This is a genomic window from Terribacillus jepli, from assembly GCF_047228925.1.
Taxonomy (GTDB): domain Bacteria; phylum Bacillota; class Bacilli; order Bacillales; family Amphibacillaceae; genus Terribacillus.
In genome coordinates this window covers 1-55002 of record NZ_JBFEGH010000024.1, presented here as the reverse complement: position 1 = coordinate 55002, position 55002 = coordinate 1, and the positions used below count along the sequence as shown (strand labels likewise).

Below are 55002 nucleotides of genomic sequence, written 5' to 3'. Positions count from 1 at the left end.
GTTTTGTTCAGTTTTCAAAGATCAATTTCGTTCCATCGCTCATTTGGCGACTAGAACATCATATCATGTTTTAACTTGCGTTGTCAACATGTTTTTTGTTTCTGTTTCTTGCGTTTGCCGCTCCGTTCGAAGCAACTCTAATAATTTACCACGGATGTAATAGCATTGCAATAGTTTTTTTAAAGAAATGTTATATTTTCTTACAAGCCGTTACAGAGCATTATCCCGCATTCGTTTGCATTCTATGCAAATGCCTATATAAAGGTGAAAGAAGAAGAACCAAATAGTCCTTCTTCTTTTAATCAGGAACGGTTACGCATTTGCGGGAAGAGTAATACATCCCGAATGGATGGAGCATTCGTCAACAGCATGATCAGACGGTCGATACCGATACCCAATCCTCCTGTAGGCGGCATACCATACTCAAGTGACTCCAAGAAGTCCTCATCCATTTCATGCGCCTCATCATTACCTTGTTCTTTTTCTTTCAATTGTGCTTCAAAACGCTCACGCTGATCAATCGGATCGTTCAGCTCAGAAAATGCATTACCATGCTCTCTTCCTACGATGAATACTTCAAAGCGGTCAGTGAACCGCTCATCCTCTGGATTCTTCTTCGCCAGCGGTGAAATCTCAACTGGGTGACCATAGATGAACGTCGGTTGGATAAGCTTGTCCTCTACACGCTGTTCAAAGAATTCATTTACAATATGCCCGAATGTCATTGTATCTTTGATTTCAATTCCGTTTTCCTTCGCAAGTGCTTTCGCTTCTTCATCGCTCATATGACTCCAGAAATCTACACCTGTATACTCTTTTACAGCATCGACCATGTGCAGACGTCTCCACTTCGGTTCAAGATTGATTTCATATTCACCATAAGGGATGACAGTTTTACCTAGTACATCTTTCGCTACATGGGCGATCAGATTTTCTGTCAGTTCCATGATCGTATCCATGTCACCATATGCTTCGTATAGCTCCAGCATTGTGAACTCAGGGTTATGGCGCGTGGATACTCCCTCATTACGGAATACACGACCGATTTCATATACTTTCTCCAATCCGCCGACGATAAGGCGCTTCAAATGGAGCTCAATCGCTATACGCATATAAAGCGGGATATCCAAAGCATTATGATGGGTAATGAACGGACGAGCTGCCGCTCCACCCGGAATGCTGTGCATTAATGGTGTTTCCACCTCCAAGTATCCGATATCGTCCAAGTAACGACGGATGCTTTGAATGATTTTACTGCGAGTGATGAATGTTTGCTTCGACTCTGGGTTTACGATCAAGTCAAGATAGCGCTGGCGATAACGCTGCTCGATATCCGTCAAGCCGTGGAATTTATCAGGAAGCGGACGAAGAGCCTTGGACAGGATGTCAAATGTTGTCGCCTTAACGGAAAGCTCTCCTACATTCGTCTTGAACATAACACCTGTAACACCGACGATATCACCTAGATCCGCATTGCTGAATAACTCGTAAGCTTCATCGCCAACCTGATCTTTACGTACATACAGTTGAATCTGGCCACTTAAGTCCTGCAAATGTGCAAAACCAGCTTTACCTTTTCCTCGTTTTGTCATCAGACGACCCGCAATTGTCACTTCTGCTTTTTTCTCTTCCAGCTCTTCTTTACTGAAAGCATCAAATGCAGCTACAAGCTCTTCGGATTGATGCGTACGCTCAAATCTGGCACCGAACGGGTTATAACCTTGGTTCATGAGCTGTTCCATTTTATCGCGACGCACCTGCATCTGATCGTTTAATTCTTCACTCATCCTGTTCACTCCCATTTCTTCTATATTCAGTCTCTAACATGCTAAAAAAACTGCCAGTATGACTGGCAGTATTGTTCGTCCTCAAAAAATGCGAGGCTTGTCGCATTGCTACCTCGTATAAGTATAGAAAAGCAGCACTGCCGTGTCAATAAAGCACGCCCGATTAAGACATTGCGATGGATGCTTCCGCTTGGTCCGCAAAATCATAAAGCGCATCGAGCATTTCTTCTTTCGTGTTCGTTAAGTTGATCAGCTTCCGCACTTTCCCCGTACCTTCCAAACCTTTCAAGTACCAGGCAGCATGCTTACGCATTTCCAAAATTGCTACTTTTTCTCCTTTGAGACGAATCAAACGATCCATATGCAATACACATACGTCAATCTTCTCACGCGGTTTCGGTTCATCCAGCATCTCACCTGTTTCGAGATAATGCACTGTCCGGTATATCATCCATGGATCTCCAAGGGCAGCACGTCCGATCATTACGGCATCAACACCTGCCTCTTCCAACCGCTGCTTCGCAAGCTGAGGCGTTGTGATATCGCCATTTCCGATAACAGGAATGGAAACAGACTCTTTCACTTGGCGAATGATGTCCCAGTTGGCGAGTCCTTCATAATGCTGCTCTCGTGTACGGCCATGCAATGCTACTGCTGCAGCGCCTGCTTCTTCAAGCGCTTGCGCATTTTCCACGGCATAGATCGTGCTATCATCCCAACCCGTTCGCATTTTGACGGTTACTGGCTTATTCACTTCTTTTACAACTGCAGAAACCATTTCATATATCTTCTCAGGCTGCAACAGCCAACGGGAACCTGCCATGTTCTTTGTAATCTTCGGTGCTGGACACCCCATATTTATATCGATGATATCAGCTGTCGTATTTTGGTCGACAAACTTAGCAGCCTCCACCAGCGTCTCTGGTTTAGCGCCAAAGATCTGCAAGCTCATTGGCTTTTCTTGTTCATCTATATACAGCATATTCATCGTTTTTGCATTCCGAGTCACAATGCCGTTGTCACTGATCATTTCCGCACATACAATCCCTGCACCGAATTCCTTGACGGTCAAACGGAAAGCAGAATTACTGATACCAGCCATCGGCGCCAATACTACTCGGTTCTTAATGGTGATATCACCAATTTTGAACAACGTCATTACCTCCCATGAAGTTTATTTCTATATATTTAAAGTACCCCAGTGCCGTACACCTTGCACGTCTTGGTCAGCCATTCCATCCAGCCATTCCTTTATCTGTTTCCCCTTTAATGGAAGGTCGGGTGCGATTTCAACTAATGGAACTAGTACAAAAGCACGCTCATGCATACGCGGATGGGGAAGGATAAGTTCCTCAACATTCATATTTTCAGTACTATACAGCAAAATGTCAAGGTCGACAGTCCGCGGTCCCCAGCGGATGACCCTTTCCCGTCCCAATTCCTGTTCGATATTTTGGCAGATATGGAGAAGTTCCATAGGTCCCAAACTTGTTTCCACTTCCACGACCAAGTTCAGGAATTGATCTTGGTCTTCATAACCGACCGGATCAGTTTCATACACTGTCGAAACTTGCTTCAGTCGAATACCAGGTTGCTCTTTTAATTTCCGGGCAGCCTGCTCCAGGTACGTCTCTCTTGGGGATATATTTGACCCCAGTGCAATCCAAGCCTGTTTCATGGACGTTCCCGCCGTATTTCCACCGCTACCGATTCATAATGGCCAGCAATCGGGGGATCGGGTTTGATGACTTTCACCGTGCATGCTTCCAATAATGAGAATGCGGCAAATAATTGCTTGGCAATCTCTTCTGCCACAGCTTCCACCAAATTCTTCGCCCGTCCTTCCACAATGTCTCTGATGACTTCATACGCCTGTCCATAATGGATCGATTGTGTCATGTCATCCGATTCGCCCGCTTGACGAAGATCCAGTTCCAGTACCGCATCCACTATAAAACGCTGACCCAATTTGTTCTCTTCCGGAAATAGACCATGATAGCCGTAGAACTGCAATTGATTCATATATATTTTATCCATCATTTACTCCTCCCTAACTAGCGCATCCATCATTTTCACCATGCGTGCTGTCTGTTTTACTTCATGGACCCGCACCATGTGCACGCCCTTTGTTATGCCAAACGCTGTCGTAGCCGCTGTACCTTCATCCCGTTCATCTGCAGGCAAATCAAGCACCGTACCAATAAACCTTTTTCTGGATGTACCGAGAAGTACAGGATAGCCCAAAGCCGTTATCTTATCCAGCTGACGCATTGCAGTCATGTTTTCCTCAAAGGACTTGACAAAACCAATGCCCGGATCCAGCCAGATATCCTCCTGCTTCACACCTGCCTTCAAAGCAATTGCGATACTTTCTTCCAGATCTTTAATCATGTCTGGAATTAAATCGTCGTAACGAGCTTCCTTTCGATTATGCATCAGGATGATCGGAACTCCTGTTCGTGCTGCAACATCAGCCATTTCAGGATCGCATTTCGCACCCCAGATATCATTGATGATGGATGCACCTGCCTCAATTGCTGCTTCTGCCGTATTTGCTTTGTACGTATCTATCGATATCGGCAGATCCACTACTTCTCTTATTGCCCGTATGGCCGGCACTACACGCGCAATCTCTTCATCTGTCGATACCGGTTCGAATCCAGGCCGCGTCGATTCCCCGCCAATGTCCAGAATGTCCGCCCCATCTGCTGCGAGCTTTTGCGCTTGTTTGACAGCTGCTTCTACAGTTGTATAACTGCCTCCGTCCGAAAAAGAGTCGGGTGTCACGTTAATGATTCCCATTACGAGTGTCCGCTTGGAAAGATCGTATTCTCTACTGCCTATTCTGCGTTTCATGTCGCGTCAACCTCCCGTTCAATCTATTATTTATACTAGTGTACACGAATTACCGCATAAAAAAACACCCCTGCCTATTCAGGCAGGGGCTTTCCGTTCTATTAGTCTTCGAATTGGTATAGCGGTGTGGAGAGGTAACGTTCGCCGTTACTAGGAACGATCGCCAACACCTTCTTGCCTGGTCCAAGTTCTTTGGCAACCTTTTTAGCTGCGAAGATGGCAGCTCCAGTTGAAACGCCACCCAGCAAGCCTTCTTTGGCAGCTGTTTCCCTGGCAGTCGCGTATGCTTCATCATTCTCCACTTGAATGATATCGGAGTAAATCTCCGTATCCAGGATTGCTGGAACGAATCCTGCACCAATACCCTGAATTTTATGCGGTCCTGGCTTACCGCCGGATAAAACCGGTGAGTTAGACGGCTCTACTGCCACAATCCGGATATCCTTATTCAATTCTTTCAGAACTTTACCTACCCCGGTAATGGTACCGCCTGTACCGATCCCAGAGATGAACGCATCCAGATCGCCGCCGAACTCAGCTGCAATCTCTTTACCAGTCGTACGTGCGTGAATGGCAGGGTTGGCTTCATTATTGAACTGCTGAGGCATGAAATAGCCGTTTTCCTTCTGCAATTCTTCTGCCTTCTGAATGGCACCCTTCATTCCTTCAGCACCGGGAGTCAATACGAGCTGCGCTCCATAAGCACGAAGCAGGTTGCGTCTTTCCATACTCATCGTATCAGGCATGACAAGAATAGCTTTATACCCTTTGATCGCCGCCACAAGGGCAAGACCAATTCCGGTATTGCCGCTCGTCGGCTCGATGATTGTGTCACCCGGGTTCAATTTGCCATGTTCTTCTGCGTCCTCAATCATTGCAAGAGCAATCCTATCCTTAACAGATCCGCCTGGATTCTGGAATTCGAGCTTTACATAAATCTCGGCACTATCTGCGTCCGCTGTTCGATTAAGCTTCACGATTGGTGTGTTTCCGATCAATTCAGAAATGGATGATGCAATTGCCATGATTATTCCCCCTAATTCCCACTATTTTAATTGGATTTATTTAACTGTAAGCAAATTTCTGCTAAAAGTCAATCCAAATGAGTGGTCATTGGAGTAACGCTTTTAAGTCCTCTTCAGTAAATGTGTACGTCTCATTACAGAAATGGCAGCTCGCCTCTGCTCCATGATCTTCGTCGATCATAGCTTGGATTTCTTCGTTTCCAAGACTCTTGATTGCATTCTGGATGCGATCCTTGGAGCATTGGCATGTGAAACTGATCGGCAAGGTGTCCAGGAAGTGAATATTCTCTTCCCCGATCAGCTTCTCAAGGATTTGCTCAGGTGTATTCCCTTCCCGAATCAAGGTGGATATCGGCGCAATGGAGCCGATTCGCTCTTCCAATTGCGTGATGATGCTGTCATCGGCTCCCGGCATTACTTGGAGGATAAAGCCACCTGCCGCAAGAATGGTATGATCTGGGTTAACCAATACTCCCGCGCCGACCGCAGAAGGTACCTGCTCGGAATTAGCGAAATAATAGGTGAAGTCATCACCGATTTCCCCCGAAACAATTGGTACTTGACCAGTGAACATCTCTTTCAGTCCAAGATCTTTGGCTACGCTCAATGTTCCGACAGTACCGACAGCCCGGGATACATCCAATTTCCCGATGGAATTCAGTTCAAAATCGACATGCGGATTCGTGATATATCCTCTCACTTCACCTTTTGCATTACTGTCTACGATAATCGGTCCTACCGGTCCATCGCCTTCGACCTTTACGGTCAGCTTGTCTTCCCCTTTTAGCATGGCACCCATTATCGCGCTGATTGTCAGTGTACGTCCCAAGGCTGCTGACGCCGTTGCCCAAGTATCATGACGGCGACGCGCCTCTTCCACTAATTCTGTCGATTGGATAGCGTAAGCCCGAATAGCTCCGTTAAATCCTGTTGCTTTAATTAAATAATCACCCATAAGAGCAATGTCACTCCTTTTATATATCAACCGTATACGGTCTTTTGTCCACAAGGTATTGTTTATCTTATCATAATCCAGCAGGTAAATCCCTTTATATGTTTACTATACCCAAACAATGAAAAAAGGCCTCCCGATAGGAGACCTTTTCTATTATGATCTTGGACGATCATCCGAACCGCCGTCTTGGCGCGGCTCATCTTCTGGTATACCTGACTGTTCCCGCGGAGTGGAAGTATCCTCATCGATGGCATTGTCATCGGCTGGTGTTACTTCCTTTTCTTCCTGCGGCTGGATTGTGACAGTTACTTCGTCATCTTCATCCTTTGTCAGGCTGGCTTTTTTATCAGACTTGCTGCGTTCAGCGGCAACTTCTTCCTCTGTTGGCAGTCGTCCTTTATCAAACAATGTTTGGATTTGGAACGCATCCAATGTTTCGATCTCAAGCAATGTTTGAGCGATAAGCTCCAGCTTCTCTTTGTTTTCTGTAAGAATCTGTTTGGCACGCGCATAACATTGGTTGATGAAGTTTTGTACTTCCTGATCGATTTCATAAGCGATTGCATCACTGTATGTTTGTTCATTCTGGATATCACGGCCAAGGAATACATTCCCGCCATTGCTTGTGAACTGCAACGGACCGATCTTATCACTCATACCGTACTCGGTAACCATTTTGCGGGCGATATTCGTCGCTCGCTGGAAGTCATTATGTGCTCCGGTACTTACTTCCCCGAAGATGACCTCCTCAGCAACACGTCCTCCAAGCAATCCGGTGATCTTATCAAGCAATTCCGGCTTGGTCATGAAGTAACGATCTTCCCTCGGCAGCATGACAGCATAACCGCCAGCTTGGCCTCGAGGGACGATAGTGACTTTATGCACCATGTCCGCATCGTCGAGGACCATGCCGATGACAGTATGTCCGCTCTCATGATAAGCAACGATATTACGTTCTTTCTTGGAGATGACACGGCTTTTCTTCGCAGGACCGGCAATGACACGATCAATCGCTTCATCGACATCGGCCATGACGATTTTCTTACGATCATTTCGTGCAGCTACCAGTGCAGCTTCATTCAACAGGTTCTCCAAATCCGCTCCGGAGAATCCTGGCGTACGCATTGCGATTGTACGCAGATTAACGGACTCATCAAGCGGTTTGTTGCGGGCATGTACCTTCAAGACAGCTTCACGTCCGCCTAGATCTGGGCGATCGACTGTGATCTGACGGTCGAAACGGCCAGGACGGAGAAGGGCTGGGTCAAGAATATCAGCACGGTTTGTCGCAGCGATGATGATGATACCTTCATTGGCACCGAAACCATCCATCTCGACAAGCAATTGGTTCAATGTCTGCTCACGCTCATCGTGACCGCCGCCCAGACCAGCTCCACGCTGACGACCTACGGCATCAATCTCATCGATGAAGATGATACATGGTGCGTTCTTCTTCGCATTTTCAAATAAATCACGTACACGGGATGCACCGACCCCTACAAACATCTCTACGAAGTCCGAACCACTTATAGAGAAGAATGGAACGCCTGCTTCTCCTGCCACCGCACGGGCAAGCAATGTTTTACCTGTACCCGGAGGTCCCACAAGCAGGACACCTTTCGGAATGCGGGCTCCTACAGCAGAGAATTTGCGAGGATCTTTAAGGAAGTCGACAACTTCGACAAGCTCCTGCTTCTCTTCGTCAGCTCCGGCTACATCGCGGAACTTCACTTTCTTCTTCTCTTCATTGTACATTTTCGCCTTGCTCTTACCAAAGTTCATCACTCGGCTGCCGCCGCCTTGCGCCTGGCTCATGAAGAACAAGAAAATCAGCACAAGCAGCAAGATCGGGAAGATGGATGTCAGCAGCGTCTGCCAGAAGCTTGGCTGCGGCTCTTCATCTGCATTCAACTTAACACCTTGTTCATTTGCAGTATTGATGATATCACTCATCAGCTGCTCATTCTGAGGTATCTCAGTCTGGAACTGCTTGTTATCTTCCGTCTCTCCTCTTAACGTATAGATATTGTTAGTAGGCTGGACGGTCATGCTTTGTATGTCACCACTCTCAAGTGTGGTCCTGAATTTGTTAATGTCATACTGTTCGACTTCATTCGTCTGATTCCTGAATAAGTTGATCACACCGATAATGACTACAAATATAATTATAACCATTAGGGTATTACGGAACACTTTGCTCATTGCCTACCTCCTCCCAAACGAGAAAACTATAGTAAATACTACCATACGCAAAACCTGCTATACAACTAAATACCCTTTACCTTATGTAAAAGGATGCCATTCCATGCCGATACCGTTTATTCGGTCCGGGCGCCGCCATACACTTCCGGTTTCAGAACACCGATATATGGCAAATTACGGTACTTCTCCTGATAATCCAAACCATAGCCGACGACGAATTCATTCGGCACGCGGAAACCGACCAAGTCCGCCTGGATCTTCGCCGTACGTCCCGAAGGCTTATCAAGCAGTGTGACAATCTTAATCGACTTCGCTTTCCGGTATTTGAACAAATCAACCAGATAGCTCAAGGTGAGACCACTGTCGATGATATCCTCAATGATCAGAAGATCTCTGCCTTCCACTTTTGTATCCAGATCCTTGACGATCTTCACTTCACCAGTGGATGTCATGCCCCCGGCATAACTGGACACATCCATGAAATCCATCTCAAGATGTGTATCCATATGACGGAGCACATCGGACATGAACGGAAGGGCACCTTTCAACACACCGATAGCAAGCGGGAAGGAATCTTTATATTCCTCTGTAAGCTGTCTACCGATCTCAGCACATTTCGCCTCGATCTCTTCCTTCGTAATCAATATCTTCTCAATCTCATCATGCATTGCTCGGTCCTCCTGTTTGTTCCCCATTTTTCGCTTGGTAGCACAGACACAAATAGCTGCCTGTTTCTCCTGTTGTTCTGCCTGTTTCCCCTTTTCTCAAACCGATAAGCCATAAAATAGTGCCAGTCGCATCCTCCACAATCGGCCAAACCTGCCTTTGATCAGCAGGAATTTTTTCATCAATGAAAATATCTTTTACTTTTTTGGTCCCTCTCATTCCGCGCAGCTTCATTTTGTCGCCATTTTTCCTTGTGCGTACCCGTAAAGGCAAAGTGACATCGTCAACGGGCAATACGAAGATATGGGAATTGTTTTCATTTGGGTGAGGGGTAAAAGTAGCCTTTAATAGAGATCCATCAGGTAACGTGACGCATCCGGGAGCGTGTAATGTATAGTGGAATAAGTCTTTTTCCCCATTACGGAAAGAAACCGTCATATGGCCATAAGACTTTGTCAGTTGTAATCCTGCCGGAAAATCTAGTGAGCTGTTTGCTTTAGAGCTAGCTATCAGTTCAAAAAATTGCGCTTCGTGCCGATGATGCAAATCCACCGGAAGCGCTTGATACAGATACATCAATATTAGATGATACACTCTTCTTTGTAAAGCAATCGGGTATGTAGTGAATCGTTCTATTTCAAAGGCTGCCGTCTGTTTTGCAGCATCGTATTCCACCGCTTCTTTGAACATTTTTGCCGCCTGTCCCTCCAAGTAAGCTTCATCCGCTTTAAGTGCTTCACTGAAGCGCTGCGCATGTTGATGGAAGGCAGGGAATTCGTTTTTTATCGGAGCCAGTACCCGATGCCGGAAAAGATTACGCGTATAATCTTCCGTGGCGTTGGACGGATCGATGCGATACGGCAGAGCATGCTGTTCACAATATTGTTGGATTTCCGATTTGCTGCAAGACAGCATCGGCCGGATGATTTCCCCGCCAGCAAAGGGCCTCCGGATATCCATACCACTGACGGCTGCGGGATTGGAACCGCGCGCCAGACGCATCAGAATCGTTTCTGCCTGATCATCACCATGGTGGGCAAGAAACAAAGCGTCCGCTTTATGATGATTCATGCGCTCCTCAAAATAGCGATAGCGCATCTCCCTGGCTGCCACCTGGGTACTCTGCTGATGTGTTTCCTTCCAGGCCGGAACATCCACTGTTACAGCTTCTGACCTAATCCCCCATTTTTCGCAAATCGATTCCACGAATTCAGCATCCATCCTGGATTCTTCTCCGCGCAATCCATGATCGACACTCAATGCAATGATCTGCCAGCCTTTCTGCCCCCTATGTTCCTTCAGGAAATGGAGAAGTGCCATCGAATCCGGCCCACCGGATACACCTACCAGGATAGTGGTGTTTTCCTTCCATAAATCGTGTCTGTCCATAAATGCTGCCACAGTCTTTTTCATTTACCTTCATCCTTATGTAATTGCTGCTTTCATCGTACCATTGATGCGATTAGACAAAAAGTTTATTGCAGCAGATATATCACATAGCAAATGATAGCATAGACACTTAGTACTATGCTTTCTCCGAGTCCCGTCTTGCGCCGGCTGCTTTTTGCCATTCTGGAAGGCGGAGAGACTGGCGCCGGCGACTTCTTTTTCATCAAGAGCTTCACTAAATCTTGCTTCATTCCGATACTGTCGGTATATTTGCCCGTCAATGCTTTCTCTAAAATGGGACGCAGCTTCCCGGCAGCGTGCAATGCCCTCTTAATCGAAATTTTCGGTGTCTCGCCTTTTGCAAACCTTCCGCCATTCAAAATTTCCAACGCAGTCATAGCAAGCGCGAACAAGTCATATGTCGGTTCTGCTTTCCTGCTTCCCATCCCCCAGTGTCCGCGGTCATAAAACTCGGTATATTCCTTGATTGCACGACCCAGCTGTGTCGTCCCTCCTACATCCACCCATCGGAGCCGAGCAGGTTTTTCGCTGACGACTAGATTATCAAGCTTCAAATCACCGAAAACCCACCCCGACCGGTGAAGATGGTCTAAGTCATCCAGCAGTCCCAGCAGCAATACCGGCAGCCACTCCGGTCCTTTTGCTTTGATGTACGTATCAAGTCGACTCCCTTGGATATATTCCATGACGTAAAAGGTATATAGCCGACCGCTCGGACTGACATAGTCATCGGTATCAAACAAACAAGGCCCGAGGAAATATCCCTGGACCTTTTTCAGTGATTGCAGCACTTTCACCTCCATTGTCATCGAGGTGCGTTTATCACTGATTTTCAAGGCTGCATGGATGCCATTTCTTTCTGTTAGATACACAGATCCGATTGCCCCGCTTCCGAGTTTTCGAATCAATGGGTAATCTCCATGGTGCCACTTGCCTGACAAACGGATGCCAGTACGTATTTCAGCTGCCGAATTCTTCATATTCGGTCATCCCGTCATCTACCGACCGCTTTTTTAACGACTGGCGGCTGAATTCATGCAACGCTTCCCTCAGCGCAGGTCCGGTCGGTGTCACGCCGCCTGTAGCAAGCTTCGGAAAGACAGAAGACACATTTTCCAGCCGCTCGGTCCACTCCATCACCTTAACAGCTGGCTCCCTTTTCCCCGGAAAACCAAATATGGCGAACTTGTTATTGCCAAGTCGTGCATTCATGCTGATTGACAAATCGATCAGCGCTTCTTTCACCACAAGGAGCTTATGATGCATGCTGGCGCTCGTATCGACTAGGATAAGCACCTCCAGATTAGCCGTTTCACTAATATCCTCGACAACCTCGAGCACATCCCCTCTTTTATCCGGCGGCAGGTCGTCCAATGTATTGCCAGGACCTAGAATCTGCTTCAGTTCTTGATTGACGACACCCTCGATTGTCTGGGTCATTGCCTGCTTTGTCACCATTTGGACGGTCTCTGTCAAAGCTTGCTTATAGATCAGCTGACTGACACCGCCTCCTGCTTTTGCGATATTCTCCACTTCCTCGAGGCTGACTGAATGTTCAGCATGTCCCTCCTCCAGAATACCGATTACATTGACCGTAATATGTTGAGCGTAAGCTAATGCAGCAACTGCTGCCGGGTCTTCCCCGCGGTTGGAGCATCCATCTGTAATGAGCAGGATTTGTTTCAGCGTACTCGGTTTCATCGTTATCCCTCTTCTCCATTCGTTATCTCCATCTTCGACGGGAAAAGAAGATAATATACGTTCCTTACGCCTCCTTCACTTTGTTTTTATAAGTAGGAATGGAAGCCCATTCCGGCATATTCCTGTCAATGGCGGCCACCATGACGGTCATGTCATCCTCTATCTCTCCCTCGCGATGGCGAACAACCTCCTCCAGGAGCAGATCGGCCATCTCCTGCGGCACGGTCGTTTTCATTTCCTTGATCTTTCGCTTCAGCCAAATATCTGTATTCTCCACATGGCGCGGAGCTTCAAAGATACCGTCACTCATCATGACAAGCAAATCACCCGGCTGCAGCTGCTCCTTGACAACATCCACCTCCAGATCCTGCACGATACCGATAGGCAAATTGCCAGACTCTATTTTAATGACCTGATCACCTCGCTTGATGAAGCTTGGCGTCGATCCGATTTTTAGGAATTGGACAGCTGCGTCATGCAAATCGATGACTGCCAGATCCAATGTAGCGAATATCTCCTCATTGGAGCGGAGCGAGAGGATTGAATTGATTGATTTGATTGCCACTTCTTCCCTGATTCCCGACTGCAGAATCTGCTGCAACAGTCGTAGCGTCTCGGTGCTTTCCTCATGTGCCCGATCTCCATTTCCCATTCCATCACTGATTGCGATTGCATACTTGCCCGCCCCTAGTTCGATCGTGGAAAAGCTATCCCCCGAGACGAACCCCCCACCTTTTGCCGCATGTGCCACTCCTGTATCCACAATGAATTTTTTGATGGAAGAAAACGCCAGGAAACAGGATTTATCCGGAAACGGCGCTATCTCTTCCTTCGTCACGACGACACTCTCCCCCAGAATGTCGGATAGAATGGGACCGATCAGCTTTTGCCCCTCGCCATGGTACCCTTGTATGGATACATGCATTTCGATATCAATGCCGCCTTTGGTCAGGGAAAACACATCCAGCTTGTCCACGACTAAGCCAGCCGCCCGTAAAGCAGCCATCATTTCCACTTCCTGTTGTTCGTGATTCTCCTTTTCCTTGACGATTTCTTTTGCGAAGTCGCCCATTACCTCCGATACACCATTCAGCTGGTCTGCGACAAACCGGCGACTTTCCTGTACTTGCCGCCGGAGCATTTGATTTGCTTGGTAGAAACTCAGCTCATGCTTCATCGTTTCAACCACTTTTTTCGATTTGACACAGTGGGATTCCAAGTTCCGCTCCAGCAGCTTATTCGGCGGCCCGCCGTCCTCCATATCTTCCTTGAGACTCTCCATTAACTGATACGTACGATCAAACTGCTGCGCACCCCAGCAGCGATCCTTTTTGAAGCACAACTGACACGTCTGCTCGGTCACATTGCCAAGCAGGAAATCAGTTTCCCGATTCCGCACATCCTCTGCAGCCCGGTCAGGCGCAGCGAAGCTTTTTGCCAATGCATCGAATACATTGGAGAACTGCTGAACACGATTAGCCGTGACATCCCGGACTTTTTGTAAATATTGCTCCTGTTCTTGGGCTTGCTCTGCAGTGCCGGGAACGAACCGGGACATACGGCGGATCCAGCTATCCGGCGTCAAAACAAGCAGTAAAATACTCATTGCTGAAGCAAGCAAGGATGGATACACTTCCTGTATGCCCTGCTCTTGCCCGTACACACCGATGAGCAATGTACCAATGATGAGCCCTATGCTCACACCGATTTTCTTTCCATCCTTCAATAGACCGCCAAGCAATCCAGCGAATGCCAGCAGACTCATCTCATAGAGGCTGGCAACATTGGCGAGACTGAGAATCAACCCCGCAACCACCCCGACAGTCGAACCCATAGCCGCTCCACCGATCAAGGCCAGCAGCAGGACAAAGTAACGGGAGAAAATTTGCTCGACCCCAGCGCCTTGAAGCTGCCATCCGATCGTGCCCGTCAGGACCGAGGCGAGTAAAATGATCAAACAGACAATTTCTTCATTTTTTAATGCCGGATAATATCTTTTAATGGATAATAGCGGAATGCTTTGCATAAAGATGATAAAGAGTACAGAACCAAGAATGCCTTCGACGCCGATCATCATCCAATCAAAGCTGGACAATGTATTTTCATAAGAGAATGCCAGCATCCTCGGCAGTGCACTTGCCAGGAAGACGAGCACCGCCATCACCCGAATTTGGTGCGGAATCCTCTTACAAAGCATAGCCAAGAAATAAAGGACAAATGCAGCACCTGCTATATACAAGCCGTGTGTCCACTGGTAGGTACAGGCACCTGCGACTGTAACCAGCGTGATCGGCAGCATTCTTTTTCTTCTAGTAAGCCAGATGGATGCCAGAAATGCCACCGCGAATGGTGAAACTGTGGTCAATACCACTGCCCGTCCAAGTAAGAAGCCTACAAGTGCCAAAAGCCATGCTTTCTCGATCAATAAAAGTTTCGCAAGCTCAAACCCCTTCTTCTTCCAATTCTCGAATCGCTTTTGCTCCACACCATAGATGCCCCATTTCTTTCTTGATACAGTCTCCATTCATTGAACACTCCTATCCCCATATTTACCGAGGCTCTGTGTACATACCATGGCATACCCCGGGACAAACTCTTATTTGAATAAGGTCATTTAACCACATCAGCTCTTCACAATTTGTCAAAAGAACCGAGCGAGACCTAAAAACATTTCGACTTAATCCAATACCTTCTCACCGGCTTCAACACAGCTTGGACACCAAAAGCTCTTTTGCGGCAATTTTCCTTGTCGTAATAAGCTCTTGTTCCGTGTGTCTTGTCAGAAAACTTTTATTTTTTATGGGAAGCGTTTTCCGCGAGATTTCTATATTGCATTTTTACAAAAGAGGAGTAGAATGGTTCCTACTGAAACAGTTCGCATGCGAACTATTTTTTTGTTGAGGGGATGACAACTTTGACTGATGAGGAAAAAATCAGCCGAGTCGTCCAATCATTTCGCTGTTTGAACCAAGCTTTCCACAAGCAATTCTGGCACAATGCTGATCAATTGGGTGTGACTGTCGTACAGCTGCACATCCTGAAAGTATTAGCGGACGAGCCTGGAACTGGCTTGAACGATCTTGCTCAAAAAGTAAATGCGAGCAAGAGCACAGTTAGCGAAACGGTTGAAAGGCTTGTACAAGCTGAATTGGTAAAACGGGAGCGCTCGACACACGACCGGCGAGCCATCGTACTGTCACTGACTCCAAAGGGACTGGAGCAGAAAAAGACAGCCTACCGAACCTATTTGCAAAGATTGGAGAGCATTTCAGACTTCAGCACGGAGGAAATAGAGACATTATTGTCTCTTCACCACCGTTTGCTAAAAAAGATCATTACTCAAGGAGATGAGACAACATGAAAGATCGTTCTGCTTATGTAGATCCGCAGACATTAAAAAGAGGACCAATCGTCGCGATCTTGGTTCTAGGCGCATTCGTAGCCATTCTGAACCAGACGCTCATGAATATCGCGCTGCCAAAAATGATGGTGGATTTGGATATACAAGAAAACTCAGCCCAATGGCTGACAACAGCATTCATGCTGGTTAACGGTATCCTGATCCCAATTACTGCTTTCTTTATGGAAAGATTCACAACTCGTAAGCTATTTATCACCGCCATGAGCTTGTTCGCAATCGGGACGCTCATTTGCGGGGTCGGACCTGAATTCACAACAATCCTGATCGGTCGTATTGTACAAGCAGCAGGCGCTGGTATCATGATGCCATTATTATTCAATACTGTATTGAGCTTGTACCCAATCGAGAAGCGAGGCAGTGCAATGGGTGTCATCGGCCTTGCGATGATGTTCGCTCCGGCTATCGGACCAACGCTATCCGGATTCATCGTGGAGCATGCATCTTGGAGATGGTTATTCTTCATCATCTTGCCGATTGCTATTATCGATGTTATCTTGGCAATCTACGTATTGCGTAACGTAACAAAAACACAGAAATCATCAGTCGATGTTCTATCTGTTATCTTGTCCACAGTAGGATTTGGTGGCTTGCTTTACGGCTTCAGTGTCGCAGGAGATAAAGGTTGGGATTCCGCACCAGTCATCTCTACACTGACAGTGGGTGGAATAGCCTTGCTGATTTTCATCATCCGTCAGCTGACAATCAAAAAACCTATGCTGGAATTCCGTGTATTCAAATATTGGATGTTCTCGTTATCAACAACAATCAACGTCGTCATTACGATGGCAATGTTTGCAGCGATGCTATTGATTCCGATTTTCACCCAAAACATGCTCGGTTACTCACCGCTTAAATCAGGTCTATTGCTATTGCCTGGTGCACTAGTATCAGCGATCATGTCACCAATCACTGGTAAACTGTTCGATAAGATCGGTGCTCGTCCGCTTGCATTGATCGGACTTTTGATCACGACGATCACAACTTACTTCCTAAGTACGTTGTCTATCGATACAACTTACACGTATATGATGACTGTTTATACCTTCCGTATGGTCGGTGTATCCATGGTTATGATGCCGATCATGACAGCTGGCTTGAATCAGCTGCCGAAACGTTATTATGCACACGGTACAGCGATGGCCAATACACTTCGCCAAATGGCCGGTGCAATCGGTACTGCTTTGCTTGTTACCGTGTTCTCAACTCAAACAAAAGAGCACGTTACAGACATGATGACGTCTGGTACACCACAACAGCAAGCTACTTTGCTGGGTTCCATTGAAGGTATCAACGATGCTTTCTGGATTGCAACGATCATCGCAGCAGTCGGATTCCTGCTTTCCTTCTTCTTGAGAAAGGTACGCCCTGCAGATGAAATCGAACAGGAACAATCGACAGCTACAACGACGCCTGTCGGAAAACCTTCTGAAACACATTAAAATAAAAACCTGCATCCGAGCTGGATGCAGGTTTTTTATATATTCGCTAAATGATCAGAAAGATTGTAATTATGTACTTTCCATTTTTCTTCGACGAATTGGATATTGCTTAAGCAAGCATTCACAAGACGCGTATTCTCCAGATCATACTCCCCATCCGAGATGGTTGATAAAATCGCGGAAATTACTGCCCCATGTGCGACGAGCAATATTTTCTTGTCTCCATATTTCGCATTCACTTCTTGCAATGCTTGCATTACCCGTTCCACTAGATCCTCCCATGTTTCCATACCAGGAAAATCAAAGCTAGGATATTTCGCTTCTCGTTCTTCTTTAGTAAGACCTTCTGCTTCGCCAAATCCCCTTTCGACGAAACCTTCCATTTCCACGATCGGCAGCTGCAATGCTTCATTAATGATATCAGCAGTCTTCCTTGCCCGCTTCATCGGACTTGCAATGATCAATTCAAAATCACTACCTGCCAGATAATCACGAGTAGCCTGCGCCTGTCTGACTCCTGTTTCATTCAATGGGATATCGGTACTTCCTTGCACTTTACCTAGCTTATTCCAATCCGTTTCTCCATGTCTGACAAGACAAATCATCCTGATCCCCTCCCCTATCTATATACTTACTATACCGTAATCTTCCTGCCAAACGATATCAAAAAAATATTGTTGACATATGACGTATGCTGTTATATTATATTACTTGTGCTTTGAAACATTTAATTTCATATGGCGGTGTAGCTCAGCTGGCTAGAGCGTACGGTTCATACCCGTGAGGTCGGGGGTTCGATCCCCTCCGCCGCTATCTTTAAACAAGGAATGCAGATTGCATTCCTTGTTTTTTTGTATACAAAAAAAATCGAATGCTTCACGCATCCGATTCCATGTTTTGTATCTTAAGATTTGCATTTTTATCAAATCCCAATATAGACAGCAAGTTTAACCTTTTTTAGCGCCTCTGCCACCGCGTTTTGATTCTGTGTGTTTCTTAAGGGACGCAAGACGGTCCTCTGAATCCTTCAGGAAGCGATTCATTTTAGCTTCAAACGATTCCGTGCGATCGCGGTGACCACCGCCATGTCCGGATCCTCTGTTGTTGTTACGGCGTGCTGGCGGCGGATTATCTTTTGCTTTCTTGATGGAAAGCCCAATCTTTCCGTCCTTTTCATTAATGACTTTGACTGTGATCATATCACCGACAGACAAATGTTCATTAATGTCTTTCACGTAATTATCGGCAACTTCACTAATATGCACTAGTCCAGTAGATCCGCCTGGCAGTTCTACGAAAGCACCGAAATTAGTGATTCCTGTTACCTTACCCTGATACTTGCTGCCTACTTCAATTGACATAAAAAAAATGCTCCTCCTTAAAGTTTGAAAGAAATATACTACTTATATATTATATAAAAGCTTGGAAAAGGGTGTCAATAAGAGGGTTCTTCTTCAGTGATCTTAAAAATGGTCTCACCGTCTTTAGAATAGAAGTAATTAGTCCTGGCGATTTCCAGTACATAACTTTTATCATTCAAAAGTTCAATTTCCTCTTTGAGATCCTCTTCTTTATCTTGCAAGCTAGCTAACTCTTCCTGCTTCTCTTTGTATTCTGTCTGCTTAGCAGCATAAACACCGCGCTGATGAATATGATACCCTGTCATCAAACCAAGCAGAACAACTGCAAAAGCGGCGAACAAGATCAAACGCCGAAAGAGTCTTTTTTGCTTTTTCCGCTGCCGTTCCGTATATGCATCGTATTGTCTCGTGTAGCTGGACTCCATCTTCGTTACGTTTCGTTTCTTTCTTGCCACGCCTGTTTTACCTCCTTGTTCTGCGCAGTGATTCGTATACCTTCCTTGCTATATTCTTCATTCTACTATAGATACCTGCTAATTTGGAGTAATTTTTTCGGTACCTTTCAGGTGTCAGCTTCCACACGAGCCGACCAATGAGACGTATCGGGTAAAAGAGGACGACCAACACCAATCGGATCAATTTCCATAAGAGCGCAATGACTCCCCCTGCCAGCATCAGCAGTCCTTGGATCACCAGTCGGATTGGTGTCAGGATAAGCACCTGTAAAACCCTCTTCGTAATGAATATCGTTCGTCGGATGATACGGATGAGCCATTCGAGCACACGCTGATAGCTTGTCTGAAATAAGGCTCTATACCCTGCAAAACCACATAACAATGCTAAAAGGATATAAAAACGCATTTCTCCCTGATTCACTTGGAACAGCAGGAAAAACAGCAGCAAAGTCTGCATCAGCCAGAAACTGCACTCCATGATGTAACGCATGACAGCCTGCTTTTTCCAGTGCCGTTCAAAGCGGCGGAACGTATCCATGGCTGCACCAAGATAGACTCCGCCGGCAATCATCGACACTATGGTGAGGAACTGGACGGTCAGCGTCATTTGAAGAGCTTGCTAAAGAGTCCTTTAGCCTTCTCCCCATGATGCTCATCCAAATAGGACAGCTCCTGGATTTTGCCTTTGATCGACACCTTACCCTCCTGCAAATCGAGATTCTTCATATGCAGGTTGTTCCCGCGAATGATCATATAACCCATTTCTGTCTGGAGCAGGAATTCTTCGCTATCGAAGCTGTCCACTTCCTTGACACCGCTTATCTCGAGCGATTTCCGACTGAACATCTTTATATCATGATCCGCTTGTACTTTCCGGGTTTGATCCATCGTTACCGCCTCCCTTTTATCCCTAACAATCTATGAGGCCAGGGACAAGGTTAGAACGGATTTTTATTGTACAGGTTCTTCCTTTTTCACTTTGTACAGTGTCGCAGCATCTTCCTTCTTAACAGCTTCCCTCAGCTGCTGCACCTCGATCGTAAGCAGTTTCTGACCGAAGCGGATCGCCATTTCATCTCCCACGGCTACATTCGTGGATGCTTTCGCTTGGATACCATTGATTGTGATACGGCCCTGATCGGCCACTTCTTTAGCCAATGTCCGCCGTTTGATCAAACGTGACACTTTTAGAAACTTGTCTAAACGCATGTCATTCACTTCCCTTATCCGTACTTTTATTACCCTCTATTGCCTGATGTAAAGCAATTTCGGGATTTATTTTATAATAGCCTGCATAAGAGGCAATAGCAAACAGAAGCTCTCCGACGACTTTTTCATCCAGTGCCGCTTCTGATGCCCTTCTGCTTAATTCGGACAGCAGCTGTGCCATATTAGCAGGAGATGCCATCTGCTTGCCAAGCTCTGCTGCTTTCATCAGCTCCGGCTGCAGTGATTTTTCTTCTTGCTCCTGGTTGTGCTCTGCTTTTTCTTCCTGCTTAATAGCTTCCCAGCTCGTTTGTAATTCTTCCTCTGTTTCCAAGACCGCTTCGCCAAAAACATGTGGATGACGGCGAATCATCTTTTCCGTCACACTTCTGATAACGTCATCGATGGTGAAATATCCATCATCTTCACCGATTTGACTGTGCAGCATGACTTGAAGCAATACATCCCCCAGTTCTTCGATGAGATTCTCATCATCTTCCTTATTAATGGCATCAATGAGTTCATAAGCTTCTTCAATTACATATCGCCGCAGTGATTCATGGGTTTGCTTCTGGTCCCATGGGCAGCCTCCCGGCCCGCGAAGCGTCCGAATCACCTCACGCAACCTGTAAAACTTATGGTTCAGCTCCAGTGACACTGCCGGCGGCACATAAACACTCATCAGATTACTGAATTCCACACTTCTATCCAAGTCTTCGAGCATGACGGTCTTGATGCTCTCATTCGCGCTTCCTACAGCATCTACGATGGTAACTGGATATTCTGGCGGCAAATCCTCCAGCAATTCAAGTTTCACTTCGGAGGCAACCATTTGATCGTACACCTGACAGAAGATGAGATGCTGTCTATACTCCAGCTCGTCGCGCCGGAATGACGTAGCATCAACAAACTGGAAGCCATCAATCGGATCGATCCGCAGGGCGGAGAATAAATCATCCAAAAAACTTTGTCCTCCGATGATTTTCACGTCGACTTCTTGTTGTGCCAGCAGAAGCTGAACTGTCATCTCCGCCAGCATCGGATGACCAGGAACTGCATATATCAAAGAGCCTTCCTCGGCTTGCCGGAACAAGCTGTTAGCTATTTCTTCATAAACCGATTGGAAATCAGGATAATTTTCGTAGATTTCGTCATAGGAATGGAATTCCACTCCTTCTTCTTGCAGCGTCTGTACGACAGGATGGTCCTTTGTCCTGACGAATATCGGTTTTCCGTGACCTTTTAATTTCTTGTAGATTCCTAGTGATAATTGATTGATATCTCCGCCACCAAGTCCGACCACTTCAATGGTATGCTTCATTTCTTATTTCTCCCTTCCAAACCCAATAATCGTTTGCTGAATGGCAACGACACTAGCTCTGTCCGGCTGAATGCCCCTGTCCGGATCAAAGTTATTCCATACACTGCAGCACCGACGAGTACAGCAAACAATACATATATCAATAACAAAATTCGTGTTTTCACGTGAAACAATTCGACAGCAGCTATGTAGAATAACCCAACAGCGACAAGCATGGACAACAGTCCGACAATCAGACTCTTCCACGGAAGCTGGAACAACTTAATCTCCGGCAGATAGCGTTTCAGCAAGTACAAATTACCTGCCAGTATGCAAGCTACCGTAATGACGGTCGCCAATGAAGCACCCATGATGCCGTAGATTGGCACGAGCCATTCATTCAGGAACCATTTAAGCAGGAAGCCGACTGCGATGATAACTGCTGTTTGCTTCCATTTCCCTAACGTCTCCAGCATCGATGCTGTCGTCAATGTCAGCGAACAAACAAAGATTGTCAGCATGAATACTTGTAACGAATATGTACCGACATCGGCTTTGAATAATAGTTCATTGATAAGCGGAAACAGAATGATCAATCCAGCTGCTGCTGCAATGGATAGAAGAAAACTAAGCTTCCATCCGCTCTGCATCAGTTTAATGACAGCTTTCTTTTCACTTTTGAGCTGTTTTTTCGTAATGGACGGCACAAACGCTAATGCCAAGGAAGAGCCGACGACAATGCCTAATTGGACAAGCGGCTGACCGCGATCATATATCCCTTTCCATTCGCGTGCCGCATCCAAACCCAAACCATGATCAAGCAGGCCGGATACAAGAGTGAAAGCATCCGCAAACTGTAAGAGAAGTAATAGCATATAGTTTAGACAAATAAAGAAGCCATATACGAGAATTGTCTTTATGATATATATCCACGAAAGCCGCTGCTCGACCGTAGAGATGATCGGCTGTTTTCTCATATACATGCCAAGTACCACGATACCGAAGCAAGCACCCACTAATGACGCCAGTGCAGCCTTAGCTCCAATATCATACAAATCACTCCCCGTACGTACAAGCAGGAAAGTGACAACGAGAATCAAGCCAACCCGGACAATCTGCTCCACCACTTGTGAAACAGCTGTCGGTGTCATGTTTTGCTTCCCTTGATAAACACCTCGCAAAATCGAGGTGAATGGGACAGCCAAGAAAATGTATGCCGCTGCCCGCAGCGGCTTCTCTAATGCAGCATCCCCCATCAGATCAGCTATTTGCGGAGCAGTTATATATAACAGAGCAAATGTGATCACGGCCAAACCGAACAAAAATGTTCCAATTGGTAAATAAAATGAACGCAATGAAGGGGATACATTGCGGTAACGTTCGGCAACAAGCCGGGACACCGCTGCCGGAATACCGTATAACGCCAAACTCGCTGCTATCCCCAGGAATGGATACACTTGCTGATAGATGTAAAAGCCCTTATCCCCTACTATATTTTGAAATGGGACCCGATAGCCCGCACTTAATATCTTACTGATCAATCCAGCGACCGCCAGCACAAAGGCACCATGAAACAGCCGCTTCATTCCTAATCCCATCCGATGATTCCTCCAACCTTTTCCTATTGGGATTATACCATGAGACATATACCATATCTTGCTTTAACTTCGTGCAAGATATGATACGACCAACGTCTTTTTAGGAGATATGCTAAAAAGACGAGGTGAACAGCATGTATAAAGAAGTGTTGAACAATAAGAAAGCAGTTTATTACTTTTCAGGAGGAGCCATTTCTCGCATCGGCGATGTCTTATCAGGATTAGCCTTCCTTTTTCTTGCATACCGTATGACTGACTCCAGCATCCAGACAACTTTTGTTGCCATTGCTGAAACAGCACCGTACCTGCTTTTGGGATTGATTGGAGGAGCCATCGCGGACCAGGTCAATAGGAGAAATTTGATGGTTATCGTTGACTTGGTGAGGCTTATCATCCTAACCGCAATCATCATTCTCTATATACAGGATTGGCTGGCATACCCTCATCTTCTGGTTGGAAGTTTCCTGCTGCAATGCTGTGGCTGCTTTTTCAATCCAACCCATCGTGCTGTCCTCCCAGCGATAGTTCCCGAAAAGAGATTATCTGCTGCAAATAGTGTCTGGGACACCATTCAGCGTTCTGCTTCCCTGATAGGTCCGATTCTGGCAGCGTGGTTGCTTATGCATACAGATATTGTCTATTTCTTTGTCATAGATGCGGTTTCTTATGCACTTAGTGCGCTCTGCCTATCCCGTTTGCCGACTATGCCTGCATTAGAGATAAATAGGCTATCCATCATGTCCCTCTATGGTTCCATTTCGGATTTCCTGGCGTGGATTCGGAATGAGTCTAACCTTATACATCTTTTTATGACTACCTTTTTTGTTGTGTTTTTCAATACATGGGTATGGCAGGTTGGTATATTGCTCGCGTTCGATGAAATTACACATAACGGAGAAGCTTGGTATAACGCTTTGCAGATTTTATACGGTACCGGAGCGACAATGATCAGCATTCTGCTTCCGCTACTGCTAAAACAATTGGATATGAAAAAATATATACTCGGATGCCTCATATGGGGTTTCGGAATAACTATGATCGGTTTCATTTATATGCCATTTTCTTTCTTCATCGGCGCTATGCTTATCGGAATCGGTCTGCCGATAAGCAGTTTAACCAGAGTTTATCTTATACAGGCCTATGTCCCCAATACCATGCTGGGAAAGGCCTTCAGCTCGAATGCTGTATTACTTTATGCAGCAAATACACTGTCACTGGCCCTGTATGCAGTTTTGTTGCCGTTCTTCACCATTCGCAGTCTTATTTTGATAAGCGGACTGGGAATCCTGCTTATTGCATGTTTCTATCTGTTACGGATCCTTTTTCGAAACAATCCTGGCGTCTGACCGTAAATACGCCGAAATATAGCATGGTATGAGGATACATTCTTAAAGCCAACTTGCATGGCAATCGATAAAATCGAATTGTCGGTTCTGCAAAGCAGCTCCTGACTTTTGATGACGCGATATACTTGAAGCCAACTATAAGGCGACAGACCTGTCTCCTGTTTAAAAAGATGACTGAATTGAAATTTTCCCAATTGCGTCAGCTGAACCATCTCGTCCAATGTCCAATCATGATCAAAACTTTGTTTAAGAGCATCCTGGACAATATGTACAGATGGTTCATATCCGGAGATGTCCCAATTATCGCTATAAGATCCTGGCACAAGGCGGAAGATAATCAATGCAAGCTGAATCAAGCTGTTCTCAAGCCACACTGCTTGTTCTGATTCTGTTGCCATACTCCAATATAAACTAGTTGTCGAAAACCATTGGTGTATGATCGAATGTTTACATGTAACCAATGCGAACATTGGATCCACCTTATATTTTCCTATTTCTTGTGCCAGTTCCGTTACAAAGCCAGGTCGCAATTCAACAATCCATTTTTCAGCAGAATGGTGGAGTTGTTTATGTAGATCATGCGGATTCAGAAGGATGGCTTCCCCTTCAGATAATTCCAACTGTTGTTGCGGAAATTGATAGATGGCATGGCCTTTGGGACTGAATACTAATTTGTAGGTATCATCATCGCGCCAGTTCCTCTCACCAAGCATCGTTGTCCGGTTCAATAAAAGGCCGTTAGCATGCTCCTCGATCATAAGCTTCCCTCCCCTTAGCTTTTAGCTTAGCATAAAAGAAATCCCGCAACATGATCGTTGCGGGATTCCTGTTCATTATTCCATCTGTCTCGCAAGGAAATTGGCAGCTGTTTCTGCTGCTTTTTCCTCGACCTTGCTAAGCTCTCCATCGTTGCGGCTGACAATGACGACACACCCGATCGGATCGCCGCTGGCGATGATCGGACTGACCACATATGCCTGCACTTCGTCATCCTTGTCTTCCACAAGCTCTACATTACCCGCTTGATTGATCGTAGCGGTTGTTCTGTCCTGCATTGCTTTTTCCACCACAGAACCAATACCTTTATTCATGTATTCTTTCTTCGACTCACCTGCAACTGCAATGTATTCATCGCGGTCACAAATCAGGACACCATGATCGATCGACGTAAATAAAGCTTCCGCGTATTCTTTCGCGAAGTCGCCTAGCTCACTGATCGGAGAGTACTTCTTCAAAATGACCTCACCATCACGGTCAACAAAGATCTCCAGCGGATCCCCCTCTCGAATGCGCAATGTCCGGCGTATTTCCTTCGGGATGACAACACGTCCCAAATCATCGATCCTACGTACGATTCCTGTAGCCTTCATCTTCGATTGCCTCTCTTTCTGTATCATAAACTGCTCTGGGGTATTTTCTACTTATTATGAAGAAAAGAAGAATTCACCAGTTGTGGTGTTAGTATGATACGAATCGGCATTACTATACATTTCCTGCTAATTTTTTAGAGTAAATCGGAAGAATCAGCCGGCTCGTTTCAGTTCGCGCATTGCTTGAATGAACTCTTCCGCTATTTCATAACGGCGCTCATACGATTTTCTGTCCCAATTGAAGACGATTTTCAATTTCTTATCCTCGGTACCAAGCTGTACCATGCGCCCGTATTGATTAGCGAATTCAAACAATTTACTGCCGTCAACATGCTGACTCATATCGGGATCGATCAAAATTTCCATGCGCTGTTTTTTCTTCTTCTCGCTGATGGATTCGATTTTCTCCCGTTTTGCATACATCTTCAACGATGTCACATGGAAGAGGTTGCCTACTTCCTCCGGATAATCACCGAATCGGTCGATCAGCTCCTCCCGTAAATCATGGATTTCCTCTTGTGATGTACAGCTCTGGAATCGTTTATACATATCGATTTTCTGTTTTTCGTCCTTGATATACGACTCTGGAATATAGGCATTGATATCCAAATCAAGTTCCACTTCGAATGGTTTGATTTCCTCTGCAGGTTTACCTGCCTTACGTGCTTCCACTGCTTCGGTGAGCATTTGGGAATACATATCAAAACCGACCGAATCGATGAAGCCATGCTGCTGGGACCCAAGCAAATTACCGGCACCCCGGATCGATAAATCACGCATGGCGATTTTGAATCCAGATCCCAGTTCCGTGAACTCTTTAATGGCCTGCAGACGTTTTTCTGCCACCTCTGTCAGAACCTTGTCCTGCTGATAAGTGAAATACGCATAAGCTACTCGATTGGAACGCCCTACACGACCACGCAGCTGATAGAGCTGGCTGAGCCCCATTCTATCTGCATTGTCGACAATCAATGTGTTCACATTCGGAATGTCGACGCCTGTCTCGATGATTGTCGTACTGACAAGGACATCATACTCTCCTTCCAAAAAGGCCAGCATGACACTTTCCAGCTCTGATTCATTCATTTGGCCATGTGCGAAGGCCACCCTTGCATCATCGACCAGCGCTGCGATTTCCTGTGCTTTCCGTTCGATGTTCTCTACCTTGTTATACAGGAAGAATACCTGTCCATCCCGGGCCATTTCCCTTTCGATTGCCTCCCGGATGAAGACTGGATTGTACTCCATGACATACGTTTGAATCGGGAATCTGTTTTCAGGCGGCGTCTCGATGACGGAAAGATCGCGAACACCGAGCATGGACATATGCAATGTACGAGGGATAGGTGTCGCAGTCAACGTCAGCACATCCACGTTCGTCTTCAGCTGCTTCAGTCTTTCTTTGTGTTTTACACCAAACCGCTGCTCCTCATCCACGACCAATAAACCAAGGTCCTTATAAACGATATCCTTGGACAAGAGGCGGTGCGTACCAACGACTACATCGATGACACCGCTCTTCAGACCGGAGATCACTTCATTTTGCTGCTTACGCGTCCGGAAACGGCTCATCAGTCCTACATTGACCGCATAATCCTGGAATCGCTCCAGAATCGTTTCATAATGCTGCTGCGCCAAAATAGTAGTCGGCACTAAAATTGCTACCTGCTTGCCATCCGCAATTGCCTTGAAGGCTGCTCGGATTGCCACTTCGGTTTTCCCATAACCAACATCTCCGCAAAGCAGTCTGTCCATTGGTCGTTCCCGTTCCATATCCTTCTTGATTTCATCAATCGTACGAAGCTGATCCTCCGTTTCCTGATAAGGAAAGGCCGCTTCGAATTCCCGTTGCATCTCACCGTCTTCTGAGAAGGCATATCCTTTGGAAGCTTCCCGTTCGGCATACAGCTTGATCAATTCATCCGCAATATCCTCCACAGAGGATTGAACCCGGCTTTTTACCTTCTTCCACTCTGTCCCGCCAAGCTTGTACAGCTTCGGCTCTTTTCCTTCGGAGCCTACATATTTTTGGACAAGATCAATCTGATCGATTGGTACAAATAATTTATCGTCCCCGGAATAATGGATCAGCATGAAATCCTTATGCACATCCTGAACCTGCAATGTCTCGATACCGACATAGCGCCCGATTCCATGGTTTGCGTGAACAACATAATCCCCTACAGAAAGCTCCTGATAACTCTTGATCCGCTCTGCATTCGATATTTTCTGCTTACGTTTCGGTCTTGCAGTACGTTTTTTGAACAGTTCGCTCTCCGTCAGGACTGCGAGCTTATGGAATGGCAATTCAAAACCGCTGCTGATATTACCGATCATGATAGTCGGAGTGCTTACTGGAAGGGAAATTCGCTCAGCAATGGCCGCTTCCATATCATAATCAGCCAGAACAGCCTGGATCTTCTCGGCACGCTGCTGGTTAGGGGCTATTAAAATAGTAGAATAATTGCTTTTTTCCCACCGCTCCAGCTCATTCTTCAGCAAATGCATTTGTCCATGGAATTGCTGCATCGCCCTGCATGTCACGTTTACGATATTTTGTGGTTGTGTATTCGGTATATGTCGCAAGAAAACACTTAAATAGAGTCGCGGATGCTGCATCCTATGCAGTACTTCGTGCCAGTCAAAAGACAATTTCAGCTGTCTGACAGTCTGATGCGCCTCCAACAAACTATGGTGCCATTCTGCTTCTTCTTCATCGAGTCGGTTGGCTGTTTCTTGGATTCGGCTCATTTCATCCAAGATGATATAATCGCCCTGTCCAAGATAATCTAATAGACTAGCTGGCTCTTCATAGAAATAACCTGCATACTTGGCCATCCCTTGAAAACGCTCCTGCTGCCGTAATCGTTCCAAGTCTTGGCTGACGGCTTCAAGTACTTGCTGTTTATGTTCATCCGCCTGCAGCTTGCTTATCGTTTCCCCTAAAGCTTTCTCCAACCGATCAGCTGCCCTGGCAATGTCTTCCCTATCGATAAGCAACTCTGTGGCGGGTCCCACTTCTACAGAATCCCTTTTCTCCAAGGACCGCTGCGTATCCGAATCAAAGTAACGGATCGAATCCACCTCAGTATCGAATAATTCGATTCTTATCGGATTTGATTCCGTCAGCGGATAGATATCCAAAATACCTCCGCGCAAGCTGTACTCACCTGGAGATGCAACCATATCAGTCCGTTCATATCCCATATCGACCAACGCAAGTAAATAGCGCTCCAATTCTATTTCTTCCCCAACACGAAAAGCCAGCTGATAGCTTTCCCATTTAGCTGGTTGTGGCAGTATTCGTTTTAATGCTGCAGCCGGAGCTATCAATATGCCATTCTCACTTTGCATCCAATTCCGCAATGCATCCAAGCGCTGGCTGCGAAGTTCTGGGCTGGAGATGGCAATCTCGGATGCCAGTAATTCATTCACGGGATACAGGTACACATTCGAATGCGTACTCAGTTCCAATACATCTTCATAAAGTGTTTGTGCCTGTGTCAGCTGGTGCGTTACCAGAATCACCTTCCGACGTATTGCATCTTGCAATACTGTCGCTAGGACTCCTCTTGCTGAACCAGACAATCCTGTCAAAAGCTGTTCGTTCATCCCGGACTTTATCCCATTGATGACAGACTGTATATCATCTTGGGTTGAGATGAATTGCTTGATCTCTTGCATAATGCCTCCTTCTGCTAGTACATGTCATAAGCAAAAAATGCCTTGGTTGACGCACCAAAGCTTTTTATGACAATATTATTTAGCTATACGTTATTGCATGAAATGATCCAGCTCGTGATAATGCGGGTACTGCTGCAGTGCATTTTCACATTCCTCACATGCCACCTGACAGACAATATGACCCGAATCGATCTGCACCATTTCCTGATAGTCCGCTGCGGATAACCGATCCCACCCGAGCGCTTTGATATCCACCTTATATTCATCAAGTTCTGCCAACTTTGTTTTGCAATGCCGACAACGATATACGATAGCCATGATCACGCCTCCGGGACTTGAATTTGACTCTGTCAAAGTCTGCCCGAAAGCGCTCGGATTCATACACATCCAGTTGCAATCCATGAATCAGCGATTAAAATCATTCATGACATGCAGGAATGGTTCCTTCAACCAGGTTTCACAAGCATCTGCCGCCTTTTTTACACTATCGACGATGTCCGGCAGCTCTTCCTGATGGAAGCGCTGCAGGACATAGTCCACTACAGGCTGCTGATTGACCGGACGACCGATTCCAAGACGGATACGCTTGAATTCCTTCGTCCCCAGATGTGCAATCAAGGACCTGATACCATTATGGCCGCCATGACCGCCTTTTTCCCGCAGCCGGATTCTTCCTGCCGGTAAATCCAGATCATCATAGATGACAACCAGATCTTCCAATTCCACATTATAATAATCCATCAGCGGACGGACTGCTTCTCCCGAAAGATTCATAAATGTCGTTGGCTTAACCAAAATCACCTTTTCCCCATTTATCAAACCTGTCGCATATACACTATTGAACTTTTTATTAGTTAATGGCAAATTGTGCCGATGCACCAATTCATCAATCCCGATGAATCCAATATTATGCCTTGTCTGATCAAATTTCTGACCCGGATTCCCAAGTCCGACAATCATTTTCATATTCATAAACGCCCTTTACTCATAGTCCATTCCCAAAAAATCATACCCTAATACAAGACAAAAAATCAAGAAAAGCGGAAGAAACCGGTTAGAAACGGAGGAGTAAGTGAGAAAGCCCGGAGTGGGAGCTTTACCCACGCAGGGATTTATCGCTAACGACGCAGTTTCTGGTTTCTGGAGCTAGACAACACTGAAAAGCGGAAGAAACCGGTTAGAAACGGTGGAGTAGTCTCTAACCCAACTCTTTATCCTTCTCCGGCCGGAAAGAAAAATCCTTCCTCCCCGCACAAAAAGCACATCAAGGATGCTGCCTTTCTCATCCTCGACATGCTTTGCCTTTAGATTATGATATCCTTTGCGCATCAATAATAACCCTACTTCATCAAAACTTAACACTCTTTTCAAATTGTTTTACCATACCTAAAAGTAACAGTGTAATACATGCAAAAGTAGTGCCTAATATTATTCCCCCATCCATATTCGCTCTGTCTGTTTCTAGGATTTCCGTTGCCAAGACAAGGAGATTGGATGGCAGATATGCAGCTATGTCAGGTAAAACAGAGGACATAATGCCGATACTCGCCAATATTAGAATAGATATGCCTGCGACTCCTCCACTACGGCGAAGAAATGTACCAATGAATAATGTGACTGTGATAACCAGTACGATCCACAGACAATAAATCAGAAAGCTTTTCCATACGAGAGTAAATGATACCTTAGAAAATAATGTGTTTGTATAATACCAAGCTGCCCCATAGGATAAACTGAATGCACTTAGATGAAGGAGGACCAGCATCGTCCACTTACTAAAGATGTAGGAGGCCGTTTTCAAAGGTCTGGAGAAAAGCTGCATCAGAGAGCCATTATTCCGCTCCTGTACAATTACATTCATACAAGCAAGCACAATGATTGCTGTGCCGATTGTATGCAATTGAGATAATGTACTTGCCATAACTTCCTCACCGCTCGGGATTGGTAATTCGATTACTGCCCCTGGGGGGAGTCCATTTGAGTTCTCCAAAATAGTTGGCATAAAGTATAGACTGATCGGTTGTAGAAGTGTCACTAACAGTATGACTGCAGGCAGCCAAATCAACTTCTTTTCTCTCCAAGCTTCCATCCACTCTTTATGAAACAAGGCGTTGAATTCCTTCAACTTTCCATCACCTCGATATAATGGTCTTCCAAGGTCCTTTCTTCAACCCCAAAGAATCGGACTCCTATGTTCCGTTGGATACAGTTATTCAGCAATGTATTTGGCATAACATCATGCCGTAAAGTTCCGATGATCTTTTTTGATTCATGTAAATAAATAGCATCAAAAAGCTCCGGCAACCCCTCGATTTGCAGCGGATCTGATGTTTCCAGACGGTAACACTCTTTCAACCGATTACCTTTCCAATCATCTATACTTTCATAAGAAATGCTTTGACCTGACTTCATGATTAGTGCATTGTCACATACTTGTTCTGCATCGTGCAATACATGTGTCGAAAATAGGATGGCCATCTCTTTTTTTACATCTTCCATGATGTTCATAACATCTATCCTTCCAGCTGGATCCAATGCAGATACAGGTTCATCCAGTAAAAGAATTCTTGGTTCATGCAATATTGCCTGCGCTAAGCCGAGACGTTGTTTCATTCCTCCAGAGAAGCTGCCTATTTTCTGCTTGCGGGCTTCCAATAACCCTGTCTTCCCTAATACACGTACGCTTTGTTCTTTTATATTTTGTTTTGTCATGCCAGATAGTGTCCCTGCCATCATGAGATATTCTTGAGGGTACATCCAATCGAAAAAAGTGGGATGCTGAGGCAGAAAGCCAATCTGACTTTTACTTAGTTCTTTGCTATTACTCATGACAACCCCAGCATCGGGTTTAATCAATCCTGCCAACATGTGCAAAGTTGTTGTCTTACCTGCTCCATTCGGACCCAGGAGTGCCAGGCATTCATTCCCCGCAAGCTGAATATTCAAGTCTTTCACCGCGACATGCCTTCCATACCGCTTCGTCAAACCCCGCGCTTTTAGGATTGCCACTTATATCTCCCTCCTTTTTCCGATAACAAAAAACAATATCGGCCCGATGATGCTGATACAAAAAATGATCACTACCCAGAGCCATCTTGGCCCCAGCGTATGTTCTGCCCGTACACAACCGACCAAGGCTGTACCCAACAAAATCAACTGGATGACTACGATGGGCAGTAGCAATGTCAAATAACTCTCCAACCTCAGTACCTCCTCTTGTCTCTTCGAATGATGAATAGATAGTAACAAAGCAGCGGCATCGGAAACTGAATCAATCCGACAATCCCCCAGGCCCATGCATATGTCTCCCTTTTTCTAGCATCCACGTATAACCAGATACCTTGTGCAAGCAATACAGGGATCACGAAAAGAGTGATGATCAGTTCGTTCGTTGTCATCAAGTCATCCTTCCTTTGCTTTTCTCAACTAGCACTATGGCAACCACAGCAACAATGGCTAACAGCTGCATCACATAAAACACCCAAAGCATGTGAACAGCCAAGACTATATAGACAGATAATAGTACACACGCAAGAACAATAAACCAATGCAGTTCCTTACGTAATTTTTCCCGATAACGCTTCTCACCGGAATTTATCTGCTGCATCATTTCCACGGCATCCGGAACATCCATATGGACTTTCTCATCCATTTCTCTCCACGTTTCGTTCATTTTTTTCACCAGGTCGTCTTGTTTCCGTTTCATCTTGCCACTCCTTCCTTAATTTCTTCAGCGCATAATGGATACGCGATTTTACTGTGCCTTTCCTCAACTGTGTCATATTACTGATTTCCTCTATCGAATAGCCATAATAATGACGAAGCAGTATTAACGTTCTGGTCTCCGTCGACAATGATGCAAATAAATGCAAATGCAATGACCAATCCATTTTGCCTTGTCCTAGTTCCCATTTCATCTTTCGTATTTCATTTTCAGTCAACTTCTGGTGCCTTTCTCTATCTCTTTTCCTCTTTCGCTGTTCGTCTATGTATAGACGGGTTGCGATTGATAGCAGCCATGTAGAGAATTTTGATTCATAGCGAAATTTGTGGAGATTCATATATGCCCGAATCATAGTTTCTTGCAATAAGTCTTCCGTCATTTCTTTGTTCATTGTAAGTTTAAATAGATATCGATATAAAAACGGATAATATTGCTGGAATAACTGCCCGAATGCTGATTTATCTTGTTTGGCTTTTTCTATCGATGCTGCTTCTGTTGATTCCCCCATCTCCCTCCCCCTTCCTTCCCTGACTATACGACGAACAATATATAAGAAAAGTTCAAACGAAATAAAAAAAAGCTGCGCCCTTCGGGCACAGCTTTTACGTCATTCATTCATCTTCTTTATCGTTCTTGGATCCTTCTTCGATTGCTTCCACATCATCCGCATCACCAGTAGTTGTATCATCTGTCTCTATTTCTGCAGTTGGTGCAGTAACAGTAGCGATTGTTGTTTCAGCATCGGTCAGGATCTCGTAAGCACCGTCTGTTGGTAAATCACCAACGCTGATGCTGTCACCGACTTCCAGTTTGGAGACATCGACGGAAATCTGATCCGGGATGTCATTCGGTTTTGCACTGATTTCCAAGTCGTATAATGGCTGCTGAAGAACGCCGCCTTCCTTGGATCCCGGGGCTTCACCTACAAGCTGAATCGGCACTTCGACATTACGCGCTTCTGACATATTGACTATGTAGAAGTCCGCATGCACAAGGCTTCCTTTCAAAGGATCGGTTTGGTAATCATGCAGCATGACATCTACTGCGTTACCTTTGATATCCAGTGAAATAATAGCGTTTTTCCCTTCATCACGTACAGTTTTCAGCAAATCAACACTATCTACTGCGACACTGACAGGCTCTTTGCCATTGCCATACACGACTGCCGGGACGATACCTTCCTCACGCAATTCTTTAATATAAGATTTGGTATTGTTATCTCGTTTGTCTGCTTTAAGTTTTACTGCCATCGTAATCACCCTCCATAGTTTTTACGCATCTACAGGTAATGATTCCCTTACGACTTCAGTGCTAAACATAGAATCAATCAAACAGGATACTAACGGATTGCTGTTCGTGGATACGAACGATTGCTTCACCGAACAATGGCGCTATAGAAAGCTGTGTGATGTTGTCGATTTGTTTCTCTTTAGGAAGAGGAATTGAGTTTGTAACGACAAGCTCTTTAATTTGTGAATTTTGGATTCGCTCGATTGCCGGACCGGATAATACCGGGTGGGAACATGCTGCATATACTGCCGTTGCGCCTTTTTCAATTAACGCATTGGCAGCTAGCGTCAATGTTCCAGCTGTATCAATGATATCATCGATGATGATCGCTGTTTTGCCTTTGATTTCTCCGATGATGTTCATCACTTCGGCCACGTTAGGACGCGGGCGGCGTTTATCGATGATAGCGATTGGCGCTTTCAAACGATCTGCCATACGGCGTGCACGGACTACGCCGCCGTGGTCAGGAGATACTACCACAATATCTTCCAGGTTCTTTTTCTCGAAGTAATCGGATAGGATTGGTACACCTACCAAATGGTCGATTGGAATATCGAAGAAACCTTGAATCTGCGGTGCATGCAAGTCCAATGTCAGAACGCGTGTTGCTCCGGCAGTTTGCAGGATATCAGCAATCAGTTTGCTTGTGATTGGCTCACGAGCACGGGCTTTACGATCCTGACGTGCATAACCGTAGTAAGGCATGATGATATTGATTGTCTTAGCTGAAGCGCGCTTCAATGCATCGATCATGATGAGCAGTTCCATCATATGCTGATTGACAGGCGCACAAGTGGACTGGACAACATAAACGTCACAGCCGCGAATACTTTCTTCAATATTGATCTGGATTTCGCCATCGCTAAAGTGGGAGACAGTGATTTTACCTAGTTCTACGCCAATATGGTCTGCAATTGACTTAGCTAACTCCGGATTGGAATTCAAAGAAAAAACTTTTAACGATGGATCATTATAAGGCATGTCGAGTAACCCTCCAAAATTATTTATTCTTAAAATAAGAATCTTTGTTTTCTTGTCTTGCTCTGGCAATCGATAAAGCGTCTGCTGGGACATCTTTCGTTATGGTTGAGCCTGCCGCCACCAAAGCACCTTTGCCGACGGTCACTGGCGCAATCAAATTCGTATTGCAACCGATAAAAGCATTATCCTCTATTTTGGTCAGATGTTTATTCTTTCCGTCATAGTTCACTGTTATTGTACCACAACCGATATTGACATCTTTACCTACTTCAGCATCGCCGATATAGCTTAAATGCGAAACTTTGCTTCCATCAGCGATGACTGCTTTCTTCACTTCGACGAAGTTCCCGATCTTCACCTTATCTCCAAGCTGTGCCTGCGGACGAATGTGAGCGAACGGTCCAACATTGACATCATTTCCAATTTCGCTGTCATGTGCTACACTTTGCTTCACAACAGAACGACTGCCGATGGTGACATCCTTTACTTCCGAGTTCGGCCCAATGACAGCATCTTCTTTGATCTCCGTCTTACCAAGGATCATCGAGTTCGGCAAGATGGTGACATCCGGCTCGATTACGGCATCTGTGCTGATATAAGTTGAGTCTGGATCGATAATCGTAACGCCATTACGCATATGATGTTCATTGATACGGCGTTTCATGATGCGTTCCGCTTGCGAAAGCGCCACGCGATCGTTCACACCCATCGTTTCATCGAAGTCTGACGTTTGGTAAGCAGTCACTAGCTTATTATCTTTCTTCAAAAGCTCCAGCACATCAGGAAGATAATACTCGCCCTGGGCATTATCATTCGAAACATTATGCAATGCTTGGAACAATAGTTTGTTATCAAAGCAGTATGTACCCGTGTTGATTTCATCAACCAGAAGCTCTTCGGCATTGGCATCCTTATGCTCGACGATGCGAAGAACTTCTCCAGCATCACTGCGGATGACCCGGCCATAACCTGCAGGATCTAGAGCTTTTGCAGTCAGCACTGTGGCGCTTGCTCCCTGCTGTTCATGATGATCGAGCAAGGCTTGGATGGTATCGCCTGTAATCAGTGGTGTATCTCCGCTTAATACGACTGTCACACCTTCTTTGTCTTTCAGGAATGTTTCAGCCTGTAGGACTGCATGTCCAGTTCCGAGCTGTTCTTCTTGAAGAGCGTACTCACTTGCATCTCCAAGCTGAGCTTTCACGTCTTCTGCCCCATGCCCGACAATTGTAATCAATTTATCTAATTGTAAAGAATTTAACTGGTCAGTAACATGCTGTACCATAGGTTTACCCATGACAGGATGCAGCACTTTGTACAGCTTCGATTTCATCCTGGTGCCTTTGCCGGCAGCAAGGATGACTGCATATCGGTTTGACATGCCAACCCTCCATTCTTTTATCCTCTGTAAATATATCTTAAAATAATTGTCATTTCAACAGGAGCCAGGCTTGATTTCAGGTAATTCGAGATAAATTTGCTTGTATTCAACCGGGTTTAATGCATAAAAATAACAGCCATTCCATATGTTAGAACAGCTGTTAATTACACCTTTATGAAAGATGACGCCATTGCCATCTATTAAACACCATATCAAGAAGCGCCAGCGGCTTCCTCATACTCCACTTCTATTTCTTCTCCTACACGGTGATATTCCTGCAATACAGCATCCTGAATCTTACTCCGGGTACCGGAATTGATCGGATGTGCTACATCCCGGAATTCACCATCTGGTGTCCGTTTGGAAGGCATAGCGACAAATAAGCCATTATTTCCTTCGATGACACGAATATCGTGTACCACAAACTCTTGATCCATTGTAATAGAAGCGATAGCACGCATTCTTCCCTCGGTATTAACGCGGCGTAATCTTACGTCAGTTACTTCCATTATGCTTCACCACCCTTACCTTATTTAGAACTTATTACCAGTAATTCTACATAAAGCTGGAAAACCCTGCTCAAAATATAACTTTTTTTAAAAATTTATAGAAAGGGTGGGAAAGCTCTGTCAGTTGAAATAATTGCCCTTTTGTACCTCGATCCGCTGGTTGCGTACATCAACATTCTGAATCTTGATCAATGATGTGTAATCCTCGACGACACGTTCTTCTTCTTCATCTTCTGCTTCGGCCAATACGCCGATTGCCGTGACATTTGCATTGAATTCCTGCAAAAGACTCTTCATTCCATTGATCGTTCCGCCTGCTTTCATGAAATCGTCCACAATGCAGACATTGGCTTGATCCGGGATGCTGCGTTTGGATAATACCATTGTCTGTATTTTTCTGGAAGACCCAGAAACATAATTCACGCTGACTGTCGATCCCTCTGTCACTTTCGGATCACGTCTGACAATGACAACCGGCACATTCAAATAAGCAGCGGCTGCATAAGCAATTGGAATACCTTTAGTTGCAACTGTGACTACTACATCGATTTCCCGATCGTGAAATGCCGTTGCAAATAGACGGCCAATCTTATCTACCGTTGCCGGTTCACCAAGTATATCGCTCATGAATAGGTATCCCCCTGGCAATAGTCTGTCGGAATCCGCCAGTTTGCTGCATAGCTCCTCGATAAAAGCAGCACTATTTTCCTTCGAGTAAACGGGAATATAGCGTACTCCGCCTGCAGCACCTGAAACAGATTGTAAATACCCGATACCTTCATGCTGGAACATATCATTTATAATCGACAAATCCTCACTGACGGAGGATTTGGCAGCAGCGTACGTTGTCGAGAAATATGGCAAAGACACCAATTGCTGCGGATGAGTCATCAGATAATTCGTCATCGCAACCAAACGTTCACTTCTTTTCATCTCTACACCTCAAAACCGAATGTTATTGTTAGATAATAACATTCTCGTACGGTTTTAATCAAGCTCCGTCCGTCCTCCTAGCATCCGTACAACATATACATGTTCACAGAAGCCCCTAAGGCTGTTATAGATCCGATAAGCTCGGCTTTCCTGCGATACAAGGGAAAAGACTGTCGGTCCGCTTCCGCTCATAAGCACCGCGTCCGCACCAGCTTCGACCATCTGCTGCTTGATTTGCTTCACTTCCGGACAAAGTTTCAGCGTGACGGGTTCCAATACATTGTCGACTTTGTCACAGATCGATTGAAAATCGCCTTGCTCAATAGCATTTACCATTCCCTGTGTATCAGGGTGCTGGATAGTATCGATCTTTAATTGCTGATAAATTGTTTGCGTGGATACCCCGATGCCCGGATTCGCCAATACAACCCAGCATGCCGGTGGGGCTGGGAGTTCCTTGATTTTTTCTCCGCGTCCAGTTGATAATGCTGTCGAACCATATACACAGAATGATACATCAGATCCGATCTTGGCTCCGAGCTCCGCCAGCGTATCCAAGGATAGCTGCAAGTCCCACAACGTATTCAGACCACGCAAGACCGCTGCTGCATCACTGCTTCCTCCAGCAAGACCCGCTGCAACCGGTATCTGCTTATCTATGTATATCTTGACACCTTTGTCGATATTATATGTATCTTTTATCAGTTGCGCCGCACGGTAGGCAAGATTACGCTCATCGTTCGGTACAAAACGATTGTCCGATTCGATCTCGATCTTGTTCTCCTGTAACACGATTAACTCTATCCGGTCTGCCAGGTCGATCGTTGTCATCACCATCTCTACCTCATGATAGCCATCCGGGCGTTTATACAGTACGTCCAACGAAAGATTGATCTTAGCTGGCGCCTTTTCGAGCAAATGCATGTCATGTCACCTACTTTAGTTGAATTTCTTCAAAATTGTATCATAAAAAGGAGGTACAGGCTATTCTGCCTACAAGAAGGAACCCTCCTCTTTATAAAAAGAGAAGGGTCCTGACTTATTGCTTATCGCGCATCGACTGTTCGGCCATGGCAATGGCATACTTGACCATGTTCCCGGCATCACGGGAACGAATGCCGCCCCAGCCTTCCTTCTGTACAGTGTCGTAAAATCCAAGCTCCTTTGCAATTTCCTCTTTCAGTGCATCAGACATGATTCCTCTTCTTCTGCCCAAAGAAAACAGCTCCCTTCTGAGATTGTACGACATTTTTATTCTCTGTTCCGAATGGTTTTGCTATGCCTGTCAGATGTTTGTAAAAAAGGCAAAACAAAAAGCAGGGGAGCATTCCCCTGCTTTCCTTCAAGCATTATTTTGCAATTTCGTTCAAATCATCCGTATCAAAATCCAATTCGACTGTTTCGGTTAAGACATCTGCATAGCTATAGGAGACACGCTCAAACGCATTCTCATCTTGATCGAGTTCTACGATGAATACAGCTGGATACGTTTCCGCAAGTACTCCGCAACGTTCGATGGTTTTCTTTCTCCCACCATTAGCTTTCAATTTTAAACGTTTACCAATTTGTCCTTCCAGACCCTGCTTAATTTCCACTAATGTTTTAGCCACTGCACTCCACCTCACTGATCTAATCATAGCATATTTTAGGTATAGAGTCAAATAAAACTTTTTATTATAACAGCATACCAATTTTGATGTCAATGAAAAGATTAAATGTTTCTTATTTCACTTTATTCTTTCAAATCCATACAAAATTATGCATCAGTGGCAGAATTACGATAAAACAGGAGGCTAGACACTTTCATCTTCTTCATCTGGATCTACAAAAGGCAACCCTGTCCGGAGCAGTCCACGCGTTTCAATCCCGCCAAGTCCGCGTTCACCAGTCAGCGTATTTCGGAGTGCATCCCATACTCGCACTTTTTCCATAAATGGGGTAAATGCGATTTTAGCAACAATATAAACAGGGTCCAAGGCATGAATATTTATCCTGCTCGGAGAACTGGCAAAATTTGCGCCCGCTCGAATCAAGGATTCAAAATGAGACTGGCACGCACCGGCAAATATGATCAATTGGTCCAGATGCGGATGAATCCGCCGTGCCTCCCTCACCGTTTCGACAAAATACTGCGAGTTCCGGTAAGCACGGATATCGGATTTGTCTCCTTTGCTTTTTTGGAAAGCATCGTGTCCTGTGACGACAATAATATCTGGTTGTATCTTCTCCAGAAGGGTAACAATTTGAAGTGGCATTTCTTTCTCTTGCAAATGGACACCATGCACTTGGATTCCAAAGCGTTGATAAAAATCAATGCATTTTTTTAAATATGTCTTATCTCCATCGACGTGGAGTACCTTTGCAGGAATTTGGAAGTAATTCGGGCTATGCTGATAGCCTGAGGTTGATTCATAATCCCGCTTATCCTTCATCAGCAGGTAATCCTGGCGAAAGAGGCGGTAGGAGTAGTCTTCTTTATCCTGCCATGTCTTTTTGCGTTTCGTTATTTCACGTGTTCCAGCCTTCACTAAGTCATCCTGGGGAGCATCAGCGATAAGACGCATATCCTCACCATGCAGGATGACTTTATGGCTCGTGAAGCTGGAGACACGGAACAATAAATCATGCTGATATGATTTTCTAGTGACGATATCACCAATCGCCAAATCCATTCCGTTCACCTCACCCACCAAAGCTTTCTTCTACAGCGTATGATGGTTGGGCAAAAAGGTTCAGCCTCTGGCTGTAAAGGTATTCGCCAAGGAAGCGAATTCCGCCATCGTAAGTGACTCTCCTCGTCTTGTTCCATCGATTCCGGCGGCGCTCAAGATATCCTCCAGCTCTTCCTTTGAAAAACGAGAGGCAAACTGTCTGTTCAGATTGTTACGCAACGTTTTCCGACGCTGTCCGAAAGATGCCTGAATTAAGTCAAAGAAGAATTTTTCATCTTCAACATGGACTGGCGGTTCCTTGCGCAGCTCAAGATGAAGGACAGCAGAATCCACATTCGGCTGCGGCATGAAGGCTGTTTTCGGCACTGTCATTACGACTGCGGCTTCTGTATAATACTGAATAGCCAGCGATAAGGAACCATAGCTTTTCGTGTTTGGTGCAGCTGCCATGCGGTCTGCCACTTCTTTTTGGATCATGACCGTAATGCTGGAAATCGGCAAGTTCCTTGTAAGCAGATTCATCAATATCGGTGTTGTAATATAATAAGGCAGATTTGCAACGATTTTTATTTTTTGTTCCCCGAAATATTGCTGCAGCTCTCGCTGCACGTCTGCTTTCAGGATATCTTCATTCACTACTTTTACATTGTCATAAGGAGACAGCGTATCTTCCAGGATTGGCAACAAACGCTGATCTATCTCAAAAGCCAAGACTTTATCCGCTGCAATGGCGAGCTGCTCAGTGAGTGCCCCCATCCCGGGTCCGATTTCAATCGCACCCACATCTTCCGTCACTCCTGCGTGATGGATGATATTCCGCAGGATATTTGTATCAATCAGGAAATTTTGCCCGAGGCTTTTCTTGAAGGAGAAATCATATTTCTTAAGCAGCTCCTTCGTCCTTGTCGGGGTGGCAATATGCCGTTCATTCGTCATTGTCTTCCTCCTGTATAATTTGCTGCATCGTTTCGACAAACAACTGCTCCGGTATGCGGAACATAGCAAGTCGTTTGAGAAGCTGCTTGCCATTTGTATGGCCGATTGCCAGTCTTTCTCCAAGCTTTTCCCGCCGACGTTTCGCTCTTGGTCCGCCAAGGAGACCGTATGCGATGACTGCTTCCCTGGAGATTTCCGGTTCGTACATCTCGCTCATCTCATACACTTGCTCCAAAGCTGTCCGAATCGATTCAGCTGAAGCGTGCTCAATACCGATACCTTTGTTATTACGTGCACGCGCTTTGTCTTTTGACAGGAATGCATGCTTGCATCCGGGTACTGCCTGGGAGACAATATGCCGTATACGCTCACCCGGATAATCAGGATCAGTAAATATGATGACACCGCGCTTTGCTTGTGCGTGTCTGATTTGATCAATGATACCATCATGGATGGCAGATCCATTCGTCTCGATTGTGTCCGCTTGGATTGCCTGGTTTATCTTAGCCGTATCGTCTTTACCTTCAACGACAATCACTTCTTTAATCTGCACGTTATACCCTCTATGATTTTATTTTATATAGTCTTTCTGCATTTCGCATTGTCAGCTCTGCCAATTCCTCGTATCCGATCCCGCGAAGCTCTGCAATTTGCTCAGCCACTAGCTTCACATAAGCAGGTTCATTGCGTTTGCCGCGGTTTGGATGAGGTGCCAGATACGGACAATCTGTTTCAATCAGCAGCCGATCAGCTGGTACCATTTTCGCTACTTCCTTCGGCGCCTTGGCATTTTTAAAAGTGACAGGACCGCCAAGGGAAATATAGAAATTCATATCCAGAAACTCCTGTACTAGATCCGCTTCATCACTGTAGCAATGCATGATGCCTCCGACTTCAGCTGCATTTTCTTCTTTTAAAATCGGGATGATATCCTGTGTTGCTTCCCGATTGTGAATGATGATCGGCAGCTTGACGCGTTTAGCCAGCTGAATCTGCTGTCGTAATACATCTTTTTGGATATCCTTCGGTGATTTGTCCCAATGATAATCCAGTCCCATCTCCCCGATTGCCACGACTTTAGGGTGTGCCGCAAGCTCCTCGATTCGATCCAGGTCAGCATCGGTCATATCGATGGCATCAACAGGATGCCACCCAATTGCTGCATAGACGAAATCGTATTTCTCAGCAAGCTCGATTGCCGACGTGATCCCCTCGGCATCGCAGCCAATAACGACAAGACGGGATACGCCCGCATCCTTTGCCCGCTGCAGCATCTCTTTTCGGTCTTCAGCAAATTGCTCATCATTAATATGAGCATGTGTATCAAATAACATAGCAGATGTCCTTTCTATCTGTTAAAAAAGGAAAAACGCTTGCGTGCAAGCGTCTCCCCCTTTTCTTTATTTTACAATCGATCCGTTCGGCAAATCCTGTTCCACTGTTGCCAGTGCAAGTTTCCCATCCGCACTTTCACCGGAAAGAATCATCCCTTCGGACATCTCCCCGCGAAGTTTAACCGGCTTAAGATTCACCACACAAATCACTTTCTTGCCAACAAGATCTTCTGGTGCATAATGTTCTGCAATACCAGAGATAACCTGGCGCTTCTCTGTTCCTAAATCAAGCTGGATTTTCAATAGTTTATCTGCCTTCTTCACTTTATCAGCAGCGATCACTTCCGCAACCCGAAATTCCAGCTTCGCGAAATCCTCATATTGCACTTCCGGAAGCTTTGTAGTCTCCTGCTCTTCTTTCGGCTGTGCTTTTTTCTCCGGTTCTGGAACCTTCATCATATTCTTGATCGCTTCCACTTCCACTTTTGCATCAAGACGAGGGAAGATCGGGCCTTCCTTCTTCACTTGACGCCCTGCTTTCACCTCTGTTGCAAGAAGCGTATCCCAATCTTGGCTAGCTTCTTCTACACCAAGCTGCGCAAAGATCTTCGCTGGTGTTTCAACAAGGAATGGGCGAAGCAAAATAGCTACTTGGCGCAGCACTTCTGCAAGGTGAGCAAGCACGTTTCCTAAACGATCGCTTTGCGCTTCATCTTTTGCCAGCACCCAAGGCTTCGTTTCATCGATATATTTGTTTGCCCGGCTGACCAACTGCCAAATCTTCGCCAGAACAACGGAAAACTCCATGTTCTCCATTCCTTCTTCCACTTCCTCGACAGTTTGTTTTGCCATGTCCTCCAATGCCTGCTCGAATTCTGTCTCGCCAGCAACAAAGGCTGGCACGATACCTTCTTTATATTGGCTGATCATTGCTACTGTACGGTTCAGCAAGTTGCCCAGATCATTAGCCAAGTCAAAGTTTGTACGATCGACGAAGCCTTCTGGCGTGAACACGCCGTCTGCACCGAATGGTACTTCGCGAAGCAGGTAATAACGAAGCGGATCCAGACCATAGCGTTCTTTCAAATCAACCGGACTGACGACATTCCCTTTCGATTTACTCATCTTGCCGTCTTTCATCAAGATCCAGCCGTGTGCGAATACTTTCTTCGGCAGCGGCAGATCCAATGCCATCAGCATGATCGGCCAGTAAATCGTATGGAAACGAACAATCTCCTTACTCATCAAATGAACATCGGCCGGCCAATATTTTTGATAAAGACTGTCATCATCGGAGCCATATCCTAATGCTGTGATATAGTTGGAAAGCGCATCGATCCATACATAAATGACATGCTTCGGATTCTCAAGCACCTTTGGCCCCCATTCGAATGACGTACGGGAGACAGCCAAATCTTCCAGTCCAGGTTTGATGAAGTTGTTGATCATTTCATTTTTCCGGCTAACCGGCTGGATGAATTCAGGATTTTCCTCATAATATTTCAGCAGGCGATCAGCATATTTGCTCGTACGCAAGAAATAGGATTCCTCTTTCACACGATCAACTGGACCGCCGCAATCCGGGCATCTGCCATCATCCAGCTGTGTTTCCGTGAAGAAGGATTCACACGAAGTACAGTACCAGCCCTCGTATTCGTCCAAGTAAATATCATCCTGCTCCAATAGACGGGAAAATATTTTCTGAACAGTTTCCTTATGGCGAGGTTCAGTCGTGCGGATGAAATCGGTATTGGTAATCTCCAGCGTCTTCCACAGTGATTTAATATCTTTTACGATGTTGTCTACATATTCCTGCGGCGTCACACCTTGTTCTTCCGCTTTGCGCTGGATTTTCTGACCATGTTCATCCGTACCTGTCAAATACGCGACATCATATCCGCGCAGACGCTTATAACGAGCCATCGCATCACCAGCTACTGTCGTATAGGCGTGTCCGATGTGCAGCTTGCCACTCGGATAATAGATTGGCGTAGTAATATAAAATGTTTTATTCTCTTTCTGCATCTGCTAACCCTCCATTATAAAAAAGCTCACCAGCGTGAGCCGCTCGTATCGCTATTACACTTATTCTCTATTGTAGCGACTTTCAGTCATAAATTCCAATCCAGCAGAAATTTTTTCTTTCCATAGGCGACAAAAAAATGAGCAGATATACGTATTTCTATGGTAATAATCCGACACATGAGTTCGATGTGTCGAATAATGTCGAGCACTCGACAAAACTCCACTATCATCTTTCTATTTATTTATCACTATTTATCTTACTTATTTTACATATACAACCATTATAATGGTCTAAAAGACCCACAATATTCCCTTTCTTATGTTTTTCTTGCCAGCAAAATGCTGGAATTCAATTTTTTTGAATTGACACATATGTCAATCACTGGTACGATAGGCAGTAGTTAAATTGTCGAATAATGACGAATAAACATATATACTCACCCGAGAGGAGAAACAAAAAATGAAATCAACAGGTATTGTACGTAAAGTAGACGAATTGGGAAGAGTTGTTATCCCGATTGAATTGCGCCGGACACTAGGAATCAACGAAAAAGATGCTTTGGAAATCTACGTAGATGACGATCGCATCATCCTGAAAAAATACAAACCGAACATGACTTGCCACATCACTGGTGAGATTTCCGATGACAACTTGTCTTTGGCAAACGGTAAACTAGTTCTTAGCCGCGAAGGTGCAGAAGAGCTAATCAACGAAATCCAAACACGTCTGAACAAATAAAAGAAAACCGCTCCATTTTGGAGCGGTTTTCTTCTGTTTACTCAACATGGTAAGCCTGATACACATCCCGTTTAGGGAGTTGTCGATCCACAGAAACTTGCTTGATCGCTTGTTTTGAAGGTAGTTCCTGATTTTCTATATACCATTCGACATGTTCCTGTATGCTCATATCCTGCCAAAAGTCTTGCACCTCTTCCAGCTGTTCCGCTTCTGTAGCACCTTCCACGACAAGGCAGAACTCCCCTCTCACTGTCTCAGAGGCAGCCCAATCCAATGCTTCCTGCACTGTTCCTCGCAGAAATTCCTCATATCGTTTTGTCAGCTCCCTGCCTAGTGCAATCCTTCTATCACCGAAACTAACAAGCAAGGCAGATAGCGTCTCTTTCAAGCGATGCGGACTTTCATAGAAAATCAGTGTTGCTGCCACTTTTCGGAGCTTTTCCAATTCTCCGGTCAATTCCTTCTTCTTTCGTGGAAGGAATCCATAAAATTGATAAGCATCTGTCGAAAGTCCGGATCCGACCAATGCGACGAGTGCTGCATTTGCCCCTGGCAGAACAACGACCGGAAACTCAGCTTCAGCTGCTGCTTGGACCAACTCCTGGCCCGGATCGCTTATAGCCGGCATACCTGCGTCACTGACCAGGCCGATATCCTTTCCTTCTTCCAACAAATTGAGAAGCATTTGTTCTCGCGCTTTCCGATTATGCTCATGGTAACTGATAAGCGGTGTCGAAATTTCAAAATGGTTAAACAGTTTTTTCGTATTTCGTGTATCCTCTGCGGCAACAGTATGTACTTGTTTTAAAGTCTCCAGCGCCCTTATCGTAATATCCTGCAGGTTGCCTATAGGCGTCGGTATGATGAAAAGCGTGCCTTTTTCATGCTGATCAAAACTTTTCTGTGATTGCATACTGCTTTCCTCCTTCTTGGACGAGAGCCCACTTTCGATGTTTTGGCAGCTGTTTGATTCGGTATTCCTCACGAAGCGCCGCTTCCCGGGAATCAAACCCCCTTATATATACAAGGATAAAAGGACCTCTGCCCTTTGTGTATTTTGCTCCTTTACCTGCAGCATGCTGCCTCAAGCGCTTAGCCAGCGCGTTTGTATACCCTGTATATAAACTGCCATCCTTGCATTTCAGCATATAAACAAGATGCTTATTTGCTGCCATACAGGATTTCCTCTAATTCTGCCGTATATCCTCCGTCTTCTTTGTGAGAATAAAGCGGCGGCAGGATTTTCAAACCCGGACTTCCATTACGGACACCTTCAATCAGAAGGATGTTTGCTTCCTTCCCAGGTTTCGGATAAACAAGCCGCATCCGTTTCGGTTCGATTTTCTGCTCGCGCATGGAAGTGACGATATCCAGTAAACGATCCGGCCGATGCACGAGACTGACCTTTCCACCTGGTTTGACAAGTTTCCGGCAGGCCAGAACGACATCATCCAGTGTGCACATGATTTCATGACGGGCAATTGTCAAATGCTCGTTCAGGTTCTGCTCGCGTTTTCCTGGTGTCTTGAAGTAAGGGGGGTTACACGTAATTGCATCAAATGGACCATTCCCCAAGACAGCTGGCATTTCCTTCAGATCACCATGTATCATCTCCAACTGATCCTCCAACCCATTCAGTTCAACATTCCGCACTGCCATATCATAAAGGCGCTCCTGAATCTCGACGCCTGTCATCTTCGCTTTTGTCCTCCTGCTGAGCAGCAAAGGAATCACAGCGTTACCGGAGCATAAATCCAATACCCTCCCTCTTGAAAGAGGGATTGATGCAAAATCAGCCAAGAGAACTGCATCCAATGAGAAAGCAAATACAGTCGGGCTCTGGATAATGCGCATATTTTCTTCTGCAAGCAAGTAATCCAGCCGCTCATCGCCTTTTAGTTCCACCATATAGTTAATTCCCTTCTCGTTATTTACAAAAAAGGACCTTCCCTACTAAGTGTAAGAAAGGCCGTCACATCATTTATTCTTATTCAAGAACGTCAAACAGAACAAGCAATCTTCATTTCGTCTCGGACTGCCGAAGTGCACATTGCAGATATGGAATCCTTCTTCGTATAAACGAGCCAGGTTATCGTATCCTTCGCCAATCGGTGCTTCCTTGGACTGTGTTGCTTTGCCGCCAGCCTTCTGTTCCTGTTCAGCTTGTCCGTCAAGACGATTGCGCAGATGATGGTTTTCCACTGTCAGACGGTTATTCTCTTCCAACAGCTTTGCCACGTGGCCCTTCACATCACCCAATTGCTTATATAGCTGTCCGATTTGCTCTTCCATCTGTGTGACATGCTCTAATATTTCCTTCTTATTCACCGTCTCTCCACCCCATTATTCCATGGCTTGCGTTGAGATAACTCCTTCTTCGATCAGTTCATCTAAGGTGTACTCGATAACCCGTTCCTTTTCCGGCACTTCAATCTGAATCAACCGTTCCAAAATGTTCAAGCCAACTACCTTACCCGATCCGTAAGAAGTCCGAATCGCTTCACCTAAATCCGGTAGCTCACGTTTCGCCTCTTCATACTCATCATTTTCATACTTCAGACAGCACATCAGCCGTCCGCACAAACCAGAAATCTTCGCTGGATTCAACGATAGATTCTGATCCTTTGCCATCTTGATCGACACTGGCTCAAAATCTCCCAGGAAAGTGGAACAGCATAGCATTCTTCCGCAAGGACCAATACCACCAAGGAGTTTCGCTTCATCACGCACCCCTATCTGTCTTAGTTCAATCCTAGTCTTGAAGACTGCAGCCAGATCCTTCACCAGGTTCCTGAAATCGACACGGCCATCTGCCGTAAAGTAGAATATGACTTTATTCCGGTCAAAAGTATATTCGACATCAACCAGATTCATTTCAAGCTTATGTTCCCGGATCTTTTTCTCACAAATCTTATGTGCTTGCGCAGCATTCTCTGTATTTTCTGCTACGCTGAATTTATCTTTGTCTGTTGCGATACGAATTACCTTTTTCAGAGGGAGGACAACATCCTCTTCATCCACTTGCTTATCAGCAAGCACAACTCGTCCGAATTCAACGCCGCGAACAGTCTCTACAATAACATAATCGTCCAAAGCAACCGAAAGTGTGCCTGGATCGAAGTAATATATCTTACCCGCCTTTTTAAAGCGGACACCAATGACTTGCATCTACCCATTCACCTCTGCATCTGAAGTGTTAATTTCTCCATGACAAGTGCAGGATGGACATTCTGGTCTAATTGGCGTTTCGCTTCCATAACGGACTGCAGAGCATCTGTGGCCCGCTGCCTCGTCCAATGGCGAAGGCTGTTCTCAAGCCTGTCTTTCTCCTGTATATAGATAATGGAATCCGGCCTGTCAGCATAAAGATAGATAATGTCTTTAAACCACAATAATAGCAGATGTAACGCCAGCTGCTGCAGCTCGCGATCCTTCATCACAGGCATCCATTGACTATGGATAAACAAAAGCGCTTCATTAGGCCTGGTTTCCAGCACTTCTACTAATTGTACCACTAGTTTTCGCGCTTTAGCAAACCACTCTTGACTGGAAACTTCCATTGCTTCATCATAATTCTGCGTCAGCTGGGATAAAAGCCGTGCTGATGACTGCGGCAGGCCCTCCGAAACGAGTAGTTTCTCAAACTGTCCTTCATGCAGTGGCTGCAATGCTAGAATCTGACATCTGGATTGGATGGTCTGAAGCAGTGCCTGACTATTTTCCGTCAAAAGAATTGCTGTTGTATGGGCACCAGGCTCCTCGAGGAACTTGAGCAATCGGTTGGATGCATTGGCTGTCATCTTATCCGCATCTTCCATTACATATACTTTACGATCCGATTCCATCCCCGTATAGGAAAATTCTTTTTGCAGCTGGAGTATCTGATCATTTTTTATCGAGGCGCCATCCGGTACGATCCAATGGAGATCCGGATGGTTGCCCGAATCGATGCGGCGGCAATCCTTGCAGTCATTACAAGGCTCGGCACCATGACGATTTTTGCAAAAGATACTCTTGGCAAACAAGCGGCTCAATGCTGTTTTTCCGGTTCCGCGCGATCCTTGTAATATGTAGGCATGAGAAATACGGTCGCGTTTTAGGCTGTTGACGAGCATCTTGCTGACAACAGGCTGTTTAGTAGACATTTCAGCCCAATTCGACATAATGTTCTTCCTTTATCAGTTACTTCATGTGTAAAGATTGAAAAGGAGGCCTTTGATCTCTCCGATCAGACCGAGAACACCGATCTGCTGCTTTTCCTGATTCATCAAAATCTCAGTCAGCTCCATCAGCTTCTCATCGATCTGCCGCACAGTCGTAAGCTTCCTGGACCCATGCTGGTTCCAGGAATGCTCATGATGCAGCTCCATCCCATTGTCCTTCACATCTTCCATGAACTTCTTAATCTTCCGTTTATACAAAGCAAGCTCACGGAACGAACGTGTTCGTGCGAGTCGTTCCCCTTGCTTGGTGATGTCTGAGATCAGCTGCTGTAATTCCTGTCCTTGCAATTTCCGGCTTTGGGACTGCACCAGCTCTTGAAATCTTTTTGGCTCAGCTGATGCCTGTGTCGTGTTCTTACGTGAAGCATCCAGCTGAGCACGTATATCAGGGCCGATTTTCAACGGTATTGTCTCCTTTATTTAAAACTTGAAAAAGGAATCGACAGGCAGCACGAAAACAGTAGCTCCGCCAACCTCCACTTTGACCGGATTCGGGATATAGGAATCCGCATTGCCGCCCATAGGGGATATCGGTGCCACCATCTGATTACGCTGACTGCAATTGTCCTTGATGATATCTAGTACATCATCGACTTGATCATCCTCACACCCGACCATCAGCGTTGTGTTACCTGCTTTCAGGAAGCCGCCAGTCGTGGACAGCTTGGTCGTTTTGAAATTCTGGTCTCCTAGCGCATCTGTCAGCCTGTTGCTGTCTTTATCCTGAATGATTGCCAATACTAGTTTCATCTTATTTCCTCCTCCAAATCTTCTTCACTACTTTTCTTTACCTTGCAAAAAAGCCATGATCGCTTGCACAGCATGCTCTGCTACATCGGCAAGCGGTTTGGAAGCATCAAGTGTCACATAGCGGTCTTTGTATTGTTCCCGAAGAATCTGATACCCTTCATAGACACTTTCATGGAAGGATAACGCCTCCAAGTCCAATCGATTCTGTTCTCTACTTTTATTCTCCGAAATTCGTGCCAATCCTGCTTTTGGAGAAATATCAAAAAATAATGTCAAATCCGGCATGGTAGTTTCGACAGCGAATCGATTGATCTCCATCACTTCCTCCATCCCAAGACCGCGCGTATAACCCTGATAAGCCAAACTGCTATCCACAAAACGATCGCATAGTACAATCATTCCCTTTTTCAGCGCTGGCCACACCTTCTCCACCAGATGCTGTCTTCTGGCAGCTGCATAAAGCAGCGCCTCTGTACGGCCATCCATGCTTGTATTGGCTGGATTCAGAATCACTGCGCGAATCGCTTCAGCTATCTCGATCCCTCCTGGCTCACGGGTAGCAAGCACTTGATAGCCTTCTTTTTCCAATCGAGCTGTCAGAAGCGGTATAGCGGACGTTTTGCCTGCACCTTCTCCGCCTTCCAGCGTAATAAACAATCCCGTCAAAATCATTCTCCTTCTTTTAACCCTCGATAGGTGAACATCCCTTCTTCAATGCGTTCATTTTGAAAAGAGATGTTGTTATTCTTCCATAATTGTATCATTTCCACATGCTGTTTTGTAACGATTTCTCCTTTTGCCAATACTGGTATCCCTGGCGGGTAAGGAATGATCGCTTCTGCTGCAATACAGCCGACAGCATCGGACCACTTTGTGAAATACGGCAGCTGCTTCTCCATCTCTGCATAACTTATCTTCAGCTCCTGGATAGGTTCAGAAAAAAGATGAGCGGCATTCCGAGACTCCTGTTCGGTTGGTTTTTTCATCGCGCCCATGGCAATTTTAACGCGCTCGAATTCGTCTTCGGATAATGCTTCCAATCCATGAACAAGCAAAATATGCCGATTTGTAACTAATTCCGGGAAAATACCGGCAGATTCCAGCATACTCGCAATCTGTTTTGGCTGATACCCAGGTTGTACGCGCAAAACAATTTTCAGCCAATCGCCGTCTTGTCTTTCCACTTCCCATAAATCCGATGCAGCAAGCAGCTCCCGAAAAGCACCAACTGCTTTATACAAATGATCCATATCCGCAGGCGTACGGGTAGCCAAGTACTTCCTGGCTGTATCTAGGGAAGCCAGCAGTAAGTAAGATGGGCTGCTGGACTGCAGCATCCTCAAATAACGATCGATAGAGGAAATGGAAACGTACTCGCTATTCAAATGCAGATACGATGCCATCGTGAATGCAGGTGCCATTTTATGAGCTGATTGGACAATGACATCTGCTCCGGCCTCTAAGGCAGTCATAGGCAGTGTGTCTGCAGTCCGAAGATGAACCCCATGAGCCTCATCCACCAACACTGGTATATTATGCTTATGTGCTTCTTGCACTGCTTCCTTCAAATCAAAAACCGTACCGAAATAATCCGGATACGTCATTATAAGTGCTTTTGCCTCCGGGTATCTGGATATGGCTTCCTTCATTGTTTCCTGCGTGGGATGTGTATATCTCTCTTTATCATCATCATATACCGGCGCTAAAAAGACGGGTTTTGCTCCAGCAAACTCTAAACCATTCAATACCGATTTATGGCAGTTGCGCTGTACAAGCACTACATCATTCCTGTTAATGACTCCTAGTATCATCGCCAGGTTCCCGACCGTGCTCCCCCCGACCAGGAAACGCGTTTGCTGTGCTCCAAAATAAGACGCTGCTAACTGCTGCGCCTCTGCAATTACATCATCTGGGGCATGCAGGTCATCCAAACCCGGCAGCTCTGTCTGATCCAGCAACGCTGCATGCCGAAAGAACGAATCTTTTTCAAACAGCGTTCCATTTTTATGGCCTGGCACATGGAACGAGATTGGTTTTTTCTTAGCAAACTGCACCAATCTTGTATATAAAGGCGTATCTAACTGATTCATTTCGTTCTTCCTTTAGCTTTTTCCATTTATTATACGCATACATACAGAAAGAAAAAAGCCTTGTACAGGCTTTAGTGGAATGTCATTTGATTCAAGTTCCGAAGTTTTTTTACAAAATAATGATATTGCACTTCCTTCGGTTCTGTCTGGATGATCTTCTGCTCGCATTGTTTGCAGATAAAAAAACGATACAGATGTATCCCTTCTTGTTTCTCTTGATCACAAATTCCGCATAAACAGCCTTTGCTCATCATACTCCACCTCCGTTAGGTTAGTTTCTCCTAAACTAACGAACTTCATACCTGTCAATCTTGCATTCTAAGTTTATGTTCACCTTTCAAGGATGTTGTTTGTACGCTTTGTACGTATTGACGTTGTCAAAGGGGGGATTTCTTACCTTTTATAAACTATAGGTTGTAGGAGGAAACCCATCTATGATTCCTACAGCTGGCAGCCCAAATGGACGAGCAGGTTGGGACTGTCCCAAAAAGTCTTTTCAAAAAGGCTGATTTTTTTTACACTTAAACAGAACATATGTTCGTTTACTAGTTGAGAGGGGGAACATATATGTGCGGCAATGAAATGCCTAAGCATAACATAATTCATCCAAACACAGCTTTGATGCAAGGCTTCTTGAAAGAGGAACAGCACCGGTTGATATACGAACAAGCGACGCGTTATCCTTCTGCGGCTAATCTGCAAAAGCTTAATTCTGCTTTCCAGCAATTCTATACAGAAATACAGTTAACGAATTACCTTACGATGACTCTTAGCTATTATGCAAGAAATTACAGCAAACAAGCAGCAAAACTTTCAGGCAGGGAATTATCGATCCTGGATCAGCCAGCTAGCGAAGAACAGGAAACCACCAAAAAGGATATGCTTGTCGCAAGAGAAGATCAAACTGTATACAGATGGGAACAGGCAATACATGAACCTGCTCTCCTGATTGCTATTCAAGAACTGCCCATGAAGCAGAGAGATTATTTAGAGCTCCATTTCATTCACCAGCTCACCCATACCGAGATTGCCGAGAAATTTAATATATCGCAGCAAGCTGTTTCAAAATCGATTCAAGCCGCACTTAAGAAACTCCGTTCAGTTTTGTCGAAAGGAGATGCACCATGACAACAGAAACCATTATTTCCATGGTCGGTAATCTTGGATTCCCTATTGTAGTATCGTTTTATCTGCTTATACGTCTTGAACAAAACATCAAGCGCCTGGAACAAACACTCCAGGCGCTGATAGATCAGATCCAAAAAGGAGGAAACTGAATTGAACACATTGCTTGATCTTACAATCAGAGCAAAAGAAAACGATATAGCAGCGATGGAAGCTGTCCTTATCCGCTTTCAACCCAAGATTAAAAAATTAAGCAGCTCCGCTCCCCATGCCTGGAAAGAAGATATGGAACAAGAACTTTGTATCCAGCTAATCAAAGCAATCCACCGATTTGAGATCAAAGATGTGGAACCTCGGTGGAATTTCTCACATCGCCTTCATTCAGCCATATAAAAAATCCCTGATCCTTATATGGATCAGGGATTTTTTATATCTTGCCTGGCAGCGTCCTACTCTCGCAGGGGCGAACCCAACTACCATCGGCGCTGAAGAGCTTAACTGCTGTGTT

At 45.4% G+C, this 55002-nt stretch carries 63 protein-coding genes and 1 tRNA gene; 8 read left to right on the top strand and 56 right to left on the bottom strand.

Going from position 1 to position 55002, the window contains the following annotated elements; all coding sequences use genetic code 11:
* Positions 1–302: 302 nt before the first annotated feature.
* From lysS to spoIIE, 13 genes are all read right to left on the bottom strand, one after another.
* Positions 303–1787 (bottom strand): lysine--tRNA ligase, encoded by a 1485-nt coding sequence (gene lysS, locus AB1K91_RS19250; RefSeq protein WP_413092227.1) that lies wholly within the window; start codon positions 1785–1787, stop codon positions 303–305.
* A gap of 163 nt (positions 1788–1950) precedes the next feature.
* Positions 1951–2940 carry a tRNA dihydrouridine synthase DusB gene (gene dusB / locus AB1K91_RS19245; protein ID WP_413092225.1) on the bottom strand — a complete coding sequence of 330 codons (990 nt, stop codon included), beginning with the start codon at positions 2938–2940 and terminating at the stop codon, positions 1951–1953.
* A 27-nt stretch (positions 2941–2967) separates the two neighbouring features.
* Positions 2968–3465 (bottom strand): 2-amino-4-hydroxy-6-hydroxymethyldihydropteridine diphosphokinase, encoded by a 498-nt coding sequence (gene folK, locus AB1K91_RS19240; protein WP_413092223.1) that lies wholly within the window; start codon positions 3463–3465, stop codon positions 2968–2970.
* A complete protein-coding gene (gene folB, locus AB1K91_RS19235; RefSeq protein WP_413092237.1) occupies positions 3462–3824 on the bottom strand; it encodes a dihydroneopterin aldolase in 363 nt (120 codons plus the stop codon). Before folB ends, folK begins: the two co-directional genes overlap by 4 nt.
* Before the next feature lie 3 nt (positions 3825–3827).
* The gene (gene folP / locus AB1K91_RS19230) at positions 3828–4643 is read right to left on the bottom strand and encodes a dihydropteroate synthase (RefSeq protein ID WP_413092221.1); all 816 of its coding nucleotides are present in this window, start codon (positions 4641–4643) and stop codon (positions 3828–3830) included.
* Positions 4644–4744: 101 nt separating this feature from the next.
* The gene (gene cysK / locus AB1K91_RS19225; protein ID WP_413092219.1) at positions 4745–5668 is read right to left on the bottom strand and encodes a cysteine synthase A; all 924 of its coding nucleotides are present in this window, start codon (positions 5666–5668) and stop codon (positions 4745–4747) included.
* Between the two features lie 85 nt (positions 5669–5753).
* Positions 5754–6623 (bottom strand): Hsp33 family molecular chaperone HslO, encoded by an 870-nt coding sequence (gene hslO / locus AB1K91_RS19220; RefSeq protein ID WP_413092218.1) that lies wholly within the window; start codon positions 6621–6623, stop codon positions 5754–5756.
* A gap of 153 nt (positions 6624–6776) precedes the next feature.
* Positions 6777–8825: an ATP-dependent zinc metalloprotease FtsH gene (gene ftsH, locus AB1K91_RS19215; RefSeq protein WP_413092216.1), complete on the bottom strand. Its 2049-nt coding sequence runs from the start codon at positions 8823–8825 to the stop codon at positions 6777–6779.
* 116 nt (positions 8826–8941) lie between these two features.
* Positions 8942–9493, bottom strand: coding sequence for a hypoxanthine phosphoribosyltransferase (gene hpt / locus AB1K91_RS19210; RefSeq protein ID WP_413092214.1), 552 nt, complete (start codon positions 9491–9493; stop codon positions 8942–8944).
* Entirely contained in the window at positions 9486–10904 is a 1419-nt protein-coding gene (gene tilS / locus AB1K91_RS19205; RefSeq protein ID WP_413092212.1) for a tRNA lysidine(34) synthetase TilS, read from the bottom strand. The genes hpt and tilS overlap by 8 nt, the downstream gene beginning before the upstream one ends.
* Before the next feature lie 62 nt (positions 10905–10966).
* Positions 10967–11881: a protein kinase domain-containing protein gene (locus AB1K91_RS19200; protein WP_413092210.1), complete on the bottom strand. Its 915-nt coding sequence runs from the start codon at positions 11879–11881 to the stop codon at positions 10967–10969.
* Entirely contained in the window at positions 11862–12602 is a 741-nt protein-coding gene (locus AB1K91_RS19195) for a hypothetical protein (protein ID WP_413092209.1), read from the bottom strand. Before AB1K91_RS19195 ends, AB1K91_RS19200 begins: the two co-directional genes overlap by 20 nt.
* 64 nt (positions 12603–12666) lie before the next feature.
* Complete coding sequence (spoIIE, locus tag AB1K91_RS19190; RefSeq protein ID WP_413092207.1) at positions 12667–15126, bottom strand: stage II sporulation protein E; 2460 nt, start codon at positions 15124–15126, stop codon at positions 12667–12669.
* 390 nt (positions 15127–15516) lie between these two features.
* Between spoIIE and AB1K91_RS19185 the strand changes: the two genes are divergently transcribed.
* Together AB1K91_RS19185 and AB1K91_RS19180 are read left to right on the top strand one after the other, a co-directional pair.
* Complete coding sequence (locus AB1K91_RS19185; RefSeq protein WP_413092205.1) at positions 15517–15963, top strand: MarR family winged helix-turn-helix transcriptional regulator; 447 nt, start codon at positions 15517–15519, stop codon at positions 15961–15963.
* Positions 15960–17462, top strand: a complete 1503-nt coding sequence (locus AB1K91_RS19180) for a DHA2 family efflux MFS transporter permease subunit (RefSeq protein ID WP_413092203.1) — start codon at positions 15960–15962, stop codon at positions 17460–17462. The genes AB1K91_RS19185 and AB1K91_RS19180 overlap by 4 nt, the downstream gene beginning before the upstream one ends.
* Positions 17463–17497: 35 nt before the next feature.
* Here AB1K91_RS19180 and AB1K91_RS19175 read toward each other — a convergent pair whose 3' ends face one another.
* A complete protein-coding gene (locus tag AB1K91_RS19175) occupies positions 17498–18073 on the bottom strand; it encodes a histidine phosphatase family protein (RefSeq protein WP_413092235.1) in 576 nt (191 codons plus the stop codon).
* A gap of 128 nt (positions 18074–18201) precedes the next feature.
* Between AB1K91_RS19175 and AB1K91_RS19170 the strand changes: the two genes are divergently transcribed.
* Positions 18202–18275, top strand: a tRNA-Met gene (locus tag AB1K91_RS19170).
* A 134-nt stretch (positions 18276–18409) separates the two neighbouring features.
* Here AB1K91_RS19170 and AB1K91_RS19165 read toward each other — a convergent pair.
* The 7 genes from AB1K91_RS19165 to AB1K91_RS19135 all read right to left on the bottom strand — a co-directional run bounded on the left by AB1K91_RS19165 (position 18410) and on the right by AB1K91_RS19135 (position 23382).
* Positions 18410–18823: a S1 domain-containing RNA-binding protein gene (locus tag AB1K91_RS19165; protein WP_093728742.1), complete on the bottom strand. Its 414-nt coding sequence runs from the start codon at positions 18821–18823 to the stop codon at positions 18410–18412.
* A 74-nt stretch (positions 18824–18897) separates the two neighbouring features.
* The gene (locus AB1K91_RS19160; protein WP_413092201.1) at positions 18898–19278 is read right to left on the bottom strand and encodes an FtsB family cell division protein; all 381 of its coding nucleotides are present in this window, start codon (positions 19276–19278) and stop codon (positions 18898–18900) included.
* A 7-nt stretch (positions 19279–19285) separates the two neighbouring features.
* A complete protein-coding gene (gene yabQ, locus AB1K91_RS19155) occupies positions 19286–19885 on the bottom strand; it encodes a spore cortex biosynthesis protein YabQ (RefSeq protein ID WP_413092199.1) in 600 nt (199 codons plus the stop codon).
* On the bottom strand, positions 19882–20166 hold the full coding sequence (gene yabP / locus AB1K91_RS19150; protein WP_413092197.1) for a sporulation protein YabP: 285 nt from the start codon (positions 20164–20166) through the stop codon (positions 19882–19884). Before yabP ends, yabQ begins: the two co-directional genes overlap by 4 nt.
* Positions 20167–20229: 63 nt before the next feature.
* Positions 20230–20487: an RNA-binding S4 domain-containing protein gene (locus AB1K91_RS19145; protein WP_093728738.1), complete on the bottom strand. Its 258-nt coding sequence runs from the start codon at positions 20485–20487 to the stop codon at positions 20230–20232.
* Position 20488: 1 nt separating this feature from the next.
* Positions 20489–21805, bottom strand: a complete 1317-nt coding sequence (yabN, locus tag AB1K91_RS19140; RefSeq protein WP_413092195.1) for a bifunctional methyltransferase/pyrophosphohydrolase YabN — start codon at positions 21803–21805, stop codon at positions 20489–20491.
* Complete coding sequence (locus AB1K91_RS19135) at positions 21802–23382, bottom strand: putative polysaccharide biosynthesis protein (RefSeq protein WP_413092194.1); 1581 nt, start codon at positions 23380–23382, stop codon at positions 21802–21804. The genes yabN and AB1K91_RS19135 overlap by 4 nt, the downstream gene beginning before the upstream one ends.
* A 134-nt stretch (positions 23383–23516) precedes the next feature.
* Between AB1K91_RS19135 and AB1K91_RS19130 the strand changes: the two genes are divergently transcribed.
* Positions 23517–24728 (top strand): MFS transporter, encoded by a 1212-nt coding sequence (locus AB1K91_RS19130; RefSeq protein WP_413092192.1) that lies wholly within the window; start codon positions 23517–23519, stop codon positions 24726–24728.
* Here AB1K91_RS19130 and AB1K91_RS19125 read toward each other — a convergent pair.
* From AB1K91_RS19125 to metG, 24 genes are all read right to left on the bottom strand, one after another.
* Positions 24686–25486, bottom strand: a complete 801-nt coding sequence (locus AB1K91_RS19125; RefSeq protein ID WP_413092190.1) for an AraC family transcriptional regulator — start codon at positions 25484–25486, stop codon at positions 24686–24688. The two genes, AB1K91_RS19130 and AB1K91_RS19125, sit on opposite strands and share 43 nt — an antisense overlap.
* Before the next feature lie 75 nt (positions 25487–25561).
* Positions 25562–26098 carry a stage V sporulation protein T gene (gene spoVT, locus AB1K91_RS19120; RefSeq protein ID WP_413092188.1) on the bottom strand — a complete coding sequence of 179 codons (537 nt, stop codon included), beginning with the start codon at positions 26096–26098 and terminating at the stop codon, positions 25562–25564.
* Between the two features lie 153 nt (positions 26099–26251).
* Positions 26252–29782: a transcription-repair coupling factor gene (gene mfd / locus AB1K91_RS19115; RefSeq protein WP_413092186.1), complete on the bottom strand. Its 3531-nt coding sequence runs from the start codon at positions 29780–29782 to the stop codon at positions 26252–26254.
* A gap of 90 nt (positions 29783–29872) precedes the next feature.
* Entirely contained in the window at positions 29873–30100 is a 228-nt protein-coding gene (locus AB1K91_RS19110; RefSeq protein WP_413092185.1) for an anti-sigma-F factor Fin, read from the bottom strand.
* 87 nt (positions 30101–30187) lie between these two features.
* Positions 30188–30748, bottom strand: coding sequence for an aminoacyl-tRNA hydrolase (gene pth, locus AB1K91_RS19105; RefSeq protein ID WP_413092184.1), 561 nt, complete (start codon positions 30746–30748; stop codon positions 30188–30190).
* 382 nt (positions 30749–31130) lie between these two features.
* Complete coding sequence (locus AB1K91_RS19100) at positions 31131–31907, bottom strand: ABC transporter permease (RefSeq protein WP_413092182.1); 777 nt, start codon at positions 31905–31907, stop codon at positions 31131–31133.
* Entirely contained in the window at positions 31904–32791 is an 888-nt protein-coding gene (locus AB1K91_RS19095) for an ABC transporter ATP-binding protein (RefSeq protein ID WP_413092180.1), read from the bottom strand. The genes AB1K91_RS19100 and AB1K91_RS19095 overlap by 4 nt, the downstream gene beginning before the upstream one ends.
* The gene (locus AB1K91_RS19090; RefSeq protein ID WP_413092178.1) at positions 32792–32983 is read right to left on the bottom strand and encodes a PLDc N-terminal domain-containing protein; all 192 of its coding nucleotides are present in this window, start codon (positions 32981–32983) and stop codon (positions 32792–32794) included.
* A gap of 2 nt (positions 32984–32985) precedes the next feature.
* Positions 32986–33180: a transcriptional regulator gene (locus tag AB1K91_RS19085; RefSeq protein ID WP_413092233.1), complete on the bottom strand. Its 195-nt coding sequence runs from the start codon at positions 33178–33180 to the stop codon at positions 32986–32988.
* Positions 33180–33488, bottom strand: a complete 309-nt coding sequence (locus AB1K91_RS19080) for a YxlC family protein (RefSeq protein WP_413092176.1) — start codon at positions 33486–33488, stop codon at positions 33180–33182. Before AB1K91_RS19080 ends, AB1K91_RS19085 begins: the two co-directional genes overlap by 1 nt.
* Complete coding sequence (sigY, locus tag AB1K91_RS19075; RefSeq protein WP_413092174.1) at positions 33427–34014, bottom strand: RNA polymerase sigma factor SigY; 588 nt, start codon at positions 34012–34014, stop codon at positions 33427–33429. The genes AB1K91_RS19080 and sigY overlap by 62 nt, the downstream gene beginning before the upstream one ends.
* Positions 34015–34117: 103 nt before the next feature.
* A complete protein-coding gene (locus tag AB1K91_RS19070) occupies positions 34118–34756 on the bottom strand; it encodes a 50S ribosomal protein L25/general stress protein Ctc (RefSeq protein WP_413092172.1) in 639 nt (212 codons plus the stop codon).
* Positions 34757–34829: 73 nt separating this feature from the next.
* Positions 34830–35777 (bottom strand): ribose-phosphate diphosphokinase, encoded by a 948-nt coding sequence (locus AB1K91_RS19065; protein WP_413092170.1) that lies wholly within the window; start codon positions 35775–35777, stop codon positions 34830–34832.
* A gap of 19 nt (positions 35778–35796) precedes the next feature.
* Complete coding sequence (gene glmU, locus AB1K91_RS19060) at positions 35797–37158, bottom strand: bifunctional UDP-N-acetylglucosamine diphosphorylase/glucosamine-1-phosphate N-acetyltransferase GlmU (RefSeq protein WP_413092168.1); 1362 nt, start codon at positions 37156–37158, stop codon at positions 35797–35799.
* A gap of 212 nt (positions 37159–37370) precedes the next feature.
* Positions 37371–37667: a septation regulator SpoVG gene (spoVG, locus tag AB1K91_RS19055; RefSeq protein ID WP_411216461.1), complete on the bottom strand. Its 297-nt coding sequence runs from the start codon at positions 37665–37667 to the stop codon at positions 37371–37373.
* A gap of 120 nt (positions 37668–37787) precedes the next feature.
* Positions 37788–38600: a pur operon repressor gene (purR, locus tag AB1K91_RS19050; protein ID WP_413092166.1), complete on the bottom strand. Its 813-nt coding sequence runs from the start codon at positions 38598–38600 to the stop codon at positions 37788–37790.
* A gap of 54 nt (positions 38601–38654) precedes the next feature.
* Complete coding sequence (gene ispE / locus AB1K91_RS19045) at positions 38655–39524, bottom strand: 4-(cytidine 5'-diphospho)-2-C-methyl-D-erythritol kinase (RefSeq protein ID WP_413092165.1); 870 nt, start codon at positions 39522–39524, stop codon at positions 38655–38657.
* 115 nt (positions 39525–39639) lie between these two features.
* Entirely contained in the window at positions 39640–39816 is a 177-nt protein-coding gene (locus tag AB1K91_RS19040; RefSeq protein WP_038562461.1) for a small, acid-soluble spore protein, alpha/beta type, read from the bottom strand.
* Between the two features lie 133 nt (positions 39817–39949).
* Entirely contained in the window at positions 39950–40210 is a 261-nt protein-coding gene (gene veg / locus AB1K91_RS19035) for a biofilm formation stimulator Veg (RefSeq protein WP_038562465.1), read from the bottom strand.
* A gap of 183 nt (positions 40211–40393) precedes the next feature.
* Positions 40394–41272, bottom strand: a complete 879-nt coding sequence (gene yabG, locus AB1K91_RS19030) for a sporulation peptidase YabG (RefSeq protein WP_413092231.1) — start codon at positions 41270–41272, stop codon at positions 40394–40396.
* Between the two features lie 60 nt (positions 41273–41332).
* The gene (rsmA, locus tag AB1K91_RS19025) at positions 41333–42208 is read right to left on the bottom strand and encodes a 16S rRNA (adenine(1518)-N(6)/adenine(1519)-N(6))-dimethyltransferase RsmA (RefSeq protein WP_413092162.1); all 876 of its coding nucleotides are present in this window, start codon (positions 42206–42208) and stop codon (positions 41333–41335) included.
* Positions 42198–42761 (bottom strand): ribonuclease M5, encoded by a 564-nt coding sequence (rnmV, locus tag AB1K91_RS19020; protein ID WP_413092160.1) that lies wholly within the window; start codon positions 42759–42761, stop codon positions 42198–42200. The genes rsmA and rnmV overlap by 11 nt, the downstream gene beginning before the upstream one ends.
* Positions 42762–42771: 10 nt before the next feature.
* Positions 42772–43542, bottom strand: a complete 771-nt coding sequence (locus AB1K91_RS19015) for a TatD family hydrolase (protein WP_413092158.1) — start codon at positions 43540–43542, stop codon at positions 42772–42774.
* A gap of 66 nt (positions 43543–43608) precedes the next feature.
* A complete protein-coding gene (metG, locus tag AB1K91_RS19010; protein ID WP_413092156.1) occupies positions 43609–45567 on the bottom strand; it encodes a methionine--tRNA ligase in 1959 nt (652 codons plus the stop codon).
* A gap of 460 nt (positions 45568–46027) precedes the next feature.
* Here metG and abrB point away from each other — a divergent pair, with 460 nt between their 5' ends.
* A complete protein-coding gene (abrB, locus tag AB1K91_RS19005) occupies positions 46028–46306 on the top strand; it encodes a transition state genes transcriptional regulator AbrB (RefSeq protein WP_038562480.1) in 279 nt (92 codons plus the stop codon).
* A gap of 37 nt (positions 46307–46343) precedes the next feature.
* Here abrB and rsmI read toward each other — a convergent pair whose 3' ends face one another.
* From rsmI to AB1K91_RS18950, 11 genes are all read right to left on the bottom strand, one after another.
* Positions 46344–47219: a 16S rRNA (cytidine(1402)-2'-O)-methyltransferase gene (gene rsmI / locus AB1K91_RS19000; protein WP_413092154.1), complete on the bottom strand. Its 876-nt coding sequence runs from the start codon at positions 47217–47219 to the stop codon at positions 46344–46346.
* Positions 47197–47481, bottom strand: a complete 285-nt coding sequence (locus tag AB1K91_RS18995) for a GIY-YIG nuclease family protein (protein ID WP_413092152.1) — start codon at positions 47479–47481, stop codon at positions 47197–47199. Before AB1K91_RS18995 ends, rsmI begins: the two co-directional genes overlap by 23 nt.
* The gene (locus AB1K91_RS18990) at positions 47468–48211 is read right to left on the bottom strand and encodes a tRNA1(Val) (adenine(37)-N6)-methyltransferase (protein WP_413092229.1); all 744 of its coding nucleotides are present in this window, start codon (positions 48209–48211) and stop codon (positions 47468–47470) included. Before AB1K91_RS18990 ends, AB1K91_RS18995 begins: the two co-directional genes overlap by 14 nt.
* Positions 48212–48283: 72 nt before the next feature.
* Positions 48284–48634, bottom strand: coding sequence for a DNA replication initiation control protein YabA (gene yabA / locus AB1K91_RS18985; RefSeq protein WP_413092150.1), 351 nt, complete (start codon positions 48632–48634; stop codon positions 48284–48286).
* Positions 48635–48649: 15 nt separating this feature from the next.
* Positions 48650–49474 carry a PSP1 domain-containing protein gene (locus tag AB1K91_RS18980; RefSeq protein ID WP_093728712.1) on the bottom strand — a complete coding sequence of 275 codons (825 nt, stop codon included), beginning with the start codon at positions 49472–49474 and terminating at the stop codon, positions 48650–48652.
* A gap of 8 nt (positions 49475–49482) precedes the next feature.
* Positions 49483–50469, bottom strand: a complete 987-nt coding sequence (holB, locus tag AB1K91_RS18975; protein WP_413092148.1) for a DNA polymerase III subunit delta' — start codon at positions 50467–50469, stop codon at positions 49483–49485.
* A 24-nt stretch (positions 50470–50493) separates the two neighbouring features.
* A complete protein-coding gene (locus AB1K91_RS18970) occupies positions 50494–50931 on the bottom strand; it encodes a YaaR family protein (RefSeq protein ID WP_413092146.1) in 438 nt (145 codons plus the stop codon).
* A gap of 18 nt (positions 50932–50949) precedes the next feature.
* On the bottom strand, positions 50950–51279 hold the full coding sequence (locus tag AB1K91_RS18965; RefSeq protein WP_093728709.1) for a cyclic di-AMP receptor DarA: 330 nt from the start codon (positions 51277–51279) through the stop codon (positions 50950–50952).
* A 27-nt stretch (positions 51280–51306) separates the two neighbouring features.
* Positions 51307–51945, bottom strand: coding sequence for a dTMP kinase (tmk, locus tag AB1K91_RS18960; RefSeq protein ID WP_413092144.1), 639 nt, complete (start codon positions 51943–51945; stop codon positions 51307–51309).
* Between the two features lie 2 nt (positions 51946–51947).
* Positions 51948–53369, bottom strand: a complete 1422-nt coding sequence (locus AB1K91_RS18955) for an aminotransferase class I/II-fold pyridoxal phosphate-dependent enzyme (RefSeq protein ID WP_413092142.1) — start codon at positions 53367–53369, stop codon at positions 51948–51950.
* Between the two features lie 71 nt (positions 53370–53440).
* Entirely contained in the window at positions 53441–53623 is a 183-nt protein-coding gene (locus AB1K91_RS18950) for a sigma factor G inhibitor Gin (protein WP_413092140.1), read from the bottom strand.
* Positions 53624–53936: 313 nt separating this feature from the next.
* On the opposite strand from AB1K91_RS18950, the gene AB1K91_RS18945 reads away from it, so the two are divergent.
* Genes AB1K91_RS18945 through AB1K91_RS18935 form a run of 3 tightly spaced genes read left to right on the top strand, consistent with a single transcriptional unit; the run spans position 53937 to position 54887 of the window.
* Positions 53937–54497: a sigma-70 family RNA polymerase sigma factor gene (locus AB1K91_RS18945; protein ID WP_413092139.1), complete on the top strand. Its 561-nt coding sequence runs from the start codon at positions 53937–53939 to the stop codon at positions 54495–54497.
* Positions 54494–54646: a YvrJ family protein gene (locus AB1K91_RS18940; RefSeq protein ID WP_413092137.1), complete on the top strand. Its 153-nt coding sequence runs from the start codon at positions 54494–54496 to the stop codon at positions 54644–54646. The genes AB1K91_RS18945 and AB1K91_RS18940 overlap by 4 nt, the downstream gene beginning before the upstream one ends.
* Position 54647: 1 nt before the next feature.
* The gene (locus AB1K91_RS18935) at positions 54648–54887 is read left to right on the top strand and encodes a helix-turn-helix domain-containing protein (RefSeq protein WP_413092135.1); all 240 of its coding nucleotides are present in this window, start codon (positions 54648–54650) and stop codon (positions 54885–54887) included.
* Positions 54888–55002 lie beyond the last annotated feature (115 nt).

Bases quoted from the DNA above. Each gene is read 5' to 3' on its own strand.
- AB1K91_RS19070 (WP_413092172.1), bottom strand. From the start codon at position 34,756: ATGGCAGTAAAACTTAAAGCAGACAAACGAGATAACAATACCAAATCT.
- lysS (WP_413092227.1), bottom strand. From the start codon at position 1,787: ATGAGTGAAGAATTAAACGATCAGATGCAGGTGCGTCGCGATAAAATG.
- AB1K91_RS18980 (WP_093728712.1), bottom strand. From the start codon at position 49,474: ATGCAAGTCATTGGTGTCCGCTTTAAAAAGGCGGGTAAGATATATTAC.
- yabQ (WP_413092199.1), bottom strand. From the start codon at position 19,885: ATGACGCTGACCGTCCAGTTCCTCACCATAGTGTCGATGATTGCCGGC.
- folP (WP_413092221.1), bottom strand. From the start codon at position 4,643: ATGAAACGCAGAATAGGCAGTAGAGAATACGATCTTTCCAAGCGGACA.
- AB1K91_RS19125 (WP_413092190.1), bottom strand. From the start codon at position 25,486: ATGATCGAGGAGCATGCTAACGGCCTTTTATTGAACCGGACAACGATG.
- spoVT (WP_413092188.1), bottom strand. From the start codon at position 26,098: ATGAAGGCTACAGGAATCGTACGTAGGATCGATGATTTGGGACGTGTT.
- AB1K91_RS19145 (WP_093728738.1), bottom strand. From the start codon at position 20,487: ATGCGTTTAGACAAGTTTCTAAAAGTGTCACGTTTGATCAAACGGCGG.
- AB1K91_RS19085 (WP_413092233.1), bottom strand. From the start codon at position 33,180: ATGACAACGAACGAACTGATCATCACTCTTTTCGTGATCCCTGTATTG.
- AB1K91_RS18945 (WP_413092139.1), top strand. From the start codon at position 53,937: ATGTGCGGCAATGAAATGCCTAAGCATAACATAATTCATCCAAACACA.
- spoIIE (WP_413092207.1), bottom strand. From the start codon at position 15,126: ATGGAGACTGTATCAAGAAAGAAATGGGGCATCTATGGTGTGGAGCAA.
- hpt (WP_413092214.1), bottom strand. From the start codon at position 9,493: ATGCATGATGAGATTGAGAAGATATTGATTACGAAGGAAGAGATCGAG.
- yabN (WP_413092195.1), bottom strand. From the start codon at position 21,805: ATGAAGCATACCATTGAAGTGGTCGGACTTGGTGGCGGAGATATCAAT.
- ftsH (WP_413092216.1), bottom strand. From the start codon at position 8,825: ATGAGCAAAGTGTTCCGTAATACCCTAATGGTTATAATTATATTTGTA.
- AB1K91_RS19135 (WP_413092194.1), bottom strand. From the start codon at position 23,382: ATGGGATTAGGAATGAAGCGGCTGTTTCATGGTGCCTTTGTGCTGGCG.
- pth (WP_413092184.1), bottom strand. From the start codon at position 30,748: ATGAAAATGATTGTCGGACTTGGGAATCCGGGTCAGAAATTTGATCAG.
- AB1K91_RS18950 (WP_413092140.1), bottom strand. From the start codon at position 53,623: ATGATGAGCAAAGGCTGTTTATGCGGAATTTGTGATCAAGAGAAACAA.
- hslO (WP_413092218.1), bottom strand. From the start codon at position 6,623: ATGGGTGATTATTTAATTAAAGCAACAGGATTTAACGGAGCTATTCGG.
- folB (WP_413092237.1), bottom strand. From the start codon at position 3,824: ATGGATAAAATATATATGAATCAATTGCAGTTCTACGGCTATCATGGT.
- purR (WP_413092166.1), bottom strand. From the start codon at position 38,600: ATGAAAAGAAGTGAACGTTTGGTTGCGATGACGAATTATCTGATGACT.
- mfd (WP_413092186.1), bottom strand. From the start codon at position 29,782: ATGCAAGAGATCAAGCAATTCATCTCAACCCAAGATGATATACAGTCT.
- abrB (WP_038562480.1), top strand. From the start codon at position 46,028: ATGAAATCAACAGGTATTGTACGTAAAGTAGACGAATTGGGAAGAGTT.
- AB1K91_RS18940 (WP_413092137.1), top strand. From the start codon at position 54,494: ATGACAACAGAAACCATTATTTCCATGGTCGGTAATCTTGGATTCCCT.
- tilS (WP_413092212.1), bottom strand. From the start codon at position 10,904: ATGAAAAAGACTGTGGCAGCATTTATGGACAGACACGATTTATGGAAG.
- folK (WP_413092223.1), bottom strand. From the start codon at position 3,465: ATGAAACAGGCTTGGATTGCACTGGGGTCAAATATATCCCCAAGAGAG.
- AB1K91_RS19165 (WP_093728742.1), bottom strand. From the start codon at position 18,823: ATGTCAATTGAAGTAGGCAGCAAGTATCAGGGTAAGGTAACAGGAATC.
- AB1K91_RS19130 (WP_413092192.1), top strand. From the start codon at position 23,517: ATGTATAAAGAAGTGTTGAACAATAAGAAAGCAGTTTATTACTTTTCA.
- metG (WP_413092156.1), bottom strand. From the start codon at position 45,567: ATGCAGAAAGAGAATAAAACATTTTATATTACTACGCCAATCTATTAT.
- glmU (WP_413092168.1), bottom strand. From the start codon at position 37,158: ATGTCAAACCGATATGCAGTCATCCTTGCTGCCGGCAAAGGCACCAGG.
- holB (WP_413092148.1), bottom strand. From the start codon at position 50,469: ATGTCGAATTGGGCTGAAATGTCTACTAAACAGCCTGTTGTCAGCAAG.
- AB1K91_RS19180 (WP_413092203.1), top strand. From the start codon at position 15,960: ATGAAAGATCGTTCTGCTTATGTAGATCCGCAGACATTAAAAAGAGGA.
- spoVG (WP_411216461.1), bottom strand. From the start codon at position 37,667: ATGGAAGTAACTGACGTAAGATTACGCCGCGTTAATACCGAGGGAAGA.
- sigY (WP_413092174.1), bottom strand. From the start codon at position 34,014: ATGGGGGAATCAACAGAAGCAGCATCGATAGAAAAAGCCAAACAAGAT.
- yabG (WP_413092231.1), bottom strand. From the start codon at position 41,272: ATGGATTTGGCGATTGGTGATATCGTCACTAGAAAATCATATCAGCAT.
- AB1K91_RS19015 (WP_413092158.1), bottom strand. From the start codon at position 43,542: ATGTTATTTGATACACATGCTCATATTAATGATGAGCAATTTGCTGAA.
- AB1K91_RS18995 (WP_413092152.1), bottom strand. From the start codon at position 47,481: ATGGCAGCAAATAAGCATCTTGTTTATATGCTGAAATGCAAGGATGGC.
- AB1K91_RS19195 (WP_413092209.1), bottom strand. From the start codon at position 12,602: ATGAAACCGAGTACGCTGAAACAAATCCTGCTCATTACAGATGGATGC.
- rsmA (WP_413092162.1), bottom strand. From the start codon at position 42,208: ATGACGAATGAACGGCATATTGCCACCCCGACAAGGACGAAGGAGCTG.
- cysK (WP_413092219.1), bottom strand. From the start codon at position 5,668: ATGGCAATTGCATCATCCATTTCTGAATTGATCGGAAACACACCAATC.
- yabP (WP_413092197.1), bottom strand. From the start codon at position 20,166: ATGGATCAAACCCGGAAAGTACAAGCGGATCATGATATAAAGATGTTC.
- rsmI (WP_413092154.1), bottom strand. From the start codon at position 47,219: ATGCAATCACAGAAAAGTTTTGATCAGCATGAAAAAGGCACGCTTTTC.
- AB1K91_RS19200 (WP_413092210.1), bottom strand. From the start codon at position 11,881: ATGAAGAATTCGGCAGCTGAAATACGTACTGGCATCCGTTTGTCAGGC.
- AB1K91_RS19065 (WP_413092170.1), bottom strand. From the start codon at position 35,777: ATGCCTTATAATGATCCATCGTTAAAAGTTTTTTCTTTGAATTCCAAT.
- AB1K91_RS18955 (WP_413092142.1), bottom strand. From the start codon at position 53,369: ATGAATCAGTTAGATACGCCTTTATATACAAGATTGGTGCAGTTTGCT.
- AB1K91_RS19080 (WP_413092176.1), bottom strand. From the start codon at position 33,488: ATGAAACGGAAACAAGACGACCTGGTGAAAAAAATGAACGAAACGTGG.
- AB1K91_RS19110 (WP_413092185.1), bottom strand. From the start codon at position 30,100: ATGGCTATCGTATATCGTTGTCGGCATTGCAAAACAAAGTTGGCAGAA.
- AB1K91_RS18965 (WP_093728709.1), bottom strand. From the start codon at position 51,279: ATGAAACTAGTATTGGCAATCATTCAGGATAAAGACAGCAACAGGCTG.
- ispE (WP_413092165.1), bottom strand. From the start codon at position 39,524: ATGCATTTGCTCGAAAAGGCGCCAGCTAAGATCAATCTTTCGTTGGAC.